Source organism: Streptomyces sp. NPDC005728, assembly GCF_040630895.1.
Taxonomy (GTDB): Bacteria; Actinomycetota; Actinomycetes; order Streptomycetales; family Streptomycetaceae; genus Streptomyces.
Genome location: NZ_JBEXYL010000048.1, coordinates 1 through 57671, shown reverse-complemented (window position 1 = coordinate 57671; position 57671 = coordinate 1). Strand labels below are relative to the sequence as shown.

The following is a 57671-nucleotide window of genomic DNA, read 5'->3' as shown; positions in this document are numbered from 1 at the left end:
GGCCGATGTTGTCCAGTACGGCCGCTGCGGCGCCCGGCTGGCCCTCCATCTGCCCGAAGGCGGCCCGTTCGGCCCGGCGGCCGAACACGATCGCCGCCGCCAGCAAGCCGAGCAGCAGGCCCAGGATGCCCGCAAGGTACTGGTGGCCGATCAAGAAGCCGATCGCGAGGAAGACACCGAAGGTGCCGATGCCGACGGCCGCGAGTACAAGGCCGATCTTCTTGTCGGCCTTGCGGGTCATCTTGTAAGTGAGAGCGATCTGCTTCAGTCGCCCTGCGTTCGCGGCGTCCGCCGCGGGTTCCTTCCTCGCCATGCCACGAAGTCTACGTGGCCCCGGGAGTGCCCACGACGGCAGTGCCGGGTGGGGGAGGGGTTCAGGGGCGGGTGGCGGCCTGGTCGAGCACGCGCTGCGCCTCGACCCGGTCCTTGGCACGGCGGCGGTCCTCCAGCACGGAGGTCCAGGCGTTGCGGCGGGCGGTGCGCTGGCCGCCGCTCATGAGCAGGGACTCGACGGCGCGGAGAGCGTCGGTGAAGGACGGGATGGCGGTGGCGCGGACGGGCGCGGCCTGCATGATCGAGGTCCCCCCTCGGGACGGGTGGTGTACGAGGCGTGATAGCAGAGTCACTGATTGGTGTTACCAGGGCGTGACCGACCGGTCAAACACCAATGAAGCCTTGATACAGAGCACCGAAACACTGACGCGGCCCTGACGGTGTCCTCATCAGCGAGGACGGTCAGGGCCGCGTCAAGTCGGCCATTACTGGCCGGTAGTCACTTGTGCGCGAATTCACACGCGCTGTTCACACAGGGTGTCCGCCGTGCTCGCCGTTCACACCGCCTGGGAGGCGATGTACGCACCACGCTTCTCGATCGCCATCTGGTACAGGCGGCCGGCGCGGTACGAGGAGCGGACCAGCGGGCCGGACATCACGCCGGAGAAGCCGATCTGCTCGGCCTCCTCCTTCAGCTCCACGAACTCCTGCGGCTTGACCCAGCGCTCCACCGGGTGGTGGCGCACGGAGGGACGCAGGTACTGGGTGATGGTGACCAGCTCGCAGCCGGCGTCGTGCAGCTGCTTGAGCGCCTCGCTGACCTCCTCGCGGGTCTCGCCCATGCCGAGGATGAGGTTGGACTTGGTGACCAGGCCGTAGTCGCGGGCCTCGGTGATGACCTTCAGCGAGCGCTCGTAGCGGAAGCCGGGGCGGATCCGCTTGAAGATCCGCGGCACGGTCTCGACGTTGTGGGCGAAGACCTCGGGGCGGGAGGAGAAGACCTCGGCGAGCTGCTCGGGGACCGCGTTGAAGTCCGGAGCCAGCAGCTCCACCTTCGTCCGGCCGCTCTCGCGCTCCGCGGTCTGCTGGTGGATCTGGCGCACGGTCTCGGCGTACAGCCAGGCGCCGCCGTCCTCCAGGTCGTCACGGGCGACGCCGGTGATCGTGGCGTAGTTCAGGTCCATGGTGACCACGGACTCGCCGACGCGGCGCGGCTCGTCCCGGTCCAGGGCCTCGGGCTTGCCCGTGTCGATCTGGCAGAAGTCGCAGCGCCGGGTGCACTGGTCGCCGCCGATGAGGAAGGTCGCCTCGCGGTCCTCCCAGCACTCGTAGATGTTCGGGCAGCCGGCTTCCTGGCAGACCGTGTGCAGGCCCTCGCTCTTCACGAGGCTCTGCATCTTCGTGTACTCGGGACCCATTTTCGCCCGGGTCTTGATCCACTCGGGCTTGCGCTCGATGGGGGTCTGGCTGTTGCGGACCTCCAGGCGCAGCATCTTGCGTCCGTCGGGTGCGACTGCGGACACGTCGGCTCCCTGCTAATTGCTTGAGTAGTCTTCGATTCGTCGGCGCACACCAGCGTACGCCCGTGCTAACTGAGCCCTACCGGTGAGGCCAACCTCGCGGCCGCAGGGCGCATTCCCCTGATCAGGCGGATGCCTTCTCGATCACACGCGGCTTCAGGTCCGCGCCCTCCAGCACGTCCCGCAGGTGCCTCTCGACCACCGGCAGGACCTCCTCGATGGTGACGTCCCGGCCCAGCTCGCCCGCGAGGGAGGCCACCCCGGCGTCCCGGATCCCGCACGGGATGATCCGGTCGAACCACTTGTTGTCCGGGTTCACGTTGAGCGCGAAGCCGTGCATCGTGACGCCCTTGGCGACACGGATGCCGATCGCGGCGATCTTGCGGTCCTCGCGGCGCTGGCCGGCGTTGGAGGGGGCGTACTCCGGGCCGTTGAGGCGGGGGTCGAACTCGTCGTCGTTCAGCCGCGGGTCGAAGTCGAGGGAGAGCCCGCCGAGCGCCGGCCGCTGCTCGACCGGGTCGCCGAGCACCCACACGCCGCTGCGGCCCTCGACCCGGCTGGTCTCCAGGCCGAACTCGGCGCAGGTGCGGATGAGCGCCTCTTCGAGGCGGCGCACGTGGGCGACCACGTCCACCGGGCGGGGCAGCTTCTGGATCGGGTAGCCCACGAGCTGGCCCGGGCCGTGCCAGGTGATCTTGCCGCCGCGGTCCACGTCGACGACCGGGGTGCCGTCGAGCGGGCGCTCGCTGTCCTCGGTGCGACGGCCCGCGGTGTACACCGGGGGGTGTTCCAGGAGGATCACGGTGTCGGGGACCTCGTCGGCGAACCGGGCCGCGTGCACCCGGCGCTGCTCGTCCCACGCCTCCTGGTAATCGACGGCATCCGCGCCGAACCCCATGCGGACGAACCGCAACTCACTCACGGCAAGCGCCTCCCTCAGCGAACCGGTGTCAGGCCTGTAACGCGCCCACGCCACTGTACGTCCGACCGGCGCGCGTCAGCCCTGCGGGCAATCCTCACACGATCGGATGAATGTACAGAGAAATGTGCGATCGTCCGCTCACTCTCCGCTACATTCACGCCGTCCAAGAGGCCATAAGGGCTGCTCACAGGCAATCCGGGCACTTCAGGAGCACCGGAAGGCACCGGAAGGCAGGAGACCGCACCGCAGATGACGGACCGACCCGCGCAGCGCACCCCCAACCGCCAGCTCGCCACGCTCATCGCAGAGGCGGGGTTCTCCAACGCGGGTCTGGCCCGTCGCGTCGACCAGCTCGGTCTGGAGCACGGGCTGGACCTCAGATACGACAAGACGTCGGTCACCCGCTGGCTGCGTGGCCAGCAGCCCCGGGGTACGACGCCCGCACTGATCGCCGAGGTCTTCACGCGCCGGCTCGGGCGCCGGCTCACGGCCCAGGATCTCGGCCTGGACGCTTGTGCGCCGGTGTACGCCGGGCTGGAGTTCGCGGCCACCCCCGAGGAGGCCGTCGACATCGTCGGCGGGCTGTGGCGCAAGGACTCCGGCAGCCACGTCGAGCTGCGCAAGATCGCCTTCACCCCGGCGGGGCTCGTCGTGCCCAGCCGGGACTGGCTGATCGGCAAGCCCGACGACAAGGTGGCCCGCGAGCCGGTGCCCCGGGTGCCCGCCCAGGGCCGCCCCGGCCCCGCCAAGGACCGGACGGACGCCGTACCGGCCCCGCCCCGGCCGCGCGGACACGCCGCCCGTGCCCCCGGCCACCGGGTCACCGGCGGTGACATCGCCGCGCTGCGCTCGGTCGGCGAGCTGTTCCGCACCCTGGACGACGCCTACGGCGGCGGCCACGCCCGGCAGGCCCTCGTGCGCTACCTGGAGCACGAGTGCGAGCCGATGCTGCGCGGCACGTACGACGAGCAGACCGGCCGCCGCCTGTTCGCCGCGGCCGCCGACCTCACCCGGCTCGCGGGCTGGACGTCGTACGACATCGCCGCGCACGGACTCGCCCAGCGCTACTTCGTGCAGGCCCTGCGGCTGGCCCAGGCGGCCGGTGACCGGGCCTACGGCTCCTTCGTGCTGGTCACCATGAGCCGCCAGGCCGTCTACCTCGGGCACGGCAGGGAGGCGGTGCAGCTGGCGCGGGTGGCGCAGCAGGGGGCGGGCACGGGCGGGCCGCCGGTCGTGCAGGCGCTGCTGCACGCCTCCGAGGCCCGCGCGCACGGGGTGCTCGGGGAGGTGCGGGCGTGCACCGGGGCGCTGGTGCGGGCCGAGCGCGCCCTGGAGGCGGCCCGGCCCGGGGACGAGGTGCCGTACTGGGCCCGCTTCTTCGACGAGGCGCAACTCGCCGACGAGTTGGGGCACTGCCACCGCGATCTGCAGCAGTTCCGTGCGGCCGCGCAGCACGCGGAACGCTCCCTCCAGCTCCGCGCCCCCTCCTACGCCCGCAGCCGCCTGTTCTGCCGGGTCGTCCTCGCCACCGCCCGGCTCGGCCTCGGTGAACTCGACCAGGCCTGCGCACTGGCCGCGGAGGCCGCAGGCCAGGCGGTGGAGATGCGGTCCGTGCGCGCGATCGAGTACGTCAAGGACTTCGAGCGGCGTCTGGAGCCCTACAAGGACGCGGCACCGGTACGGGGTTACCGCGAGAAGGTGGCCGCGTTGAGCTGAACGGGACACAGGACACGGGACCGGCCGCGGCCCGGGGTGGACCCGGCCGGTCCTCTCACGCGGCCCGCGGCAGCGTGGGCGCCGGGTCGGCCCTGTGCATCGAGCCCGCCGCCCCCAGGTCGGAGAGGACCGCCGCCGCGGCCCGGTGGGCCGAGTGCAGCGCCCCCTGGACGGTGCTCGTGTCCCGGTGGTCGCCGCAGACGTAGAGGCCGGCCAGGAGGCGTACCGGGCGGCGCAGGTCGTGCGGGGGGCGCATGGCCGGTATCGCCTCCGGGGTGTGGTGCACGGCGAGCGTCTCCCAGCGGCGCGTCGAGGTGCCGTAGAGCCGGGAGAGGTGGATGCGGACGGCGGTGTCGATGCCGTCGGGCGGGGTGCCCAGGACCGTCGACGAGATCAGTACACGGCCCGCCGGCGCACGGCCCGGGTCCACGTTGCTGAGCACCGCCGTGTGCGCGACCGGCCCGCCGCGGTCGGCGTCCAGCAGCAGCGACGTACCCGTCGTGAAGGCGGCCGCCGGGTCGTCCGTGGTGTGGTGAACGACCGTCACCGGATGGAAGTCCGGCACCCTGAGGCCCGGCAGCAGCTCCGCCGCGGCGCGCGCGTCGGTCGCCAGCAGCACCGCACGGCAGCGGATCTCACCGTGCTCGGCCGTGCTCACCGAGGTCGTGGACACGGAGGTGACCCGCACCCCGGTGCGCACGGTGCCGGGCGGCAGCGTGCCGGCCAGCAGCTCCGGCAGCACCTCCGCACCGCCCTCCGGCACGCACAGCCGGCCGCTCGCGAAGGAGTGCAGCGCAAGGTCGGCGCACCGGCTGGACGTGGTCAGCTCCGGGTCGCACAGCAGCGCCGCGAGCAGCGGACGCAGGAAGCCCTCGATCGTCCGCGCGGGCACCCCGCGGGCCGCGAGGGCCTGCGCGGCGGGCAGTTCGGGCCGGGACAGCAGGCGGTCCACGGGAGTGGCCGCGATCCGGCCGAGGGCGGTGCCGAGGCGGGCCTGGTCGACGGCGCCGCCGAGCGGCGCACCGGACCGGCCCGGCACGGCCGACGAGACCCTGGGGGCGCTCGCCAGGGCGCGCACCACATGGAGTGCGCCCCTTGCGCTCCCTCCGGCCGCCGGAGCGCCCGCGCGGTGTGTGCGTCCGTCGCGGTGCAGCAGTACGCCGGGTGCGAAGCGGCGCAGGGTGAGCGAGCCGAGCCCCGGGGTGCGGCGGAGTTCGGGATAGGACGTGGACAGCAACTGTCCGATGCGGTCGAGCCGGAAGCCGTCGACCTTCTCGGTCGACATGCGGCCGCCCACGTAAGGGGCGGCCTCCAGGACTGCGGTCGTTACTCCTGCGCTGGTGAGCCGATGGGCCGCCGAGAGTCCGGCGATGCCGGCTCCCACGATGACGACGTCCACCTGGTTCGTGGGCTCAAGCACGAGGCCCCTCCTGTGGTTGCGCGGCCGGTGGAGACGTCATGCCCCCAACTGGCTCCAGAGATACCCGAGTTCGGCTCGAGGTTAGGGCCGTGATCGGTCAGGAACAGTCGCGCATCAACAGGGCACGGTCGCACGGCGGTCGCATACGGTCACAAGAGGTCGCAGGAGGTCGCAGGAGATCCCAGGAGATCTCAAAAAACTTCCTGATGTCAGGTCAGGCCGCACGGATCGCATCCTCGATACCCGGGAACGCGAACGTGAACCCGGACTCCAGCAGCCGCTTCGGCAGCACCCGCTGGCTGCCCAGCACATCCCCGGCCATCTCGCCCAGCACCGCCCGCAGCACCGGCGCCGGCACGGCGAACGGCGTCGGCCGGTGCAGCACCCGCCCCATCGCTTTCGTGATCTCACGGTTCGTCAGCGGCCGGGGCGCTGTCAGGTTGAACGGCCCGGACAGCGACTCGTGGTCGATGAGATACCGGATCGCGGCGACCTCGTCGTGCAGCGCGATGTACGACCAGTACTGCCGGCCGTCGCCCATGCGCCCCCCGAGCCCCGCCCTGAACAGCGGGAACAGCCGCCCCCAGGCCCCGCCGTCCCGCGCGACCACCAGCCCTGTGCGCACGAACACCGTCCGTACGCCCGCCTCCTGCACGGGCGCCGCCGCTTCCTCCCACTCCACGCACAGCGACGGCAGGAAACCGTCCCCGGGCGGCGCGTCCTCGTCCACCGCCCGGTCGCCCGTGTCGCCGTAGATGCCCATCGCGCTGCCGTTCACGAAGACCCGCGGCGGTGTGTCCAGCGCGGCCACCGCCTCCGCCAGCGCCGCCGTGCCGAGCACCCGGCTGTCCCGGATCAGCCGCTTGTACTCCGGCGTCCAGCGCCGGTCGCCGATCCCCGCCCCGGCGAGATTGACCACCGCGTCGCAGCCGGCCAGCCCGGCCGCGTCCACCTGCTGCCGCTCGGGGTCCCAGCGGACCTCGCTCCCGTCCCGGGGCGCACGGCGGACCAGACGCACCACCTCGTGCCCGTCCGCGGTCAGGGACCGCACCAGCGCGCTGCCGATGAGACCGGACGCACCGGCCACAGCGATTCGCAAACGTTCCATGGGCCCATCCTTCCCCGTCACGCCTAAGGTGGCCGTCATGCCGCAGCCGCACATACGCATCGCCCTGCCCGCGGACGAGCAGGAGCTGGCCCTCCTCGACCGGGCCGCCTGGTCCCCGCTGCACGCCGTCCTGCCGGCACCGCGACCGCCGTACCCGCCCTTCTTCGACGAGCGCCATCTGCCGCAGGACTACCTCGTCGCCGAACTGGAGGGGCACATCGCCGGCTACATCCGGCTCGTCCTGAGCCCGTTGCTCCCGAGCGCGCACGTCCGCCAGATCCAGGGCCTGGTCGTCTCCGACGCGGCCCGCGGCCACGGCGTCGGCCGCGCGCTGGTCCGGGCCGCGGTGCAGGAGGCGCGCAGGCGCGGCGCGCGCCGCATCACCCTGCGCGTGCTCGGGCACAACACCCCCGCCCGCAGGCTGTACGAGGCCGAGGGCTTCGTGATCGAGGGAGTGCTGCCGGAGGAGTTCCTGATCGAGGGGAAGTACGTCGACGACGTGCTCATGGGGCGCGCCCTCTGAGCACACCGGGCCCGCCGTCCCCCTGGACCGTGCCCCGCCCCCCTACGACGTGAGCTCGCCCGTGTCCACCGCCGCGGTCGCCGAGGCGGCACGGCCGGCATCGCCCGCCACCTCGTCCGCCGTCAGTACGTACCCCGTCTCGGCGTCCGAGGTGGAGCGGGCGAAGACCATGCCGAACACCCGGCCGTCGGTGGTCAGCAGCGGGCCGCCGGAGTTGCCCGGCCGCACCGTCGAGCGGATCGAGTAGATCTCCCGGGTGACCGTCTGGTCGTTGTAGATGTTCTGGCCGGTCGCCCGCACCTGGTTGGCCACCGTCGCCGCCTGCAGGTTCAGGTTCCCGTCCTGGGGGTAGCCCGCGACCACCGCCGAGTCGCCGCGCGCGGCGCTCTGGTCGAACCGCAGCACCGGGGCGCGCAGCTCCGGCACGTACAGCACCGCCACGTCCCGGTCGGGATCGAAGAGCACCACCCGGGCCTCGTACGACTGCCCGACCCCGCCCACCCGCACGCTCGGCCGGTCGATGCCCGCCACCACGTGGGCGTTCGTCATCACATGCCGCGCCCCGTACACGAAGCCGCTGCCCTCGCGGCCCTCGGTGCCGGCGGCGCCCTCGATCTTCACCGTGCTCCGCTTGGCCGCGTCGCTCGCGGCCGGAGTGACGCTGTCGCCCGTGGGTCTCGGCACCTGGGCCGTCGACTCGTTCTCGAACGGGTTGAAGACCTGCGGGAACCCTGCCTCGGTCAGCGCGGACGTCGCCCGCGAGAACCACACCGGGGTCGTCGCCGGCATCGTCTGCTGCACCGCTCCCAGCAGCGTCGAGTTCCGTATCGCCGTCGTCAGCGTCTGCGACGAGGACGCGCCCAGCACGCTCGCCGCGACCCAGGCCACGATCAGCACGGCGACCGAGTTGGCCGCCGCGCCCCCCACTCCGTCCGCCACCCGCAGCGGACCCCGGCCCTCCCGGTCCAGCTCCCGCCGCAGCCGCAGCGCCAGCCGGCCCGCCAGCTCGTGCCCCACCATGCCCGGGACCAGCACCGTCAGCACGGCCAGCACGGTCGCCGTGGCCGACCCGCGCGCCGCCAGACCGGCCACCCACGGCAGTACCCACACACCGACGACCGCGCCGCCCACGAACCCGGCCAGGGACACACAACCGGCGACCAGCCCGCGCCGGTAACCGGACGCCGCGTAGACGAGGATCACCAGCGCAAGCAGCAGGTCGAGCAGGTCCACGGAGCCGCCTTTCTCTCGGACCCCTTCTCATACGCGCGGGACGGGTCCGATGATCAGTCACGCGTGCAGCGTGCACGGTCACCGGACGGCGCACCGGCCACGTGTGCGTATATCCCCAGAAACGTCCTCCACCAGGACGATGGTTCCACCGGGTGGCACAGCACACATCGCGAGCCGCATGAGGCGGTCCGACAGTGTCCCTATGCCTGTCTTCACGCGTGTCTTCCGAAGATCACGGGGAGCGCGGCAGCGGCGGGCCGTGCGGATCCCGGGCACGGTACGGGTGCTGCTGGGGTGCCTGCCCGGCCTGGCCGCCCTTCTCGCGCTGGTCCTGTGCGCCCGCGGCGCCGAGCGCCCCGTGTCGGTGCGCCTCGCCCAGCCCGGCGCGGTCCGGCCCCAGGCGGCCCACCAGGCCGTCCGGCCACGCATCGTGCCCCGCTCCGCCTGGCTGGACCGCACCGCCGCCGGGCACACCCAGCCGCCCCCGCGCTACGACGACAAGGTGGTCGCCGTCTTCGTCCACCACACCGACTCGCCCAACCAGTACGCCTGCACCGACGCGCCCCGCATCATCCGCGGCCTGTACGCGGGCCAGACCGGCCCCCGCGCCTGGGACGACATCGGGTACAACTTCCTCGTCGACCGCTGCGGCACCATCTACGAGGGCCGCGCCGGAGGCGTCGACCGGCCCGTCACCGGCGCCCACACCCAGGGCTTCAACCACCGCAGCACCGGCATCGCCGCCCTCGGCACCTTCACCGCCGGCGTCCCCGTCCCGCAGGCCATGACCGATGCGATCGCCGCCCTCACCGCCTGGAAACTCGGCCTCGCCGACATCGACCCGCGCTCCGGCACCCGCCTGGTCTCCAGCAACGGCCTCAGCCGCTACAAGGCCGGCAGCACCGCCGCCCTGCCCGCGGTGGCCGGCCACAACGAGGGCTTCAGGACCAGCTGCCCCGGCGCCGCCCTGACCGCGCGGCTCCCGGAGATCCGGCGGACCGCGGCCCGGCTGCAGGGCCGGGCGGCGGCCGGTCCCGCGCGCACAGCAACGCCACAGGCGGCTCACCGCACCCCCTGAGGTCACGGCCCTACCGTCGAGGCACGCACCGGCGGGAGGTGCGCCGACTGGAGGCGGGGAGACGATGAACGGTCGTACGCAGCAGCAGGACGAGCAGGCGCGGCAGTCCGGGCCGGCGGCCTCCGTGTGGACCCGGGCGGTGCGCCGCCCCTGGACCGTCGTCTGCGTCGTCGCGGCGGTCGTGGTCGGGCCTGCCGCCGCGACGGCCTCCGCGCTCGACCGGGCCAACGCCGCGCCGCCCCTGCACGCGTCGGAACAGGAGAACGCCAAGTCCCTTGCGTGACAAGGCAATCGGGCTTGTTTGCAACTTGGCGCAGGACTTCGGGGAGCCTAACCTTTTAGGGCAAAAGTGAGGCAGGAGTGAGTGACCGGCGGTCGGGTTGTGCCGCGCACTGGCCACTCCCGCCGTCATCCTGCGGGGCTCCGCGCGCGTGCGATACGGTGCGTGCGCATTGCCGAAAGCGGGAAATACGGGGGTTTCCAGGCATGGGGCAGCCTCGGGCCGTACGGTCGTCGACCGTGGGGTGAGAGGGAGTCAGGGTGGGCGACGGTGACCTGCTCGCACGCGGCTGGCGCAAAAGCAGTGCTTGCGACCCGTACGAGTGCGTGGAAGTCGCCCTGACGGACGGGGGAGTTCGGGTGCGTGTGTCGCATCGTCCGGACGGGCATGTCATCGCCTTCGAGGCTCCGGCCTGGAAGGAATTTCTGCGCGCGTTATGCGGTAGAACCCTGGAAGGGCCGGCATGAGAGGCGACTTCCGGCCATGGGAGCAGAGCGAGGACAGGCACGGGGGGTGGCTGTGGTTCGATTGGGCCCAGCAGTGAGACGACATCCGCATCACCATCAGAGTCCACTTCGGTTGCCTGGGGGCGAGATGGGGGAATCCGCCAAGACGTCGCTTCCCGCGGGGAATGCGGACCGGCCGCGGGGCAGATCGGTTCTGCTGCTGGCCGTTCTGCTGGTCGTCGGCTTCGTGGTTTCGGGGGGTACGGCGACGCTGGTGGGCGTTCTGCTCTCCCTGGCGGTGACGCCGGCGCTGCGGCCCTGGGTCTGGGCCGTGTCCGGCGCGGTGATGGCGGGACTCGCGGGGGTGCTGCTCGACCGGGGCACTACGGCTGCTGCGCGTCACTTTCCTGAGCTGGCGGGGCGGTTCCGGGCTCCGGAGCAGCGGGGTTCTGGGAGCGGTTGCTGAACCAGGCGCGTATTCGCCGTCGGCCCCAGAAGTACGCGGTGACGCCGGCGAGTCCGCTCACACTCCACTTCATGGTGCCGGGGGACGGCGCGGACCCCGGGGCGATCTGCTGGACCAGGGCGTGGACGGCGATGGTCACGAGCGGAACGGCCACGCACAGCACCACGGCGATGACCGCCAGGCCCCCCAGGAGCTTGAGGAACCGCTTCTGCCCCTGGTCCGAGCCGAGGATCGCGTAGAGGAAGAAGATCCGCACGTCGTTGTCCGTGGTGGCCCGCTCCGGGAGTATCTCCCGAGGCGGGCGGACGTCCCCGTCGCCCGGGACGATCGCGGTCTGCCGGACCGGTTCCAGCGCGGTCTCCGGCTGGTCCTCGGGTTCCGGCGCGGCCTCCGGCTCGTCCTCCGGTTCCGGCGCGGACGTGTCCGGGTCGGCACCGTTGCCCGCCAGCCACTGCCGTATCCAGGTGAAGACACCCGCCACGGGCCCTCTCCGATCTCTGCCCGACTGTCTCCAGTGCGGTGGAACTGCTAGGACGGGTACTGGGCCAGCACCGCGTCGATGAAGCCGATCGCGTCGTCGCCGGACACGGCCTTCCCGTGGGACTCCTCGAACCTCGCCAGGTACCCGTCGACGGCCTCCTGGTCGTCCCGGGTCGTCAGCGCGCCGCTCGGGCCCTCCACGAAGAGGACGTCGTCGTCGTTGCGGAACGTCAGCGCGATCGAGCCGCTGCGCAGCACCGGGTGCGCGCCCAGCGTGAAGGGCACCACACTCAGCTCCACGTGCGGGACGCGGGCGGCCGACCTCAGCCGCTCCAACTGCTCGCGCATCACGGCCGGTCCGCCGACCCAACGGCGCAGCGCCGCCTCGTCGACCAGGAACCGCAGCCGCGGCTCGGCCGCCTGCTGGAGCAGGCGCCGCTGCCGCTCGGCGCGCAGCTGGACGATCGCGTCGGTCTTCTCGGCCGGGCGCTGACCGTCCTCCAGCAGGGCACGGGTGTAGTCCTCGGTCTGCAGCAGGCCGGGGACGAACGTGGGGTCGTAGGCGGACAGTTCGCTCGCCGCGCTCTCCAGGCCGAGGTACACGGCGAACGGGGCGCTCACCACCTCCCGGTAGGCGCTCCACCACGGCGGCCGTCGGCTCTCCCGGGTGGCCTGCTCCAGGTCCCGGCGGATGGTCTCGTCCGTCACGCCGTAGAGATCGAGGAGGGCGCGCAGGTCGGTCACGGACACGCCGACCGAGCCGCCCTCGATCCGGATGACCTTCGAGGGTGACCACGCCAGGCGCTCGGCCACCTCGGGCTGGCTGATGTGCGCGTCATTGCGGTAGTTGCGCAGGGCCAGACGCACCCTGCGCCGTTCCAGAGCCGGGTCTTTCGATGCCATCTCCTCGCGGTCCCGATTCTTTGTCGAGGATGAGCTTCGAGCCGCCACTTGGCAGATTGCCGGGTGGCAGTCTGCCAGGTGGCAACCTGCTCCCGGACGCTTGCCACCTGGCTGCCCTGACGGATTGCGCTCAGCCTACCCCCGGCGCACGGAAAACGTGGAACACGCCCCTGGCGCACGGTTTCTGACGGTGTGTCCAGTGGGGCGCAAGAAGCCGGGGGTGCGGGTGAATCCGCAGCTCAGGGCGTGGAGGGGCGGGTCGGCGGGCGTGATGGAACGTTTTCGGTCGAATCCGGTGGCGGAATCAGCCCTTGAAACGTGTCGAAAGTTTGGGGTAAAGCTCGGCGAGGACCGCTGCGTTCTCGAAGTCGATCGGGGTGCCCTCGGGTTCGGCGGGCGCCGGCGCGATCCCGAGGTCCGGGGCGACGGTGCCCGTGAGCTGCTCGTACGCCTCGTCCGCCGCGTAGCCCAGCTCCTCGCCGTCTCCGTCGATCTCCTCGTCGAAGTCCTCCAGCAGCTCGGCCAGGGAGTCCGGGGCGTGCAGGGCGCCCTCGAAGACCTCCCGGCCCTGACCGATCAGCCAGCACCGGAAGTAGTCGAACGCGTCGTCGCTGGCCCCGTCCAGCAGCACCCAGGCGGCACCCCACAGGTCCCAGTGATAGGCACGGCTGTAGCGGGCCTCGAAGTGACGTGCGAAGTCCAGGACCATCTCCGGGTCCAGCTGGAGCAGCCGGTCCACGAGCAGGTCTGCCTGCTCCTCGGGGTCGCCCTCGGCGGCCTCGCGGGTGGTGTCGATCAGCTCCCAGAACTCCGTCTCGTCCATCACGGCACCAGCATCGGGCCTGAGCCGGTGGGACGCACGCGGAGTGCGGCGGAGTGCTGCGGATCGTTATCAGACGTTCCCGTGCCCGTACCGCGCCGCGAGGGCGGCTGCGTCCGCCGCGAACCGCTCGCGCAGACCCGCCGGCGCCAGCACCTCGGCCTCCGGACCCAGCGCCGTCAGCTGGGTGTGCGCGACCTCCTCCGACTCCACCGGCACGGTCACCGTCAGCCACCCCTCGGCGTCCGGCGCGCCCGCGCTGCCCAGCGCCTCGCGCGCGGAGAGCGGGTCGACGGTGTACGGCAGCCTGCGCACGCCGTCCGGGGAGAGCCGTACGACGACCTCGGCGCGCAGGATCGACCGGGCGAACCGCTCGGCCTGCTCGGCCCAGTGGCCCGGCAGGTCGAACTCCGGATCACGGCTGAAGCGCTCGGCGCGGGCCTCGACGGCGTCGAACCGGTCGATCCGGTACGTCCGGAAGGCACCGCCGTCGGCCACCCGCGCGCACAGGTACCAGACGCCCGCCTTCAGCACGAGGCCGTACGGCTCCAGCTCCCGCTCCACGGCCGCTTCCCCGCGCCGGTAGACGGCACCGATCCGCCGGTCCTCCCACACCGCCTCGGCGATCACGGGCAGCGGCGCGGGTGCCTCCGGCTCCCGGAACCACGCCGGCGCGTCCAGATGGAACCGCTGGGCGGCACTGTCCGGGGCGTCCCGCAGCGAGGGCAGCAGCGCGGCGGAGACCTTCAGCCGGGCGGCGGAGGCGACGTCCTCCAGACCCATCTCCCTGAGCGCCCCCGGCACCCCGCTCAGGAACAGGGCCTCGGCCTCACTGCGCGCCAGCCCCGTCAGCCGCGTCCGGTACCCGCCGATCAGCCGGTACCCCCCGGCCCGCCCCCGGTCGGCGTACACCGGCACCCCCGCCTCCGACAGTGCCTGCGCGTCCCGCGTGACCGTCCGCTCCGACACCTCCAGCTCCCGGGCCAGCTCGGCGGCGGTCATGGAGGGCCGGGACTGGAGGAGGAGCACCATCTTGATGAGCCGGGCGGCACGCATGCCGTCCATGATGCAGGGGGCCACTGACAAGGAAGGGGTACGGCAGCAGCCGTACCCCTTCCCACAGGACCTCGGAGACTACAGCCCGTACTTCTCCCGGGCCTCCTTCACCGCCGTCGCCTTGACCTCGCCGCGGCGGGCGAGCTGGGCCAGGGCCGCCACGACGATCGACTGGGCGTCGACGCCGAAGTGGCGGCGGGCCGCCTCGCGGGTGTCGGAGAGGCCGAAGCCGTCGGCGCCCAGCGAGGACCAGTCCTGCTCGACCCACTGCGCGATCTGGTCCGGGACCTGGCGCATGTAGTCGGAGACGGCCAGGACCGGGCCCTCGGCGCCCTGGAGCGCCTGGCGGACGTACGGCACACGCTCCTCGCCGCGCAGCAGGGCCGCGTCGGCCTCCATCGCGTCGCGGCGCAGCTCCGACCAGGAGGTCGCGGACCACACGTCGGCGGCCACGCCCCACTCCTCGGCGAGCAGCTGCTGCGCCTGAAGGGCCCAGTGGATCGCCGTACCGGAGCCCAGCAGCTGGATGCGCGGGGCGTTGGCCGGTGCGGTGACGCCCGCGGACTCCGCCGTGTTGAAGCGGTACAGGCCCTTGACGATGCCCTCGTCGATGCCGAGCCCGGCCGGCTTGGCCGGCTGCGGCAGCGGCTCGTTGTAGACCGTCAGGTAGTAGAAGACGTTCTGGTCCTCGCCCGGCTTGGCCTCCCCGTACATCCGGCGCAGACCCTCACGGACGACGACCGCGACCTCGTAGGCGAAGGCGGGGTCGTAGGTGAGCGCGGCCGGGTTGGTCGCAGCGATCACGGGGGAGTGGCCGTCGGCGTGCTGGAGGCCCTCGCCCGTCAGGGTCGTACGGCCCGCCGTCGCGCCGACGAGGAAGCCGCGGCCGAGCTGGTCGCCGAGCTGCCACATCTGGTCGGCCGTGCGCTGCCAGCCGAACATCGAGTAGAAGATGTAGAACGGGATCATCGCTTCGCCGTGCGTGGCGTACGCGGTGGACGCGGCGATGAAGTCGGCCATCGAACCGGCCTCGGTGATCCCCTCGTTGAGGATCTGGCCGTTCTTGGCCTCCTTGTAGTACATCAGCTGGTCGCGGTCGACCGGCTCGTACGTCTGGCCCTTGGGGGAGTAGATCCCGAGCGACGGGAAGAGCGACTCCATACCGAAGGTGCGCGCCTCGTCGGGGACGATCGGCACCCAGCGCTTGCCCGTCTCCTTGTCGCGGACCAGGTCCTTGACCAGGCGGACGAACGCCATGGTGGTGGCGACGTTCTGCGAGCCGGAGCCCTTGTCGAAGGAGGCGAAGGCCTTCTCGGCGGGGGCGGGCAGCGGGGCCGGCGCGTGCGTACGGCGGGCCGGGGCCGGGCCACCGAGGGCCGCGCGGCGCTCCTGGAGGTAGCGGACCTCGGGGGAGTCGGCGCCCGGGTGGCCGTAGGGCACCACGCCGTCGACGAAGTCGCTGTCCTTGATCGGCAGGTCCAGCAGGTCCCGCATCGTCTTGAACTCGTCCACCGTCAGCTTCTTCATCTGGTGGTTGGCGTTCTTCGACGCGAAGCCCTCGCCGAGGGTGTGGCCCTTGACCGTCTGGGCCAGGATCACGGTCGGCGCACCCTTGTGCTCGACGGCGGCCTTGTACGCGGCGTAGACCTTGCGGGCCTCGTGACCACCGCGCGAGAGGTGGAAGATCTCGAGGATCTTGTCGTCGCTCAGCAGCTTCGCCATCTCGGCGAGCGCCGGGTCCTTGCCGAAGAAGTCGGCGCGGATGTAGGCGGCGTCGCGGGTCTGGTACGTCTGGATCTGCGCGTCCGGTACCTCGCGCAGGCGGCGTACGAGCGCGCCGGTGGTGTCGAGCTGGAACAGCTCGTCCCAGGCCGAGCCCCACAGGGTCTTGATGACGTTCCAGCCGGCGCCGCGGAACTGGGCCTCCAGCTCCTGCACGATCTTGAAGTTGGCGCGGACCGGGCCGTCGAGGCGCTGCAGGTTGCAGTTGATGACGAAGGTGAGGTTGTCCAGCTCCTCACGGGCGGCGAGCGCGAGGGCCGCCGTCGACTCCGGCTCGTCCATCTCGCCGTCGCCGAGGAACGCCCACACGTGCGAGGCGGAGACGTCCTTGATGGCGCGGTTGGTGAGATAGCGGTTGAAGCGCGCCTGGTAGATCGCGGAGAGCGGGCCGAGGCCCATCGACACCGTCGGGAACTCCCACAGCCAGGGCAGACGGCGCGGGTGCGGGTACGAGGGCAGGCCGTTGCCGCCGGACTCCTGGCGGAAGTTGTCGAGGTGGCCCTCGTTCAGCCGGCCGTCCAGGAAGGCGCGGGCGTAGATGCCGGGGGAGGCGTGGCCCTGGATGTAGAGCTGGTCGCCGGACCCGTCGGCCTCCTTGCCCCGGAAGAAGTGGTTGAAGCCCGTCTCGTAGAGCCAGGCCGCGGAGGCGAAGGTGGCGATGTGGCCGCCGACGCCGTACTTCGATCCGCGGGTCACCATGGCGGCCGCGTTCCAGCGGTTCCAGGCGGTGATCCGGGCCTCCATCTCCGGGTCACCGGGCAGGGCCGGCTCGGCGGAGGTGGGGATGGTGTTGACGTAGTCGGTCTCGAGGAGCTTCGGCAGCGCGATGCCGCCCGCCTCGGCGCGCTCCAGCGTGCGGCGCATCAGGTATGCGGCGCGGTGCGGCCCGGCCTCCCTGGCGACGGCGTCCAGGGAGGCCTGCCATTCGGCGGTCTCCTCGGGGTCGCGGTCGGGGAGCTGGTCGAGCGCGCTCGGCTGGATGGCGTGGGGGTCGGTCATGTCGCCGCCTTCCTCAGTCGAAGGGGGTTCCCTCATCGGTAAGGGTTCGGGGGTGCCCTTGGTCTTTGGCAGGACAGGGCAGGCGGACTTCGGTGGAAGTCCGTCGGCGACTGTAACTCCCTGATCGATGATCGATCAAAGGGTTGAGGGGCAAAACTTCTCGATTACGAGAAAGTAGGCACCGGGTGCCTTTCGGGCGGGCACGCGGTGCCGTGTTTTCGATCAGTTTTCGAGCTGTTTCCCCAGGTGAGCGTGGGGGCGCTCGACTGCGTCAGGCGCGCGGCGCGCAGCCCAGGACGTGGGCCTTCACCAGCTCGGCGATGCGGGGATCCCGGCGCTTGAAGGCCTGCACCAGCTCCTCGTGCTCCTCCGCGTACGACTGCTGGACCGTGCCCAGCCAGCGGATCGACAGGGCCGTGAAGACCTCGATGCCCAGGCCCTCCCAGGTGTGCAGCAGGACCGAGTTGTCCGCCGCGCGGACCAGCTCGCGGTGGAAACCGACGGTGTGGCGGACCTGGGCCGTGCCGTCCGCGTTGCGGTCGGCCTCGTACAGGGCCAGGACGTGCGGCTCCAGGGCCGAGCAGTCCTCGGCGAGGCGTTCTGCCGCCAGCTCCGCCGCGATGGCCTCCAGGCCGGCTCGGACGGGGTAGCTCTCCTCCAGGTCGGCCGCCGTCAGGTTCCGCACCCGTACGCCCTTGTTCGGGGCCGACTCGATCAGACGGAGGGACTCCAGCTCGCGCAGTGCCTCCCGGACCGGGGTCTGGCTGACCTCCAGCTCGGTGGCGATCCGCCGCTCCACGATGCGCTCGCCCGGCTGCCAGCGCCCGCTGACGATTCCCTCCACGATGTGCTCGCGGATCTGTTCGCGCAGCGAGTGGACGACGGGCGCGGTCATGAAGGCTCCTTCGGGAGGGCTGACGTTTAGACAATAAGGCCGTGCAGCGGTTTGGGAGGGGTGCAGGGGGTGCTTTCGTGCAGGTGAGACGAGGCTTACACGGCGCCCGAAAACGTCGGTGCCCCCGCCCGGAAGTTCCGGGCGGGGGCACCGACGTGCTGCACCGAGCGGCGATTACAGGCCCAGCTCGACCTCGAACTCGCCCGCCTCCAGGATCGCCTTGACCGCCGTCAGATAACGGGCCGCGTCGGCGCCGTCGACCAGGCGGTGGTCGTAGGAGAGGGTCAGGTAGGTCATGTCGCGAACGCCGATGACCGTGCCCTCCTCGGTCTCGATGACGGCCGGACGCTTGACCGTGGCACCGATGCCGAGGATCGCGACCTGGTTCGGCGGCACGATGATCGTGTCGAACAGCGCGCCGCGCGAGCCGGTGTTGGAGATGGTGAAGGTCGCGCCGGACAGCTCGTCCGGGGTGATCTTGTTGGCGCGGACCTTGCCCGCCAGGTCGGCCGTGGCCTTGGAGATACCGGCGATGTTCAGGTCGCCCGCACCCTTGATGACCGGGGTCATCAGGCCCTTCTCCGAGTCCACCGCGATACCGATGTTCTCGGCGTCGAAGTAGGTGATCGTGCCCTCGGCCTCGTTGATCCGGGCGTTGATGACCGGGTGGGCCTTCAGCGCCTGGGCGGCGGCCTTGACGAAGAACGGCATCGGGGAGAGCTTGACGCCCTCACGGGCCGCGAAGGAGTCCTTCGCCTTGGCGCGCAGCTTCATCAGGCGGGTGACGTCGACCTCGACGACCGACGACAGCTGGGCCTGCTCGTGCAGCGCCTTGACCATGTTGTCGCCGATGACCTTGCGGATGCGGGGCATCTTGACGGTCTGGCCGCGCAGCGGGGAGACCTCGAGCGCCGGGGCCTTCCTGGCGGCGGCCGGAGCGGCGGCGGGAGCCGGGGCAGCGGCGGCGGCCTTCGCGGCCTCGGCGGCGGCGAGGACGTCCTGCTTGCGGATGCGGCCGCCGACGCCGGTGCCCTTGACGGTGGCCAGGTCGACGCCGTTCTCGGCGGCGAGCTTGCGCACCAGCGGGGTGACGTAGGCGCCCTCGTCGGTCGCCTGGGCGGCGGCGGGGGCGGCAGCGGCCGGGGCCGCGGTGACCGGGGCCGGCGCGGCCGGAGCGGGCGCCGGAGCCGGGGCAGCGGCGACCGGCGCGGGCGCCGGAGCCGGAGCGGCGGGAGCCGGGGCCGGGGCAGCCGGAGCGGCCGGGGCAGCGGCGGCGGGCGCCGGAGCCGGGGCGGCCGGAGCCGGAGCGGCGGCCGGGGCGGCACCGGGGGCGCCGATGACGGCGAGCTTGGCGCCGACCTCGGCGGTCTCGTCCTCGGCGACCACGATCTCGAGCAGCACGCCGGACGCGGGCGCCGGGATCTCGGTGTCGACCTTGTCCGTGGAGACCTCGAGCAGCGGCTCGTCGGCCTCGACGGACTCGCCGACCGACTTCAGCCAGCGGGTGACGGTGCCCTCGGTGACGGACTCACCGAGCGCGGGCAGGACCACGTCGGTGCCCTGGGCGCCACCGGCCGGAGCGGCGGGGGCGGCCGGGGCGGCCTCGGGGGCGGGAGCGGCGGGGGCCTCGGCGACGGGGGCCGGGGCCGGAGCCTCGGCGGCCGCGGGGGCCGGAGCGGCAGCGGGCGCGCCCGTGCCGTCGTCGATGACGGCCAGCTCGGCGCCGACCTCGACGGTCTCGTCCTCGGCGACCTTGATGGAGGCCAGCACGCCGGCGGCGGGCGAGGGGATCTCGGTGTCGACCTTGTCGGTCGACACCTCGAGCAGCGGCTCGTCGGCCTCGACGCGCTCGCCCTCGGCCTTCAGCCAGCGGGTGACAGTGCCCTCGGTGACGCTCTCACCGAGCGCCGGAAGGGTTACGGAAACCGCCATGGTTTCGGTTGCTCCTTACGAAATTGCGGAAGTCTGTGTCGTCGCGCCCGAAGACGGAAGGCGTCAGTCGTGCATGTGGAGGGGCTTGCCGGCCAGCGCCAGGTGCGCCTCGCCGAGTGCCTCGTTCTGCGTCGGGTGGGCGTGGATGAGCTGGGCCACCTCGGACGGCAGCGCCTCCCAGTTGTAGATCAGCTGGGCCTCGCCGACCTGCTCGCCCATGCGGTCGCCGACCATGTGGACGCCGACCACGGCACCGTCCTTGACCTGGACGAGCTTGATCTCGCCCGCGGTCTTCAGGATCCGGCTCTTGCCGTTGCCGCCGAGCGGGAACTTGATCGAGACGACCTTGTCCGCGCCGTAGACCTCCTTGGCCTTGGCCTCGGTGATACCGACCGAGGCGACCTCCGGGTGGCAGTACGTCACCCGCGGAACACCGTCGTAGTCGATCGGAACGACCTTCAGACCGGCCAGACGCTCCGCCACCAGGATGCCCTCGGCGAAGCCGACGTGCGCGAGCTGGAGCGTCGGGACGAGGTCACCGACGGCGGAGATGGTCGGGACGTTCGTCCGCATGTACTCGTCGACCAGGACGTAGCCGCGGTCCATGGAGACGCCCTGCTCCTCGTAGCCCAGGCCCTGCGAGACCGGGCCGCGGCCGACGGCGACGAGGAGGACCTCGGCCTCGAACTCCTTGCCGTCGGCGAGGGTGACCTTGACACCGTCCTGGGTGTACTCGGCCTTCTGGAAGAAGGTGCCCAGGTTGAACTTGATGCCACGCTTGCGGAACGCGCGCTCAAGAAGCTTGGAGGAGTTCTCGTCCTCGACCGGGACGAGGTGCTTGAGGCCCTCGATGACCGTGACCTCGGAGCCGAAGGACTTCCAGGCGGAGGCGAACTCGACGCCGATGACGCCGCCGCCCAGGATGATCGCGGACTGCGGCACGCGGTCCAGGACCAGGGCGTGGTCGGAGGAGATGATCCGGTTGCCGTCGATCTCCAGGCCCGGCAGCGACTTCGGCACGGAGCCGGTCGCCAGCAGGACGTGGCGGCCCTGGATGCGCTGGCCGTTCACGTCGACGGAGGTCGGGGAGGACAGGCGGCCCTCACCCTCGATGTAGGTGACCTTCCGCGAGGCGATGAGGCCCTGCAGACCCTTGTACAGGCCCGAGATCACGTCGTCCTTGTACTTGTGGACGGCCGGGACGTCGATGCCCTCGAAGCTTGCCTTCACACCGAACTGCTCGCTCTCGCGGGCCTGGTCGGCGACCTCGCCCGCGTGCAGCAGGGCCTTGGTGGGGATGCACCCCTTGTGCAGGCAGGTCCCGCCGACCTTGTCCTTTTCGATCAGGGCGACGTCCAGGCCCAGCTGCGCCCCGCGCAGGGCCGCGGCGTAACCACCGCTACCACCGCCGAGGATCACTAGGTCGAAAACGGTGCTGGCGTCGTTCGCCACGTCACGTCCTCCATGCATGTGCGCCGTACGCCGGTCTCCGATGACCGGCAGGCGGCTGGTGTCCGGCCGCTTGATGCTTCGGCCCTTCGGTGGGGGCCCTGTCCTGCCGGGCTCCATCTTTGCACTTGTTCCAGGCGGACGAGACGCCGGGCCGGGGTGTGAGACACCCCACGTAGGCCCGAACACGACACCCGAAAAGGAGGCTGCACCGAAGCAGGGGCGCGGGGAACTGCGTGAACAGTCCCCGCGCCCCTGCGGTCGCCGTACTACGGAACGGACCGGGCTGTCGGGCGATTCAGCCCAGGTCACCCGCGGCAGTGAGCTCCGCCAGCCGCACCAGCGTCCGTACGGCGGAACCCGTGCCGCCCTTCGGCGTGTAGCCGAACGGACCGCCCTCGTTGAACGCGGGGCCCGCGATGTCGAGGTGCGCCCACGTGATGCCCTCGCCCACGAACTCGCGCAGGAAGAGCCCGGCGACCAGCCCGCCGCCCATCCGCTCACCCATGTTCGCGATGTCGGCGACCTGGGACTCCATCCCCTTGCGCAGGTGCTCCGGCAGCGGCATCGGCCACGCCGGCTCGCCCACCTCCTCCGCGGCCTCGTACACCGTCGTGCGGAAGGAGTCGTCGTTCGCCATGACGCCGAACGTCCGGCTGCCCAGCGCCAGCATCATCGCGCCGGTCAGTGTGGCGACGTCCACGATCGCGTCCGGCTTCTCCAGCGAGGCCGCCCACAGCGCGTCCGCGAGGACCAGCCGGCCCTCGGCGTCGGTGTTGAGCACCTCGACGGTCTTGCCGCTGTACATGCGCAGCACGTCACCGGGGCGGGTGGCGGTGCCCGACGGCATGTTCTCGGCCAGCGCGAGCCAGCCGGTGACGTTGACCTCCAGGCCGATCCGGGCGGCGGCGACGACCGCGGCGAACACGGCGGCGGCACCGCTCATGTCGCACTTCATGGTCTCGTTGTGGCCGGCCGGCTTCAGCGAGATGCCGCCCGAGTCGTAGGTGATGCCCTTGCCGACGAAGGCCAGGTGCTTCTCCGCGTTCGGGTGCGTGTACGTCAGCTTGACCAGGCGCGGGGTCGCGGCCGAGCCGCCGCCGACGCCGAGGATGCCGCCGTAGCCGCCCTTGGTCAGAGCCTTGTCGTCGAGCACCTGCACCTTGAGGCCGTGCTCCTTGGCCGCGTCCTGCGCCACCGCGGCGAACTCCTGCGGGGTGAGGTCGTTCGGCGGCATGTTGATCAGGTCGCGGGAGCGGTTCAGCTCCTCGGCGACCGCGACAGCCCGGGCCACGGCACCCTTGTGGGCGGCGTCCCGCGGCTTGCCGCCGAGCAGCGCGGCCTCCGCCAGCGGCGCCTTGCCGTTCTTGCCCTTGGCGTCCTTGCCGGACTCCTTGTACGCGTCGTAGACGTAGGCGCCGAGCAGGACGCCCTCGCCGATCGCGCCGATCGCGCCCGGGCCGTCGACGGGCAGCGCGAACGCGGCCTTCTTGGCGCCGGTGAGCGCCCGCGCGGCCACGCCGGCCGCCTTGCGCAGCGCCTCGGCGTCGAACCCGGCGTCCTTCCCGGGCTCCGCGCCCAGGCCCACCGCCACCACGAGCGGCGCCTTGAAGCCGGCCGGGGAAGGCAGCTTCGTCAGCTCGCCCTCGGCACCCGAGGCGCCGAGGGTCTCCAGAACGCCGGCGAGCTTGCCGTCGTAGGCGGTGTCCACGGCCTCGGCGCCGGGCGCGACGACGGGACCCTTGGTGCCCTTGGCGACGCCGACGACGATCGCGTCGGCCCGCAGGCCGGGCGCCGCGGCGGTGCTGAGAGTCAGAGCAGTCACGGTGGTGAAATCTCGCTTCCGATGTGAAGTTGCTGTGGCCGATGAGGGGTGGGTCGACCGGGCCCGAGAGCCGACCCTAGGTCCAGGCCTGGGGGCATGTGGCAACCGGGGCCTTCACCCTGTCGGCGAACACCCGTGACGAGACTACGCGCGTACGACCGTTCGCTCATGCCTGCGGGTGTTCACCCCTGCGTGGCGTCGTGGCCACTTCCCACCACCGGGCGCCAGTGACCTGAGCCACACTCGTCGGGTTCCGGTGGGCCGGCTGCCTACCGCTTCGCATGATTTCCACTGATTCTCCGTGGATTCACCACAGGGGATCTTCTGGGGGGAAGGAACCTGCCATGGCACACCGCGCGCACCGCTGGAGAGCCACGACCGTCACGGCGACGGCCGCAGGACTCATAGCGCTGGGGCTCACCGCCCCGCCCGCCTCGGCCGCCACCGACCCGCGCATCGATCTGCGCGTCCTGGTCGTCGACGACGGGGGCAGCCCGGTCGGCGCGATCACCGCCCAGCTGAAGAGCGAGGGCATCCCGTACACCACCGTCGACCTGGACGACTCCGGTCGCCCCACCCTCACCGGCGCCTTCCTGAGCGACACGGTGGGCGGCCGGCCCCGCGCCAAGTTCCAGGGCGTCGTCCTGCCCAACGAGGCCCCGTTCGGCGCAGGCTCCGCCGAGCAGACCGCCCTGGAGACGTACGAGAAGACGTACGGCATCCCGCAGGTCGACGCCTACACCTGGGCCCACCCCGAGGTCGGCCTCGACTACACCGACAACAACGGCTACGCCGGCAGCCTCGACGGGCGCACGGCCACCGTCACCGCGGCCGGCAGGGCCGGCCCCTTCGGCTACCTGGACGGCGCCTTCTCCTTCGAGGACAACTCGCCCTCGGTGGACGAGAGCTACGGCTTCGTCGCCCAGCCCCGCACCGGCTTCACCAGCTATGCCGACGTCCCCGTGCCGGGCGGCACCGGCACCGGCAGCCTGCTCGGCGAGTACGCCCACGACGGGCGCCGCGAACTGGTGGTGACCTTCGCCTACAACCAGTACCAGCAGCAGTTCCGGGTGCTGGCCCGCGGCATCGTGGAGTGGCTGACCCAGGGGGTGCACCTGGGCCAGGCCCGCAACTACTTCGCCGTCCACGTGGACGACGTCTTCGCGCCGGACGCCCGCTGGGACACCGAGCGCAACTGCACGCCCGGTGACATCGACTGCGCGGGCGGCGGCGACGACACCGAGACGCCGATCCGCATGACGGCGGCCGACGCGCAGTACGCGGCCTCCTGGGAGCAGAGCCACGGCTTCACGCTGGACATGGTGTTCAACGCGGGCGCCGGCGAGGAGTGGAAGAGCGAGAACGGCGGCACGGACGCCCTGGCCGCCCAGCTGCTCGCGGACAAGGCCAGGTACCGCTGGGTGAACCACACCTACACCCACCTGTTCCTCGGTTGCGTCCAGGACACCTCGACCGTGCCGTGGAGCTGCGCCAGGAACGCCGACGGCTCGACGCAGTGGGTGAGCCGCTCCGACATCTCGGGGGAGATCTCCAACAACTACAACTGGGCGTTGCAGCACGGTCTTTCCGTCGACCGCAGCGAGCTGGTCACCGGCGAGCACTCGGGCCTGAAGACCCTGCCCCAACAGCCCCAGGACAACCCCGACCTCGGTCCGGCGCTCGCCTCGAACGGCGTGAAGTGGACCGCCTCGGACAACTCCCGCGAGTCCGAGCAGCGGGCCGTGGGCAGCAGCACGCTAACCGTGCCGCGCTACCCGATGAGCGTGTACTACAACACGGGCACCAAGGCCGAGATGGCCGACGAGTACAACTGGATCTACACGTCCAGGGCGGACGGCGGCAGCGGGATCTGCGAGAACAACCCGACCTCGACGTGTCTCGCGCAGCCGCTGGACACGGCCACCGGCTACACCGATCACATCGTGCCCACCGAGGCCCGCACCGACCTCGGGCACGTGCTGGCCAACGACCCCCGCCCGCACTACGCGCACCAGTCCAACCTGGCCGAGGACCGCATCCTCTACCCGGTGCTGGAGCGCGTGCTGGCCGACTACCAGGCGCTGTTCGCCGACAACACCCCGATCGTCAACCTGCGGCAGAGCGCCATCGGCGCCGAGCTTCAGAACCGGGCCAAGTGGCAGACCGCGCTCGACAACGGCAGGGTCACCGCCTACCGGATCGGCAACACCGTCACGGTCACCGCACCGTCCGGCACCCAGATCCCGGTGACGGCACCGGAGGGGACGAAGCAGCAGCAACTGCTGGGCACGACCACGTTCGGCACGGCCTACGCCGGCAAGCGCTCGGCCTGGGCGGCCCCGGGCCTGCTCCAGTCCGCGCTCACGCTGAATCTGCCGTAGGGATCAGAGCCATCCGTACCGGCCGTCACGTCACCATGCTCACCGAAGGCACCTATCCGCATGTCCACGGCGGGGTCAGCACCTGGTGCGACCAACTCGTCAAGGGCATGCCGGAGGTGACCTTCCATCTCGTCTCGCTCACCGGCAGCGGACGCGAACCCGTGACCTGGGATCTGCCGCCGAACGTCGATCGGCACACCACCGTGCCCACCTGGGGCCCGCGCCCCGGCCGGGCCCGCGCCCCTCGTGGCCGGGCCCGGCGCCGCTTCACCGACGCCTACGAGCATCTCCTGCTGTCCGTTCTGGATCCCGAGGCGCGTTGCGACTTCGGGGAGGCACTGGACGAGCTGGCCGTCATCGCCCGGGACGGCCGGCTGTCGGCGGCCCTGCGCACCGAGTCCGCGCTGCGCTCGCTCCAGTGGATCTGGACGATGCCGCATCTGCCGACGGCGGCCGCCCGGCCCACCGTGCACGACGCGCTGACCGCCACCGACCTGCTGGAACACGCCCTGCGTCCGCTCGGGGTGCGCATTCCCGAGGACTCGGTCGCACACGCCGTCAGCAGCGGTCTCGCGACCCTGCCCGCACTCGCCGCGCACCACCTCGACGGGGTGCCGTTCCTGCTCACCGAGCACGGCATCTATCTGCGTGAGCGCTACCTGGGACAGCTCGGTGGCGGACACCGATGGCCCGTGAAGGCGTTCATGCTCGGTTTCTACCGTGAACTGAATTCACACGGCTATCGCGCGGCCGACCTGATCACGCCGTGCAACCAGTACAACCGCCGCTGGGAGGAGCGCGGCGGCGCCGACGCCGACCGGATCCGCACCGTCTACAACGGCGTCGACCCGCACGCCTTCCCGCACGCCGGCCCCGAACCCGACGTGCCCACCCTCACCTGGTGCGGCCGCGTCGACCCCATCAAGGACCTGGAGACCCTGCTGCGCGCCTACGCCCTCGTCCGCGCCGAACTCCCCGAGACCAGGCTCCGGTTGTTCGGACCGGTCCCGCCCGGCGGCGAGGCCTACCGCACCCGCCTGGAGAAGCTCGCCGCCGAACTCGGCGTCACCGACGGCCTGACCTTCGAGGGCCGCATCACCGAGGTCCGGCGTGCCTACGCGGCCGGCCACCTGGTGATGCTCTCGTCCATCTCCGAGGGCTTCCCGTTCTCGATCATCGAGGCCATGTCCTGCGGCCGTACGACCGTCTCGACGGACGTCGGCGGGGTCCGCGAGGCGGTCGGCGACACCGGCCTCGTGGTCCCGCCGCGCGAGCCGGAGAAGATGGCGGCCGCCGCCCTCACCCTGCTCCGCGACGACGAACGGCGCCTGAGACTCGGCGAGGCGGCCCGGCAACGGGTGGTCGACCGGTTCACCCTGCGCCGCTCGGTCGACAACTTCCGCACGATCTACCAGGAACTCGCCGGACTCCCCGGTGGGGGTCCCCCCTGTTCGAGCGCAGCCGAGAACTCGGGGGAGTACGAACCCACCGTCGAGACGGTCGCCGACTGGACCGTGGAGCTGCGCGACCCCTGGTACGCGGCGGTGGCGACGGACGGGACCGACTGGTGAGCGAAGACCTGCGGGCCCCCTCCCGCACCCTGCCCGCGATCCCGCGGCAGCACCGCCGGCCCAGCTGGGCGCAGCCCGACCCGGTGGACCGACTCGCCGGGAAACTGGACGAGTTCGTGGCGGCCGCCGTCCACCCCGACGAGATAGCGGCCCTGCTGGAGTCCGACGGCCTGTCCGACGACCAGATACGCGAGCGCTACGGCGTCGAGAACTCCTTCGCGCTCGCCGAGGAACTGTACGACCGGACCCCGCGCCGCCACCCCGAGCCCGACGGCGAACTCCCCGATCCCTGGCGGGTCGGCCTGCCCGGCTGTCTGCTGCGCGGGCTCGTCTTCGCGCTGCCGAGCTTCGCCTACGTTCTGGGCGCCCCGCTGCTCACCGGCCCGCACGAGGCCTTCGGCCTTCCCGCGGGCACCCGCACCCTGCTGGCCGGGGCCCTGTGCGGCTGGGCCTGGAACCAGGGGCTCGCCCACCGCGCCTACGCCTGGCTGGGTCTCGGCGACCGCCCGGCAGCCCGCCGCTGCCTGCTGGTCGGCGCTCCGGCGGGCATGCTGCTGGGCACGCTGGTCGCGTTCGCCGTCGCGGGCACCGGCCACCCGGCCGCCGTCGCCTTCACCGCCGGACAGGCCTGCTACCTGGGCGCGTCCGGGGTCCTGCTGGTGATGGGCCGGGAACGGGTGCTGCTCGCGGCCCTGCTCCCCATGACGGCAGGCGCCCTGGTGTCCTTGCTCCACCCACTCCCCGAACCCGTCTGCCTGACCCTGCTCCTGGCCTCACTCACCGCGGTGGCCGTCCTCGGCCTCTTGGAAGCAGCCCCGGCTGTAAAGGGGGGCGGGGCTGTGTTCGATATGCGGCTGCAGCCGCGTGGGCGCGAGCAACCACGACGGCGCAGTAGTCGACGGACGGCCCATCGGGGCACTTCCACCGGCCCCCGGCCGAGCGCCTCCCTGCCGTACGCAGTCTTCGGCCTCGCCACCGGCGCGCTGGTCGTCAACGCATCCCTCGCCGGCACCCTGGCCGAAGCCGAGTGCAGCGCACTCGCGCTCACGCTCAGCATGGGGCCCGCCGAATGGCTGCTGTACCGCTTCCGCAGCGGCAGCCTGGCAGCGCTGCGTGCCAGCGGTACCCCGAGGGTGTTCCGCCGGACCACGGCCCGGGTCCTGGCCCGCTGTCTCACCGGCTATCTGGCCGCCCTGCTCGCCCTGGCCCTCGCCACCGTCGCGCTCTGGCCCGACGCGCCCACTCCGTCCGGCGAGCGCGTGGCCGGTCTGCTCGCGCTCGGTGCGGTGCTGTGGACGGGGCTGCTGCTCCAGTCCTTCGGTGCCGTCCTCGGCGCGACGGCGGTCTGCTGCGCGGCGGCCCTCGCCCAGACGCCGGCCCTGCTCACCCACGCGGGCGCCCCGGACACCGTCGCGCTCGCCGTGTACGCGGCCGCGGCCGCCGCCCAGGCCGCCCTCGTCCGCGGCCTGCTGGGAAAGGTGACCGCCCACCGATGAGTGCCCTGGGCGCGCTGCCCCACGGCCCGGACCCTGCTCGTCGAAGCGCCCTAGGGCCTGTCCGGCGGATCAGGCCGGCTTCGGGCAACGCCGCAGATGTGCGTGCCAGACCCCGCGATTCCGGCATGATCCGCCGGACAGGCCCTAGCGGCCCAGGGACAGCACCACGAGCGCGGCCGTCGCCGCCGTCTCCGCGAGGGCGCCGAACACGTCCCCGGTGACCCCGCCGAAGCGGCGGGTGCAGCGGCGCAGGAGGAGTTCGGCGGTGGCGAGGGACAGCAGTACCGCGGCGGCCGCCCGCAGCGCGCCGTACGGGCCGAGGGCTGTGCTCCAGGCGGCCGAGACGACCGTGAAGGCGGCCACGACGGCCAGTGCGCCCGGCACCGGCACCACTCCGGCGACCGCCGCCCCCAGCCCCTCCGGACGGGCGGCGGGCACCCCGGTGCGCGCGGCCAGCGTGAGCGCCAGCCGTGCCGCGACCGCCGAGGTCACCGCCGCGGTGCCGCCCCGCACCCAGGAGTCGCCGTACAACTGGGCCAGCGCGGCCGTCTGGGCCAGCAGCACCAGGACGAGGGTGAGCACCCCGAACGGCCCGATGTCCGACTGCTTCATGATCCGCAGCGCGTCCTCGGCGGGCTTGCCGCTGCCGAGCCCGTCCGCCGTGTCGGCGATCCCGTCCAGGTGCAGTCCCCGGGTCAGCGCGGCCGGTACGGCGACGGAGGCGACAGCGGCGAGCAGCGGACCGGCGCCCAGGAGGAGCAGCAGCAGCCCGAGCCCCGCCGCGCAGCCGCCGACGACCAGTCCGACCACAGGGGCGCTCATCATGCCCCTGCGGGCGGCCTCCCGGTCCCACCGGTGCACCCGGACGGGCAGCACGGAGAGCGTGCCGAAGGCGAAGCGGAGACCGTCGAGAGGGGAGGACTTGAGCACCGGCGCAGGGTACCGGGCCGTCGTCGAACCCCCCTCGGCGGCTGGGGATAAAGTGCGCACATGGGGCACTGGTGGGAGCGGAACATCCTGGAGCCGGGCAAGCTTCCGCTGCTGCTGGCGCTGGCCGCCTTCGTCGTCACCTTCGTCGTCACGCGCGTGATCGTCCGAATGATCCGGGCCGGCAAGGGCCCCTTCGGCAACGTCAAGGCGGGCGGACTGCACATCCATCACGTGGTCCCCGGGGTCGTGCTGACCGTCATCGGCGGTTTCGGCGCCGTCGCCAGCGACCGGCACGGCGCGGGCGGGGCCGTCGCCGCGGTCGTCTTCGGCATCGGGGCGGGGCTCGTCCTGGACGAGTTCGCGCTGATCCTGCACCTCGACGACGTCTACTGGAGCGAGGAGGGCCGCAAGAGCGTCGAGGTCGTCGTGGTCACCGCCGCCCTCGTCGGCCTGCTGCTGGCCGGGTTCTCGCCGTTCGGTGTCAACGACCTGTCCGCGGAGGAACTCCAGGACCGGGGCACGGTCATCGTGAACATCGCCGTGAACTTCTTCTTCTCCCTGATCGCCCTGAGCAAGGGCAAGGCCCGTATCGCGGTCTTCGGCGTGATCGTGCCGCTGGTCGCCTTCGTCGGCGCGATCCGTCTGGCCCGCCCCGGCTCCTTCTGGGCCCGCCGCTTCTACGCCCGCCGCCCCCGCGCCCGCGCCCGCGCCACCCTGCGCGCCTACCGACACGACCGCCGCTGGGCCGGGCCCCGGCGCTCCCTTCAGGACTGGATCGGCGGCAAGCCCGACCCGGGCCCGGACCTGTCCCGCCTGCCCGACCGCCGCTGACGGCGCCGCAGCCGGTACCTGTACCGGTGCCACACCGCTGCCACCAGGCAGAGCGTCCCCGTGCCCATCAGTGCGGCCAGATGCTCCTTGCCCGCCAGGTTCTCCTTGAGCAGCACCTCGACCACCATCGCCAAGGTCACCGCGCCCGCCGTCACATAGGCGCCGTAGCGCCAGCTCACGTACACGGCGAGCCCCACCACGGCCGCCGACGGGCCGGTGTCCACGACCTGCGCGTCCGAGGCGGGCAGACCGAACGGCGCGTGCGGGCCGAGTGCGATGCCCCCGCGCGCGTACAGCGTCCCGGCGAGCGTGGCCACATACGCGATGGTCAGCGTCCGCCACCATCCCAGACACACCTCGGCGATGCCGAACACGAACAGGATCTGTGCGAGCGCCCCCCACACCGGCAGGTCCAGCGCCGGGACGAACAGCGACAGGGGAGTGCGCAGCAGCGCCAGCCCCAGTGGGTCCTCCGCCCGTACGGCCCCCACGTTCTGCACGAACTGAAAGCCCCACGGGCGGTTCTGCACGAACTGCAGCAGCGCGGTCAGACACACCGCCACGAGGGTCATGGGGGCCGCCCGCCAGCGGCGCTTGAGCAGGGGCTCGCGCACGGTGACGTACAGCAGCCCCCACTCGGCACGGGCCCAGCGGGCGAGTGTCCTCATCGAGCGTTCCTCATCGGTGTGTGTCCAGGTGCCTGCGGTGCAGCCACTTCGGCAGCCCCGGCGCCTCCAGGAACCCCTCCGCCCGCGCCGACGCGAGGCCGATGCGCAGCAGGTCCGCGCTCTTCTCGAAGAGCAGGAACCGCGGTTCCCAGATGGGCCGGTACTTGGCGTTGGCGCGGTACAGCGACTCGATCTGCCACCAGCGGGAGAAGAAGCTGAGCAGCGACCGCCACAGCCTCAGCACCGGTCCGGCACCGAGGCGCGCCCCACGTTCGAAGACCGACCGGAACATGGCGAAGTTGAGTGAGACCTGGGTGATCTCGATCTCCCGGGCGCGCCGCAGCAGCTCGATGACCATGAACTCCATCAGCCCGTTCTCGGAGTCCCGGTCCCGCCGCATCAGGTCCAGGGACAGCCCGTTCGGTCCCCAGGGCACGAAGGAGAGCAGCGCGCGCAGCCGGCCCTCGGCGTCCGTGCACTCCAGCATCACGCACTGCCCGTCCTCGGGATCCCCGAGCCGTCCGAGTGCCATGCTGAACCCGCGCTCGGTGGCTCCGTCCCGCCAGTCGTCCGCGCGCTCCACGAGATACGCCATCTCGTCCGCCGGGATGTCCGTGTGCCGCCGGATGCGCACCCGGTACCCGGCCCGCTTCACCCGGTTGTACGCCTGCCGGACCGTGCGCATCGCCCGCCCCTCCAGCGTGAACTCGGCCACCTCCACGATCGCCTCGTCACCGAGTTCCAGCGCGTCCAGGCCGTGCCGGGCGTAGACCGTCCCCGCTTCCTCGCCCGCCCCCATCACCGCCGGGATCCATCCGTGTGCCCGCGCCTCGACCAGCCACGGCACGATCGCCCCGGGCCACGCCTCCGGATCGCCCAGCGGATCCCCGGAGGCCAGGCTCACCCCGCCGACGACGCGATAGGCGACGGCCGCCTTGCCGGTCGGCGACCACACCACGCTCTTCTCCCGGCGCAGCGAGAAGTAGCCGAGCGAGTCCCGCTCGCCGTGCCGCTCCAGCAGCGCCCGCAGCCGCTTCTCGTCGTCCTCGGTGAGCGGGTCGACGGCGCGCCGGGAGCGGAAGGCGGCGTAGAACACGGCGAGGACGAGCAGCGTGCTGAGCACGTTGACCGCCACGTTGGCCCAGTTGGGCGGGTCGATACCGGGGAACCGGGACTCCTCGGCGGCCACCGACACCAGCCGCAGGGTGCCGTAGTGCCAGCGCTCCACGAACGTCGAACGGGCCGCGTCCGGCGCCGTGTTGGTGACCGTGATCAGCAGCCCGGCCAGCAGCGAGGCGACGAGCCCGCCGCCGACGGCGACGGTCGCGGCGAGCCGGGGGTTGGACCGGTCACCCTTGGCGTAGAACTCCCGGCGCCCGACCAGCAGTGCCCCGACGAAGACGGCCGTCAGCGCGAGGGAGACCCAGTTCTGCGCGTACCGCCGGATCTCCGGGAATGCCATGGCGAACGCGAACAGGGCCAGGAACGAGCCGCTCAGCACCAGGTTCAGGATCCAGGCGGCCCGCTTGCGCCGGCGCATGGTGATCGCCAGGAACGCGGTGAACACGCCCGAGGCGAAGCCGGCCGTCAGCAGGTACGGCGTGAAGAAGTTCTCCTGGTTGTGCCGGCGCACGTCCTGGCCCAGCGAGACCCACACCGCACTGAGGAAGTTGATGAAGGCGACGGCCCGCAGATACCAGACGGCGAAGGCGGCGGCCCGGCGAGAGTTCCCGCTGGACCGCCGCTCCGGCTCGGGTTGCTGTTCCGCGGCAATTCGGGCATCTCCCATGGGGGAGGATCATATGGGGGCTGCCCTGGCGAACCGTCCTTTTCCGGCTACTCCGACGACCTCTCCACGGACTCCTCCGCGGACTCCTTCTCCGAATCCTCCGCGGACTCCTTCTCCGGCTTCTCGGGAAGCTCGGCGGCCAGCGCTGCGGCGGACCGCACCAGAGGCAGCGCCAGCAGCGCACCCAGCCCCTCGCCGACCTTCACGCCCTGCTCCAGCAGCGGCTCCAGCGCCATCCGGTCCAGCGCCTTGGCCTGCCCCGGCTCCCCGCTGTCGTGCCCGGCCAGCCACCAGTCCGGCGCCCGGAACGCGACCCGCTGAGCGACCAGCGCACACGCGGCGGCCACCACACCGTCCAGAATCACCGGCAGCTTGCGCACCGCACACTGGAGCAGGAACCCGGTCATCGCAGCGAGATCGGCCCCGCCCACGGCCGCGAGCAGCTGCAACTGGTCCCCGAGCACCGGCCGCGCCCGGCGCAGCGCGTCCCGGATCGCCGCGCACTTGCGCATCCACGCCAGGTCGTCGATGGGGAGCCCGCCCCGCCCGGTCACCACGGACGCGTCGGTCCCGCACAACGCCGCGACCAGCACCGCGGCCGCCGTGGTCCCGCCCACGCTCACATCGCCGAGCACCACCAGATCCGTCCCCGAGTCGGCCTCCTCGTCGGCGACCGCCACGCCCGCCCGGAAGGCCGCCTCGACCTCGTCCGCGGTGAGCGCGTCCTCGACGTCGATACGGCCGCTGCCGCGCCGCACCCGGTGCCGTACGACGTCCTCGGGGAAGGTGTCCGGCGGGCAGTCCAGGGACATGTCCACGACCCGCACAGGCACGTCGAGGCGGCGCGCGAGGACGGACACCGGGCTGCCGCCCTCCAGCACCGCCCGCACCAGCTGCTCGGCACTGCCCGCGGGCCGTGCGGAGACGCCGAGTTCGGCGACGCCGTGGTCACCGGCGAAGAGAACCACCCGGGGCCGCTCGACCGGCCGTACCGGTACGGCGCCCTGTGCGGCGGCCAGCCACTCGCCCAGCTCGTCCAGCCGCCCGAGCGACCCGGGCGGCACGATCTGGCGCTCGCGCCGGGCCTCGGCGTCACGGCGAACGCCCCCGTCCGGGCGCTCGATCAGATCGGTGAAGTCGTCCAGATTAAGGCTGCTCATTCGCCGAACAGTACCGCCAGCGAACGAACGCTTCCGCGCCACACCGCCACCACAGAGGCACGACATCTTTGCACCTCAGGTCGGCATCCCATACGTTCCGGTTTGCAGCGAAATGTCGCCCAGGGAGCCGCCCATGCAGCCCTCGCCCCCCACCCCCCAGGTCACCGGAGCACGCGACCCCTTCCAGGAGCCGCGCCGCGAGGACTGCCCCTGGTGCGGTTCCCCTCGGCTGCGGACCCGGCTGCGCGCCTCCGACCCGCTGAGGCACCGGCCGGGCACCTTCGTCCTCGACGAGTGCCGCGACTGCGACCACGTCTTCCAGAATCCCCGGCTCACGGCGGAGGGACTGGCCTTCTACCACCGGGACTTCTACGAAAGGCACCTGGAGGAGTTCGCCGGGCGCGTCCTCTCCGCCCGCGCGGTCCGCCGCCGCCACCGCGCCGCCGCGTACGCGCTGTCGGCGCTGCGGGACCCGGAGAGCTGGCTGGACGTGGGCACGGGGCACGCCCGCTTCCCCGAGGCGGCGAAGGAGTTCTTCCCGTACACCAGCTTCGACGGCCTCGACCCGACGGCCCGGGTGGAGCAGGCCCTGCTGGAGGGCCGGGTGGAGGAGGCCCACCGCGGTTACCTGACCACCCCGGGGATGGCGCACCGCCTCCGCTCCCGCTACGACGTACTCAGCATGTTCCACCACCTGGAACACGCCCCGGACCCGCGCGCCGAACTCCGGGCCGCCCTCACCGCACTCCGCCCCGGCGGCTACCTCGTCGTCGAAGTCCCCGACCCGGGCTGCGCGTTCGCCACGCTCCTCGGCAGGTGGTGGCTCCCGCACGGCCAGCCCCGTCACCTCCACCTGCTGCCCCTGGCCAACCTCCGCGCGGAACTGGAAACCCTGGGCTGCACGATCCTCGTCACGGACCGCAAGGCCCCCCACGTCCCCTACGACCTGTCAGCGGCCCTCGCCCTGCCCCTGGCCTCGGTCCCCTCGTTCCTGAGAGCCATGGCCGCCCCGGTCATCGATGTGGCCGCGATCCTGGACCACACGCTGGCCCCCCTGTTCCGCCGTACCTTCTTCTCCAACGCGTATCGCATCGTGGCCCGCAAGGAAGTCGGCGCCGTCACCTGACCACCCGCCCCGGCCCGGCACCGGCCGACGCGCACACTCAGCTCCGGAGCACCACGGCCTGCCCCGCCACCACCAGCAGCACCTGCTCGCACTCGGCCGCGAACGCCGCGTTCAGCCGTCCGAGTTCATCCCGGTACCGCCGTCCGGAAGCGGTCGCGGGGACGATCCCCGAACCGACCTCGTTGGACACGGCCACCACGGTCCGCCGAGCGGCCCGCACCGCGGACGTCAGCTCCCGCACGCGCTCGCGCAGCGCCTTCTCCCCGCCCCCCGCCCACTCCGCGTCGTCCCACGCCCCGACGGAGTCCATGACATCCGTCAGCCACAGCGACAGACAGTCGATCAGCAGGGGCGGCCCGTCCTCGGCCAGCAGCGGCAGCAGATCGGTCGTCTCCGCCGTACGCCACGACCCCGGCCGCCGCTCCCGGTGCACGGCCACCCGTTCCGCCCACTCGGTGTCCCCGCCCCGCGTCCCGCCGGTCGCCACGTACAGGACGTCCGGAAAGGCCTCCAGACGCCGCTCGGCCTCCACCGACTTCCCCGAGCGCGCCCCGCCCAGCACCAGGGTCCGGCGCGGCACGTCCGGCACGTCCTCGTACGCCCCGACCACCAGCGTCGTACCGTCCGGCACCGCCCGTGCCCCGGCCGCCGCGAGCCGCCGCCGCAGCTCGGTGCCCTGCGGCACGTCGTGGTCGAGGTGGACGGCGACGACGTCCGTGGTCGGCCCGATGGAACCGACCGCCCGCAGCCGGGCCAGCGCGTCCGGGCGTCCCACCACATCGGCGAGGACCATCTGGTACGTCTCCGCGGGTGCCCCCTCCAGACCGGCCGGCGCCCCGTCCGGCGGCAGGTACAGCAGCCGCTGCCCGTCCGGCCCGGTCACCGCGTATCCGGTGCCGCCCGCGTCCATCGCCACGGCCCGCACCCGATGTCCCGTCAGCAGCGCCAACTCCCGACCGTCCGGCACCCGCCCGGGCTGCGGCAGCCCGGCCGGCACCTCCACCGCCGGACCGTTGTGCGGATGCGACAGCAGCACCTGCCGTACCCCGCCCAGCGAATGCCCGGACCGTGCGGCCGCGAAGGCCGCCCCGGGCGTCAGGTCGAGCAGCAGCGTCCCGTCCACCAGTAGTGCGGTCGCCGCCCGCGCGTCCGGCCCGAGCGCCGTCGCGCAGACAGCACAGGGACAATCGGGGCGGGGCAGTCCCGCGGGGGCACCGGTGCCGAGCAGAGTCACTTCCACGCACCGATTTTCACCTGTCCCAGCTGGTCTTGCGCTTCCGGCTAGGCTTCCCGCAGGTGTTGGATCAGAGGAGGCCCACATGACGGCATGGACGTGGCGGTTCGAGAAGGCCGACGGGACGGAGGTCCAGCCCGCGGTGCAGCCGGAGGAGTTCACCACGCAGGGGGACGCCGAGTCATGGATCGGCGAGCACTGGAAGGCACTGCTGGAGGGCGGCGCCGACCAGGTGCGGCTGTTCGAGGACGGCGCCGAGATCTACGGCCCGATGAGCCTGCACGCCGACGCCGCGTGACCTGACGCCGCGTAACCCGTTCGAGGGGTGGGGAGGTGCCGCCCTCGGCCGCCCTCCTCACTGCTCGCCCAGCGTCACGTCCGCCGTCTTCTCGGCGCCGTCACGCTGGAAGGTCACCGTCGTCTTCTGTCCCGGCTTCGCGGTGGCCAGCACCTCGGCCAGCTCCGTGCTGGTGGTGACGGGGATGTCGCCCACCTTGGTGATCACGTCACCGGGCCGCAGCCCCGCATGGCCGCCCGCGCCGCCCGCCTTGACGGTGACCACCGCGACCCCGGCCGGCTGGTAGCTGTCGTCCACGACCGTCCGCGCGGTGACCTCGAGCGCGGCCCGCCCCGAGTCGACGACCTTGCCGGTCTTGATGATCTGGTCGGCGACCGTCCTGACCATCGACGCCGGGATGGCGAACCCGATGCCGGGCGCCGTGCCGCCGCTGAGTTCGGGGTCGGTGGCGGCGAGCGTCGGGATGCCGACGATCTGCCCGTCGAGGTCGACCAGGGCGCCCCCGCTGTTGCCGGGGTTGATGTCGGCCGACGTCTGCACCATGTTCGCGATGGTGGCGCCCGTACCGCCGCCCGTGTGCCCCTCGCTGACGGTCCGTCCGGTCGCCGAGACGATGCCCTGGGTCACGCTCGACGACAGCCCGAGCGGCGAGCCCATGGCCATCACGATCTGGCCGACCTGCACCTTCTCGGAGTCCCCGAACGTCGCCGCCTTCAGCCCGGACGGCAGCTGGTCGAGCTTGATCACCGCGAGGTCCTGGTCCGGGTACGAGTACACCAGCCTGGCGGTGAGCGGTTCCTCGCTGTTGGCCGTGGTCACCTGGAAGGTCTTCTCGGAGCCGACCACGTGCGCGTTGGTGACGATGTGCCCCTGGCCGTCGTACACCACCCCGGAGCCCAGATCCTGGCGCGCCTGGATCTGGACGACCGACGGCAGGACCTCCTTGATGACCTTCAGGTACAGGTTCTGCAGGTCGTCCGCGGCCAGGGGAAGGGCCGCCCGGGTGGTCGTGCCGTCCTTCTTCGCCGACGGGGCCGGGGCCGTACAGCCGGCGACCACGAGTGCCGCCGACACGAGCGCGGGAACGAAGGCGCCCCTCCGGAGGGCACGAGTACGGGAAGCGTCCATACCCCGAGTGTCCCTTCGGGGTGAATGTCCCAGCTTGCCGGATACGACCGAACGGGCTCAGCCCCGCACCCCGCACAGATGCAGCAGCGCGGCGACCCCCCGGTACGGATCCGTCCGCCCGGCCCGCTCCTCGGCCGCCAGCAGCGTCTCCAGGTCGGCCGGTGTCCCCGCGTCGTCCGCCGCCGTGTCGGTGAAGACCCGCACGCCGTACCAGGCGTGCAGCGGGGCGGCGATGCCGGCGAGCGTGGCCGTGAGCGCCGACAGCCGATCGGCCCGGACGTCCAGGCCGAGGCGGTTGCGATAGGCGGTGGTGTCGAACGCGGCCAGGGTGCCCGCCCAGTCCCCGGACAGGCCCGGCCGCATGGCCAGCGCATCGCCGTTGCGCACCAGCAGCGACAGCAGCCCGCCCGGCGCGAGCATCCGGGCCAGACCCGCCACCAGCGGGTCGGGCTCCTCGACGTACATCAGGACGCCGTGGCAGAGCACCACGTCGAAGCTGCCCGGCAAGAAGTGCACACCGGTGTCCCGCCCGTCCCCCTGCACCAGTCGGACCCGTTCCCGGATGCCCTCCGGCTCACCGGCCAGGGCCTCGCGGGCGGCCGCGATCATCGTCGTGTCCTGCTCGACGCCGGTCACCTGGTGCCCGAGCCGGGCCAGCCGCAACGCCTGCGTGCCCTGGCCCATCCCCACGTCGAGCACCCGGAGCCGCTGCCCGACCGGGAACCGCCCGGCTATCTGCTCGTCGAGCTGCCGGGCCACCAGCTCCTGCCGTACGACATCACGCAGTCCGCCCAGCTTGTTCAGCCAGGCGTCGGCCGCACCCCCGGAGAAAGCCTCTGCGCTCAGGGCCGCTCTCCGCGCTTGACCTGCGGCTTCGGCAGCCGGAGCCGGCGCATCTGGAGGGAGCGCATCAGGGCGTAGGCCACGGCGCCCCGGCGGTTCTGGTCGGGGAAGCGCTCGGCCAGCCGCTTCTTCAGCCGGAAGCCGCTGACGGCCGCGTCGAGCACGATCAGCACGATCACGATCAGCCAGAGCAGCAGCGCGATGTTCTGGATCGACGGGACGCGCACCACGCTCAGCACCAGGATGACCACGGCCATCGGCAGGAAGAACTCCGCCACGTTGAACCGCGAGTCGACCCAGTCGCGCGCGAACTTGCGGACCGGGCCCTTGTCCCGGGCAGGCAGATAGCGCTCGTCGCCGCCGGCCAGCGCCTGGCGCTGCCGGTCCATCGCCTGACGGCGCTCCTCGCGCTGACGCTTGGCGGCGTCCTTGCGGGTCGTCGGCGTGTGGGCGACGCTGCGGCGCTGGGACTGGGCCTCACTGCGCTTGGGCGTGGGCCTGCCCTTCGGGGCCTGCGGGTCACGGGTCTGCTTGGAGTCGGTCACCGGCGCCTTGTCGGCGGGGGCCTTCTCTTCCTTGGCACGGCTACGGAACACAAAACCCAAGCGTAAGGGCTTCACGCGCATGGACACAGTCCGCCGGGGAACGATCCGGCAACACCGGACGTCTGTAGGGGGACAGAGGGGACGTTGCAGACGCTTCACCCAGCGGTCGTCGAAGGGTCTCGGGGAGCCCACCCGGAGCTCCACCTACTCCTCACGCCGGAGCGGTACCGTCCGCAGTCGTCCTTGGGGATGAGCGCATCACTCCCCGGACAGTGCGGTAATGGAGTCAGGGCCCGTACTGTGGGTTCTGTCGCAGGATCTGTGAGCTGGAGTCCGTCAGAAGGGGGCGCGCGAAGCCCATGAGCGGTGTCATGAAGCGTATGGGGATGATCTTCCGCGCGAAGGCGAACAAGGCCCTTGACCGGGCCGAGGACCCGCGCGAGACCCTCGATTACTCGTACCAGAAGCAGCTGGAGCTGCTGCAGAAGGTGCGCCGCGGCGTCGCCGACGTGGCGACCTCCCGCAAGCGCCTGGAACTCCAGCTGAACCAGCTGCAGTCCCAGTCGACCAAGCTGGAGGACCAGGGCCGCAAGGCGCTCGCGCTGGGCCGCGAGGACCTGGCCCGCGAGGCGCTGTCCCGCCGCGCCGCCCTCCAGCAGCAGGTCACGGACCTCGAGACGCAGCACTCCACCCTTCAGGGCGAGGAGGAGAAGCTCACCCTGGCGGCCCAGCGCCTGCAGGCCAAGGTGGACGCCTTCCGCACGAAGAAGGAGACCATCAAGGCCACCTACACCGCCGCCCAGGCGCAGACCCGCATCGGAGAGGCCTTCTCCGGCATCTCCGAGGAGATGGGCGACGTCGGCCTCGCCATCCAGCGCGCCGAGGACAAGACGCAGCAGCTCCAGGCCCGCGCCGGCGCCATCGACGAACTGCTCGCCTCCGGCGCCCTCGACGACCCGACCGGTATGGCCAAGGACGACATCGCGGCCGAGCTGGACCGGCTCTCCGGTGGTACGGATGTAGAGCTGGAACTGCAGCGCATGAAGGCGGAGCTGGCCGGAGGCTCGCCGCAGCAGGCGATCGAGGGCGGCACCGGCCAGGCGCAGTCCCAGCAGCAGCCGCAGGACACCCCGCGCTTCGACAAGCAGTAGTCCGGCGCCGGGACCCGGAGCCGAGGAGGCCGACGTGATCGTACGGATCATGGGGGAGGGCCAGGTGAAGCTGGACGACTCCCACTTCACCGAGCTGAACAAGCTGGACGACGAACTGCTGTCGGAGATGGAGAGCGGCGACGAAGAGGGCTTCCGCCGCACGCTCTCCGCCCTCCTCGACTCCGTTCGCCGGCTCGGCACCCCGCTGCCGGACGACGCGCTGGAACCCTCGGAGCTGATCCTTCCGGCCCCGGACGCGACGCTCTCGGAGGTCCGGGAGATGCTCAGCGACGAAGGGCTGATCCCCGGCTGAGCCCGGCCCGGGTCAGTTCAGGGTGAACCAGGTGGTGCGGGACTTCTGCCACTCCGGGTGGCTGAGGTCCTTCGCCTCGGTGCCGTCCCCGTAGAGGTCGGCCGACCCGTCGTCGGTGATCAGCTGCACCCGGGCGCCGGCGGCGTCCAGGTCGGGCACGGACACGATGGACTCCCAGCCGCCCGCGTCCGACGTGGGCAGGTCCAGCTTCTTCACCGGCTGGTGCACCCCGTCCCAGGTGTACAGGGCGTACGGGTCGCTGTTGTCGTCGGCGGCCCAGGACCCGGCCAGGATCAGGAACTGGCCCTTGTCGTTGCGGCGCAGGTCACGGATGGACAGACCGCCGAGGTCCAGCTCGATCGGCGTACCGAACGTGGCCTTCGTACCGTGCACCACCTTGTCCATGTCGGTCACCGGCACGATCAGCGCCTTCCCGCCCGACTGCGGCGGCACCAGCGGGGCCCGGAAACCGACGTAGGCCGTGGTGGTGGAGCCCGGCGCGAACTCCAGGCCCTCCACGTTGAAGCCGTCCACCTGCTTCGGGACCTGCCCGTCGGCCGTCGCCGCGGCGAAGCCGTACCGGTCGCCGTTCGCCTCGTCCCAGGCCACCAGGTCGTCGCGCAGGCTGTGCCCGGCGCTGCCGAAGGTGAGCGAGGTGGCCGCGCCCGAGCCGGAGACGGTGGTGGTGAAGACCGTGTTGCGGTCGGGCTTGTACACGCCGTCCTTGTTGTTGCCCAGCGAACCCGTCCAGTAGATCGTGTTCCCGACGCGGGTCGCGCCCTCGATGTCGACCTCCTTGTCGGCACCCAGCGCACTGTCCAGGTCCCAGGTCCGCACCGGGGCGCCGGAGGCCGAGCCGTCGTACAGGCGCAGGGTGTTGTCCTCGTCGTTGCCGACGAGGACGTAGCCGCCGCCGACGTCCACCGCGGCGGAGGCGTCCGAGGCGCCGGTCAGATAGCGGGCGTCGGCGGAGTACTGGACGGCCGGGGAGGCTGCGTAGTGCAGCGTCGTGGTGGCCGTCTTGCCGCCGAGCCCCGTCACCTTCAGCGTGAGGTCCGCGTAGCCCCGGGCGTGCGCGGTGACCGCGACGGCACGGCTGCCGCCGGTGCCCGTGACCCGGACGTCGGAGGTGGCCGCCACGGAGGTACGGCTGCTCCTGGTGGCCGTCACCGTCAGCGCCGAGGCGTCCGCGCCGCTCTGCGCGACCGTGACGGCGACCGTCGGGTCACCGGTGCTGCCGACCGCGCCCGACAGATAGGCCGCCGAGAGCTTGATCGTCGGTGTGCCGTAGGTGACGGCCTGCGCGGGGGAGACCAGGCCCGTGGCCGAGGCGAGCGCGAGGGCCGCGGCGGGCCACAGCACACGGCGGGAAGGCGAGGAGGAAGGGCGCACGAGGGCTGCCTTTCGTCGACAGGACGCATCCGGCCGGGTGGCGCGAATGCCGACGAGAAGGTTGAGCATGTACGGCCAACGCCGTGCGTCCGGCACGGGTACCTCCCGCGAACAGCGCTCGACGGCTGACGATCAGTGAGCTTCGTGGGCATCTGCTGACCTGTGCTGCGACGCCCCGTACTGTTCACGACGTGAGCACTCTCGAACGTGCCCGGTGCGGCCTCAGGGCCCACCCGCTCGCGCTGGACGCGGCCATCGCGGCGGGCGTACTGGTGTGCATGGTCGCCGGGTCCTTCGTGGTGCCCCGCGGAGAGAACGGCGTCACCTGGGGTGTGCGCACCCCGGACCCGCTCAGCCTGGTCCTGATGACCCTCGGTGCCGCCGCGCTCGTCTTCCGCCGCCGCGCCTCCAAGACGGTCCTCGCCGTCACCGGCACCGTCTCCGTGATCGAGTTCTTCACCGGCGACCCGCGCGCCCCGGTCGCCATGTCCGCCGTGGTCGCCCTCTACACCGTCGCCTCGAGGACCGACCGCACCACCACCTGGCGGATCGGCCTGCTCACCATGACCGTGCTGACCGCCGCCGCCATGCTCGGCGGCTCCCTGCCCTGGTACGCCCAGGAGAATCTGGGCGTACTCGCCTGGACCGGCATCGGCGCCACCGCCGGCGACGCCGTGCGCAGCCGCCGGGCGGTCGTCCAGGCCATCCGGGAGCGCGCCGAGCGGGCCGAGCGCACCCGCGAGGAGGAGGCCCGCCGCCGGGTCGCCGAGGAGCGGCTGCGCATCGCCCGCGATCTGCACGATGTCGTCGCCCACCACATCGCGCTGGTCAACGTGCAGGCCGGAGTCGCCGCCCACGTCATGGACAAACGGCCCGACCAGGCCAAGGAGGCCCTCGCCCACGTCCGCGAGGCCAGCCGCAGCGCGCTCGACGAACTGCGGGCCACCGTCGGCCTGCTCCGCCAGACCGGCGACCCGGAGGCCCCCACCGAGCCCGCTCCCGGCCTCAGCCGTCTCCAGGACCTCGTCGGCACCTTCCGCAACGCCGGATTCCTCGTCGAGGTGGCCCGCGCCGACCACGGCACCGATCTGCCCGCCGCCGTCGACCTGGCCGCCTACCGGATCGTCCAGGAGGCCCTGACCAACGTGCAGAAGCACGCGGGCACCGACGCCAAGGCCGAGGTCAGCGTCGTACGCATCGGACCGAACGTCGAGGTCACCGTCCTGGACGACGGCGCGGGCGCGGACGCCGAGCCCGGGGCCGGCGGCGGGCACGGACTGCTCGGCATGCGGGAGCGGGTCACCGCCGTCGGTGGCACCCTGACCACCGGACCCCGCTACGGCGGCGGCTTCCGCGTCCATGCGATCCTGCCGGTCAAGACCCGCACCACGGCCCAGGGGGAGCCCGCATGACGATCCGTGTCCTGCTCGCCGACGACCAGGCACTGCTGCGCAGCGCGTTCCGGGTGCTGGTCGACTCCGAGCCCGACATGGAGGTCGTCGGGGAGGCCTCCGACGGCACCGAGGCGGTCCGGCTGGCCAAGGAGCAGCGCGCGGACGTCGTCCTCATGGACATCCGGATGCCCGGCACCGACGGTCTCGCCGCCACCCGCCTGATCAGCGCCGACCCGTCCCTCGCCCAGGTCCGCGTGGTCATCCTGACCACCTTCGAGGTCGACGACTACGTGGTCCAGTCCCTGCGCGCCGGGGCGTCCGGCTTCCTCGGCAAGGGCAGCGAACCCGAGGAGCTGCTGAACGCCATTCGGGTCGCCGCGGGCGGCGAGGCCCTGCTGTCCCCGGCCGCCACCAAGGGCCTGATCGCCCGCTTCCTCGCCCAGGGCGACGGCGACGACGGCCGTGACCCCGCCCGCTCCGAGAGGCTCGGCGCGCTCACCGGCCGGGAGCGGGAGGTGCTCGTCCAGGTCGCCGGCGGCCACTCCAACGACGAGATCGCCGAACGCCTCGAAGTCAGCCCGCTGACCGTGAAGACGCACGTCAACCGGGCCATGGCGAAGCTCGGCGCCCGGGACCGGGCCCAGCTCGTCGTCATCGCGTACGAGTCGGGGCTGGTACGTCCGAGGATGGACTGATCTCCACCCGGGCGTACTGCGCGCGGAGTAGGAGCCGGATAAGGAACGGGACCTGGGGCCTACGGATTCGCCGTCCTGCATGGCTCAGGGTGTTGGAGTGGGCGCTCACATGTGCGCCCCACAGCAGCTTCTGCAGCTTCTGCCGCTCACAGAAGAGAGACCCTGACCCATGTCCTGGCTGTCGAGATTCAGCCTCGCGCAACGGGCCCTGATCGGCCTGATGTCGCTCATCGCGCTCGTCTTCGGGCTGATCGCGATACCCCAGATCAAGCAGCAACTGCTGCCCACCATCGAACTGCCCATGGTGTCGGTCATCGCGCCGTACCAGGGCGCCGCACCCGACGTCGTCGAGAAGCAGGTCGTCGAGCCCATCGAGGACAACCTCCAGGGCGTCGACGGCATCACCGGTGTCACCTCCACCGCCAGCGAGGGCAACGCCGTGATCATGGCGTCCTTCGACTACGGCAACGACACCAAGCGGCTCGTCTCCGACGTCCAGCAGGCCGTCAACCGGGCCCGCGCCCAGCTGCCGGACGACGTCGATCCGCAGGTCGTCTCCGGTTCCACCGACGACATGCCGACCGTCGTCCTCGCCGTCACCTCCGACAAGGACCAGCAGGCCCTCGACGACCAGCTCGGCAAGACGGTCGTCCCGGCCCTGAAGGACATCGACGGAGTCGGCCGCGTCCAGATCACCGGCGTCCGCGACCTCCAGATCGCCGTCACCCCGAACGACGCGAAGCTCGCGCGGGCCGGCCTCAGCTCCGCCGCGCTCGGTCAGGCCCTCCAGGCGGGCGGCGCGACCGTCCCGGCCGGCTCCTTCGACGAGGACGGCGCCAACCGCACCGTCCAGGTCGGCGGCGGCTTCACCTCGCTGAAGCAGATCCAGAATCTGATGGTCACCGGTGAGGGCGTGAAGAAGCCCGTCCGCCTCGGCGACGTGGCCACCGTCAAGGAGCAGCCGGCCCCGGCCGACTCCCTCACCCGCACCGACGGCCGGCCCAGCCTCGCCGTCAACGTCACCATGGACCACGACGGCAGCGCGGTCTCCATATCGAACGCCGTCAAGGACAAGCTGCCCGACCTGCGGAGGGACCTCGGTTCCGGCGCGCAGCTCACGGTCGTCAGCGACCAGGGCCCGGCGGTGTCCAAGTCCATCAAGGGGCTGACCACGGAGGGCGCGCTCGGCCTGCTCTTCGCGGTCCTGATCATCCTGGTCTTCCTGGCCTCGATCCGCTCCACGCTGGTCACGGCGGTGTCCATCCCGCTGTCGGTCGTCCTCGCCCTGATCGTGCTGTGGACCCGCGGCCTGTCCCTGAACATGCTCACCCTGGGCGCGCTCACCATCGCCATCGGCCGGGTCGTCGACGACTCGATCGTGGTCCTGGAGAACATCAAGCGGCACCTGGGCTACGGCGAGGAGCGCAAGGAAGCGATCCTGGGCGCCGTGCGCGAGGTGGCCGGCGCGGTCACCTCCTCCACCCTCACCACGGTCGCCGTGTTCCTGCCGATCGGCCTCGTGGGCGGCATGGTGGGCGCCCTGTTCGGCTCGTTCAGCATCACCGTGACGGCGGCCCTGCTGGCCTCCCTGCTGGTGTCGCTGACGGTCGTACCCGTCCTGTCGTACTGGTTCCTGCGCGCCCCCAAGGGCACCCCGGAGGACGCCGAGGAGGCCCGCCGCCGGGCCGAGGAGAAGGAGGCGAAGAGCCGCCTCCAGCGCGTCTACGTTCCCGTCCTGCGCTTCGCCACCCGCCGCCGGCTCACCAGTGTGCTGATCGCGATCGTGGTCCTCGTCGTCACGTTCGGCATGTCCGGACTGCTGAAGACGAACTTCTTCGACCAGGGCGAGCAGGAAGTCCTCACCGTCAAGCAGGAGCTGAAGCCCGGCACCAGCCTCGCGGCCACCGACGCCCAGGCCAAGAAGGTCGAGAAGCTGCTCTCCTCCACCGAGGGCGTCAAGGACTACCAGGTCACCGTCGGCTCCTCCGGCTTCATGGCGGCCTTCGGCGGCGGTACCGACACCAACCAGGCGTCGTACCAGGTCATGCTGAAGGACTCGGCGTCCTACGACGAGGTGCAGCAGCACCTCGAGGACGGGCTGAAGAAGCTCAAGGGCATCGGCACGACCACCGTGTCCGCCGGTGACGGCTTCGGCAACCAGGACCTCAGCGTCGTCGTGAAGGCGTCCGACCCGCAGGTGCTGCGCGACGCCTCCGACCAGGTGCGCTCCACCATGGCCGGCCTGGACCACGTCACGGACGTCACCAGCGACCTCGCCCAGAGCGTGCCGCGCATCTCGGTCAGGGCCAACGCCGAGGCGGCCGCGGCCGGGTTCGACGACCAGAAGCTGGGTGCCGCGGTCGCCCAGGCCGTGCGCGGTACGACGGCGGCGAAGGCGATCCTCGACGACACCGAGCGCGACGTCGTCGTGAAGTCGGCCGAGCCCGCCACCACCCTCGCCCAGCTGAAGGCGCTGCGCCTCGGCCCGGTGAAGCTCGGTGACATCGCGACCGTGAAGCTGGTGGACGGGCCGGTGTCGATGACCCGCATCGACGGCCGGCGCGCCGCGACCGTCACGGCCCGGCCGACCGGGGACAACACGGGCGCGGTCAGCACCAAGCTCCAGTCGAAGATCAAGGCCCTGAAGCTCCCGGCGGGTGCCGAGGCGGAGATCGGCGGGGTGTCCTCCGACCAGGACGACGCGTTCAAGAACCTGGGCCTGGCCATGCTGGCGGCGATCGCGATCGTCTTCATGCTGCTGGTGGCGACGTTCCGCTCGCTGGTCCAGCCGCTGATCCTGCTGGTCTCGATCCCGTTCGCGGCGACGGGCGCGATCGGTCTGCTGGTCGCCACCGGCACCCCGATGGGGGTCCCGGCCATGATCGGCATGCTGATGCTGATCGGCATCGTGGTGACCAACGCGATCGTGCTGATCGACCTGATCAACCAGTACCGCAGGCAGGGCTACGGCGTCGTCGAGGCCGTCGTGGAGGGTGGCCGGCACCGTCTCCGCCCGATCCTCATGACGGCCCTGGCGACGATCTTCGCCCTGCTCCCGATGGCCCTGGGCGTCACCGGCGAGGGCGGCTTCATCGCCCAGCCGCTGGCCGTGGTCGTGATCGGCGGTCTGATCTCGTCCACGCTGCTCACCCTGCTCCTCGTCCCGACGCTCTACGCGATGCTGGAACTCCGCAAGGAGCGCCGTGCGAAGAAGCGGGCCGCGAAGAAGGGCCTCCCGGCCCCGGCGGAGTCCGTCTCCGACGAGCCGGAGCCGGCGGGAGTCTGAGATCCCCGTACCGGCGTCCCCTCCCTCACAGGGCTTTCCTATCCTGTGATCTCGAACTGTTCTGCGGGGGAGGGGGAACGGGGCGGTGGCGTTGCACGAGGGTGACCCCGGGTCGCTCGGTGGATACCGGATCGTCGACCGGCTCGGGGCCGGCGGCATGGGCGTCGTCTACCGGGCGAGGGCCCGGTCGGGCCGCGAGGTCGCCGTCAAGGTCGTCCACGCCCAGTACGCCGAGGACCCGGTCTTCCGGGCCCGCTTCCGGCAGGAGATCGCCGCCGCCCGCTTGGTGAGCGGCGCCTTCACCGCACCGGTCGTGGACGCGGACCCGGAGGCGTCCCGGCCCTGGATGGCCACCCAGTACGTGCCCGGGCGCTCGCTCTCCGCCGGCATCCGGGACGACGGCCCGCTGGCCGGCGCCGCCCTGCGACGGCTCGCCCTCGGCCTGGTGGAGGCCCTGCGCGACATCCACCGGGCCGGGGTCGTGCACCGCGACCTCAAGCCGGCCAATGTGCTGATGGCCGACGACGGCCCCCGGGTCATCGACTTCGGCATCTCGCGCGCGGCGGAGAACCAGACGCTGACCGAGACCGGGCACATGATGGGCACCCCGCCGTTCATGTCCCCGGAACAGTTCACGGACGCACGCTCGGTGGGCCCCGCGTCCGACGTCTTCTCGCTCGCCGCGCTGGTGGTGTTCGCCGCGACCGGCCGCGGCCCCTTCGACGCGGACAACCCCTACCTGACGGCGTACCGGGTGATGAACGAGGAGCCGGACCTGGCCGCGGTCGCCGAGCCGCTGCACACGGTCCTGTCCCGCTGCCTGTCCAAGGACCCGACCGCCCGCCCCGCCCTGGACACCCTGTCCGCGGAGTTCGCCGCGGCCCTGCCCGAAACGCCCCACGGCGAGGTCTCCACGGTCCCCAGGCGCTCCCAGGACCCGGAACCGACCCGCCCGCCGTCCAGCACCCCTCGACCGGCCTTTGCCGAGGCCGCGTCCGAAGCCGGCCCGGCCGTCCCGGCTCCCGCGTACGACGCCCCCGCGCCCCGGGTGCGCAGCCGTCGGCTGCCGCTCCTCGCCGGGGTGGCGGGTGTGCTGGTGGCCGCCCTCATGGCCTATCTCCTCGGGCCGCTCAAGGGCGGCGGCACGGCCGAGGCGGGCGGTGCGCCGACCCCGTCCGCCACCTCCCGCTGGCAGGCGGTGCCGGACGGCTGGCGGCCCTGGCGCACGACGGTGTTCGCCCGCGCGACGAGCGGTGTCACCGAGGCGCCCGGCGACTCCGGCACGGCATCGCTGTCCTGCGCGGCGGCCGACGGCGCCCTCTACTGCGCCGGTGACCGTGCGCTGCCCGTCCGCGTCGACGCGCTGACCGGCAAGATGCTCTGGCGCGCCGCCGGCGGGATGTCCGGGACGGACGCGGCGCGGTACGAGAACTGGGTGCTCGGCGTGCACGACGGTGTGGTGCTGCTGCGCAGGGCCACGTTCCTGGGGTCGGGGAACGGCGACCCGTCGGTCGTCGCCCTCGACACCACGACCGGCAGACGGCTGTGGCACCGCCCCATGGGGGACCAGGAACCCGACATGCCCGCCCTGGCCGGCGGTCTGGCCCTCGTGCCCGACCCCGGTACGGCCGGCCACACGGTCACCGCGCGCTCCCTGCGGGACGGCAGCCGCCGCTGGACGGCGTCCCTGCCCGCGGACCACTCGTGCGTCTTCCACGACCCCGACGGGGGCCTGTACGCCGTGTGCAGCAGTTACACGGGCGACCACCCGGACACCCGGCTGCTCTCGCTCGACCGGGCCGACGGCACGATCCGTGAGCTGGCCACCCTCAAGGCCCGCAGCAGCTATCTCGGGGCCCTCGACGGCCGGCTGGTGTTCGCCGAGGAGGGCAGGTCGGGAAACAACGGCCCGGACGACACGGCCTATGCGTACGCGGTGTCCGTGGACCGTACGACCGGGGCGCGGCGGACGGTCCGGCTCGTGGACGAGCCCCAGGGGGAGGTGGCCCTCGTGAACGGCATGCTCTGCTTCACCGTCTCCAACGGCCTGGTCACCGCCGTCTCCCCGGAGACCGGGAAGCGGCTGTGGCGGAGCCGGACGACCCTGGAGCAGCCGGGGCGCCCGGTGGCCGACGGCCGGTCCGGCACGGTGTTCCTGGCCAGTGTGAGCGGGCGCGTCGCAGCCCTGGACAGCCGCAAGGGCACGGTCCTCTGGGAGTCCTACCCGCGTGCCGACGGTGCCGCGAGCGGTTACCCGGCGCTGGTCTTCCGCGACCGGGGTGCGCTGATGGTGACGGCTCCCGACGGAACCGTCTTCTCCCTCGACCCGGCGCACCCGGACCGCACACCGGCGTCGGCGTGACCATGCACGCCGACGCCGGACCCCGTCGGAGGGTTACGGCAGCGCCAGCATCCGCTCCAGCGCCAGCTTGGCGAAGGCCTCGGTCTCCTGGTCGACCTCGATGCGGTTGACCAGGTTGCCCTCGGCCAGCGACTCCAGGGCCCAGACCAGGTGGGGCAGGTCGATGCGGTTCATGGTCGAGCAGAAGCAGACCGTCTTGTCGAGGAAGACGATCTCCTTGCCCTCGGGCGCGAAACGGTTCGCCAGCCGGCGGACCAGGTTCAGCTCGGTGCCGATGGCCCACTTGGAGCCGGCCGGGGCCGCCTCCAGGGCCTTGATGATGTACTCGGTCGAACCGACGTAGTCCGCCGCGGCCACGACCTCGTGCTTGCACTCGGGGTGCACCAGGACGTTCACACCGGGGATGCGCTCGCGCACGTCGTTCACGGAGTCGAGGCTGAACCGGCCGTGGACCGAGCAGTGCCCGCGCCACAGGATCATCTTCGCGGCCCGCAGCTCGTCCGCGGTGAGGCCGCCGTTCGGCTTGTGCGGGTTGTAGATCACGCAGTCGTCCAGGGACATGCCCATGTCGCGGACGGCGGTGTTGCGGCCGAGGTGCTGGTCCGGCAGGAACAGCACCTTTGTTGCCGAGGGCTCCCCCTGCTCGAAGGCCCAGTCGAGGGCGCGCTTGGCGTTCGACGAGGTGCAGATGGTGCCGCCGTGCTTGCCGGTGAACGCCTTGATGTCCGCCGAGGAGTTCATGTACGAGACCGGCACCACGTGGTCGGCTATGCCCGCCTCGGTCAGCACGTCCCAGCACTCGGCGACCTGCTCGGCCGTGGCCATGTCGGCCATGGAGCAGCCGGCGGCCAGGTCCGGCAGGACGACCTTCTGGTCGGCGGAGGTCAGGATGTCGGCCGACTCGGCCATGAAGTGCACACCACAGAAGACGATGTACTCGGCCTCCGGGCGCGCGGCCGCGTCCCGGGCCAGCTTGAAGGAGTCACCCGTGACATCGGCGAACTGGATGACCTCGTCGCGCTGGTAGTGGTGGCCGAGTACGAAGACCTTGTCGCCGAGCTTCTCCTTGGCCGCGCGGGCGCGCTCGACCAGATCGGGGTCGGACGGCGAGGGCAGGTCGCCGGGACACTCGACACCCCGCTCGCTCTTCGGGTCGGCCTCACGGCCGAGAAGCAGCAGGGCGAGCGGAGTCGGCTGTACGTCGAGTTCCGGGGTCTGGGCGGTGGTCACGACACGCACCCTTTCTACTTTTCGTCTAACTGACGCTATCTATCATAACTGCTTCACGTCACTTTGACGATGGCGATAGCGTCGATGTGACGTGAATCCCGCCCGGTTCCCTCGGGTGCCTCTTCGGGGCGCTGTCCGGCTCTGCGGGCATGTGCGAGCATGAGAAAAGAAGCAAAAACGCGACCACGCGAATGCCCGGCCCGGAATGAATCCGCGGAAGCGCCGGTTGCACTCGTCGGCAAGCAGTCTCCGTACAACCCGGGAGAGATGTAGATGTCCGTATCGGACGAGACCACCACCGTCACCGACGGCATCATCCTGACCGACGCCGCCGCGTCCAAGGTCAAGGCCCTGCTCGACCAGGAAGGTCGCGACGACCTCGCTCTGCGCGTCGCCGTCCAGCCCGGCGGCTGCTCCGGCCTGCGCTACCAGCTCTTCTTCGACGAGCGCTCGCTCGACGGTGACGTGGTGAAGGACTTCGGCGGGGTCAAGGTCGTCACCGACCGCATGAGCGCTCCGTACCTGGGCGGCGCCACCGTCGATTTCGTGGACACGATCGAGAAGCAGGGCTTCACGATCGACAACCCGAACGCGACGGGCTCCTGCGCCTGCGGCGACTCCTTCAGCTGAGCCGTCCCCGCCCCGACGGGCGGACGCACAAGGCGGCGGTCCCCTGCGGGGGCCGCCGCCTTCGTACGTCCGGGTGACTACCGGGCCTGCGGCCGCAGCGCCCCCGGCTCCGCCTTCGGGATCTGCCTGCCGTCGGTGCCGACCACCTTCCGCCCGTCGAGGGGCGCGTCCAGCCGTACGGTCTGCACGTACAGCCTGGCCATGGCGACGCAGATCTTGTCCGGCCAGGACTTCTCGGTCACCGTCACCGTCACCCGGCCGGCGCTCTCCTTCGCCGAGGCCTTGTAGTCGGCGCACACCCCGCCGCTGAAGCTCACGTTCAGCTCGCGGCCGTCGGCGCTGTAGCCGTCGGCCTTCACCTCGTCCGTCTGCGGCGCCGAGGTCGGTTCCCCGGCCGGCGCCGACGCCTTCGGTGTCGTCAGGTACTTCGGGTCCACCGCCGGATAGGTCACCGTGAACACGCCCCGCGCGTCCGTACCCCGCACCTCGAACAGCCAGGACGGCACCAGCGTCTGCCGCCCGGCCACGGAGTGCGTGGCCAGCCCGAACACCGCCTTGTCCACGGTGAGCGCGGCCACCCGGGGCGCCGTCGAGGAATCGCCGCACGGCTGCTCCAGCCGGTCCTTCAGAGGGACGGGACTGGCGCAGCCGCCGATGCCCATCCGGTGGCCCCCCTGCTGCGCCTTGTTCATCAGCTCCAGCGTCTTCTGCGCGCCCAGCACGGGGTACGCGTCCCCCTCGGCCGGCGCCGCCAGCAGCCCGTGGCCGCCGACGATGTCCCCCTGCTCGTCGACGGTCAGGCCGGTCGTCCAGCCGTACGTGGGCAGCCCGCCCACGACCGGATCGGCGTTGACCACCCGCTGGGCGCCCATGACCTGGCTGGCGTCGATCTTCGCGGAGTCCTGCCCGAGCGCCTTCAGCACCGGCGCCGCCGCCTTCTCGGCATCCGCCGCGCTCACCGGCGCGTCGGCCGGAGCGCCCGGATCCTGGGTGCAGACGGTGACCTTCCTGCAGTTGTCGGTGCCCGGCGCGTACCGGCTGAAGGTCCAGCTGCCAGGGGCGTCCTTGCGTACCTGGAGCGTGGGACCGGAGCCGTCCTTGCCCCCGCCGACCCGCCAGTCGGGCCCCTCGGCCACGGGCGTGCCGTCGACTCCGAGGGCCTTGGCGAGCCGGGCCACGTCGTCCTTGCCGACCTCGCCCCTGGGCGCCCACACCGGCGCCGAGCCGGGGCCGTCGGGCAGCTCGCCCTTGGCCACGTACCTCGGGCCGTACGGATCCGGCTCTCCGGGCGCGATCTCGCCGGTGCCGCCCTGCGACCAGGCGTCCAGGACGAGGGGAGGGGGAGTGCCGTCACGGCCGGGCGTCCCGGCGCTCGTACGGCCGCCCGAACCATGGCTCGCGGCGAGGTACGCACCCCCGCCCCCGACCAGCAGCACGGCCGCCGCGACCGAGGCGACGACCACGGGTGAGCGACGCCGCCCGGACCGCTCACCGGCGCTCGCCCCATCGACCTCGCCGACCTCGGCGACCTCGCCGGCTCCGCCGTCCTCGGAGACCTCGGGGGACTCGGCCCCCTCCGCGCTCTCAGAGGCTTCGGAGACCTCAGAGACCTCAGAGACCTCAGAGACCCCAGAGACCTCGGAAACCTCAGAGACTTCGGAAACCGCGGAGACCTCGGGCTCTTCTGGATTCTCGGGTCGCTCGCTGTTCACCGCATCGCTCCTCGCTGGATCGTGTCCCACGCCCCCGGCACGGGGGACGGCGATGAGACGCGCGAGGGGAGCGCACGGTTCCCGAGTGTGCGCCCCTGAGGTCAGTCGCCGTAGTCCGACATGGCGTCCAGCAGCCGGGCCGACCGCACCGGCACGGTCACCCCGTGGATCAGCGACGGCGGCACCGGACGGGAGGCGGCGTGCCGGGGAGCTGTCCAGTGCGGGGCCATCCGGGCGCAGTCCCCGCGCAGCGACGCGAGGTCGCCGTCGAGGTCGGCCGGGGCGGAGGAGGTGACCTTGAGGTTCGTCATGACGGCACCGTAGGCATGCGAAGCCTCGCGAAGAAAGATCTACTATCGGGTAGTTTTGCCAGCTTCAGTGGCCCGCCCCGAGCGGGTAGCGTGAACTGTCAATCCAGCCGACCGCAGGAGAATGCCCGTCGTGCGCATCGCAGTCACCGGCTCCATCGCCACCGACCACCTCATGACCTTCCCCGGCCGTTTCGCCGACCAGTTCGTCGCGGACCAGCTGCACACGGTCTCGCTCTCCTTCCTGGTCGACAACCTGGACGTACGCCGGGGCGGCGTCGGCGCGAACATCGCCTTCGGCATGGGACAGCTCGGTACGCAGCCGATCCTGGTCGGGGCCGCCGGCTTCGACTTCGACGAGTACCGTGCCTGGCTGGACCGCCACGGCGTGGACACCGACTCGGTCCGCATCTCCGAGACCCTGCACACCGCCCGATTCGTGTGCACCACCGACGCCGACCACAACCAGATCGGCTCGTTCTACACCGGCGCGATGAGCGAGGCCCGCCTCATCGAGCTGAAGACGGTCGCCGACCGCGTCGGCAGCCTCGACCTGGTCCTGATCGGCGCCGACGACCCGGAGGCGATGCTCCGCCACACGGAGGAGTGCCGCTCCCGCTCCATCCCCTTCGCCGCCGACTTCTCCCAGCAGATCGCCCGGATGGAGGGCGAGGAGATCCGGATACTGCTGGACGGGGCGACCTTCCTCTTCTCCAACGAGTACGAGAAGGGGCTCATCGAGTCCAAGACCGGCTGGTCCGACGCCGAGATCCTGTCCAAGGTCGGCCACCGCGTCACCACGCTCGGCTCGCGGGGCGTGCGGATCGAGCGGTCCGGCGAGGACCCGATCGAGGTCGGCTGCGCGGAGGAGGAGCGCAAGGCCGACCCCACGGGCGTCGGCGACGCCTTCCGCGCGGGCTTCCTCTCGGGGCTGGCCTGGGGTGTCTCCCTGGAGCGCGCGGCTCAGGTGGGCTGCATGCTGGCGACGCTCGTCATCGAGACGGTGGGGACGCAGGAGTACCAGTTGCGCCGGGGGCACTTCATGGACCGGTTCACCAAGGCGTACGGGGACGAGGCGGCCGAGGAGGTCCGGTCCCACCTGCGCTGAGTGCCGCTGCCGCGTACGGGCGCGGGGGGCTGGTCGCCCAGTTCCCCGCGCCCTCTCAGCTCACCCGGCGGACCACGTACGCCGTACCCCGCTCCGCCGGCTCCTCCCCGACGTACTCCTGCCCCCTCATCTCGCACCACGCCGGGATGTCCAACCGGGCCGCCTCGTCGTCCGAGAGCACGCGCACCGTGCCCCCGACCGGCACGTCCCCGATCACCTTGGCCAGTTCGATGACCGGGATCGGGCACCGCTTGCCGAGGGAGTCGACGACCAGTTCCGCCGCCCGGACCACGGTCGCCGGAGAGGGCGCCCCCAGCTTCTCCCGTACGCCCGCCACCGTCCCCGGCAGCACGTCCAGGAACCGCTCCACGTCCTCCGCGGCCACCCCCGGCGGCAACGACACCCGGACGTTCCCCTCACTCAGCACCCCCATCGCCTTCAGCACATGGCTCGGCGTCAGCGTGCTGCTGGTGCAGGACGACCCGGACGAGACGGAGAAACCCTCCCGGTCCAACTCGTGCAGCAGGGCTTCTCCGTCGACATAGAGACAGGAGAAGGTGACGATCCCGGGCAGCCGCCGCTCGGCATCGCCCACCACCTCCACGTCCGGCACCAGCTGCGGCACCCGGGTCCGGATCCGCTCCGTCAGCTCCCGCAGCCGTACCGCCTCCTGGGCCGCCTCGGCGCGCACCGCACGCAGGGAGGCCGCGGCCGCGACGATCGCCGGAAGGTTCTCGAAACCGGACGCCCGCCCCGACTCCCGCTCGTCGACGGGCCTTTGCGCCGCGAACCGCACCCCCTTGCGCACCACGAGCAGCCCCACTCCCGAGGGCCCGCCCCACTTGTGGGCGCTCGCCGTCAGCAGCGACCAGTCACCCTCGACCGGCCCCCACCCGAGCGACTGTGCGGCGTCCACCAGCAACGGCACCCCCGCCGCCCGGCACACCTCGGCCACCTCGCCCACCGGCTGCACGGTCCCGACCTCGTGATTGGCCGACTGCAGACAGGCCAGCGCGGTGTCCGGCCGGAGGGCAGCCGCGTAGGCCGAGGGATCCACCGCTCCGGCCCGGTCCACGGCCACCGTGCTCACCGCACCGCCCGCCGCCTCGAACGCCTCCGCCGAATGGAGTACCGAGGAGTGTTCGACGGCTGACACGATCAGGTGGCGTCCGACCCGCCGCCGCCCGGCCAACGCCCCCGCGACGCCGGTGTGTACGGCCCGGGTCCCGGAGGAGGTGAACACCACCTCGTCGGCCCGGCATCCGACCGCTTCGGCGACTGCTTCCCGAGCCGCGTCGAGCAGGATGCGGGCCTTCCGTCCCTCCCGGTACAGCCGAGCGGGATCGGCCCATCCCTCGTCCAAGGAGGCCAACAGAGCCTGACGAGCTACGGGATGAAGGGGAGCGGCGGATGCAGCGTCGAAGTAGGACACACTGCAACGGTAAATCTTCGGTGGAGCAGCCGACCTCAAGGGGCGCGGGGAACGGCGCGACCAGCCACAACGCACCCCGCACCCGCACGCCAAACCGCAACAACCCGAGCTATTGGGCTCCCAATCCCACCCTTAAGGAGTGACCGGCGGCGCGTATGGCACCCTCCCCGCGAACCCTCGGAGAGCGTCGGCTAGGGTTTGGTCCGCATAAACATCCAAACCCCTGCCCGACGCAGGGCGGCGACCGACCAGCGAGAAGGCCGCGCCGACCGCGCGGGCGAGACTCTCGGGAAGGCGCTACGTGAGTCCCAACGGCTCCGACCGCTCGCCGCGGCGCCCGATGCGGCGGAAGCTGCTGCAGGCAATGACCGCGGGCCTGGTCCTGGCGACCGCTACCGGTTGCACATACAAGGACTTCCCCCGCCTTGGTATGCCCACCCCGACCACGGAAGAGGCTCCGCGGATCCTCTCCCTGTGGCAGGGCTCCTGGGCTGCCGCGCTCGCCGTCGGCGTGCTGGTGTGGGGCCTGATCCTGTGGAGTGCTTTCTTCCACCGGCGCAGCCGCACCAAGATCGAGGTTCCACCGCAGACCCGGTACAACATGCCGATCGAGGCGCTGTACACGGTGGTCCCGATCATCATCATCTCGGTGCTCTTCTACTTCACGGCCCGGGACGAGTCGAAGCTCCTCGACCTCTCCAAGAAGCCCGACGTCACGGTGAACGTGGTCGGCTTCCAGTGGAGCTGGGGCTTCAACTACATCGCGGACGTTCCCGGTTCCACCGGCAACGCCAAGACCGACAAGAACCTGGACGCCATTCCGGACCGGTTCAAGAAGGCCTTCCCGGCGAACGCCGGCGGTGTCTACGACGTCGGTACGCCCGGTACGCGGAACCCGCAGACCGGCAACCCCGGTCCGACGCTCTGGCTTCCCGAAGGCAAGACGGTCCGCTTCGTCCTGACCTCGCGTGACGTCATCCACTCCTTCTGGGTGGTGCCGTTCCTCATGAAGCAGGACGTCATCCCGGGCCACACCAACGCCTTCCAGGTGACCCCCAACCACGAGGGCACCTTCCTCGGCAAGTGCGCAGAGCTCTGCGGCGTCGACCACTCCCGGATGCTGTTCAACGTGAAGGTCGTCTCCCCCGAGCGGTACGAGCAGCACCTCAAGGACCTCGCCAAGAAGGGGCAGACCGGTTACATTCCCGCCGGCATCGCGCAGACGCCGCACGAGAAGAACCGGGAGACGAACAACCTGTGAGCATCCTCAACGAACCCCAGGGTGCCGCGGCAGCTGAGGACTCGTACGAGAACGAGCTGCCGGTCAGGCGCAAGCAGCCCGGTAACCTCGTGGTGAAGTGGCTGACGACCACCGACCACAAGACCATCGGAACGCTCTATCTGGTCACCTCGTTCGCGTTCTTCCTGATCGGTGGCGTGATGGCGCTGCTGATGCGCGCCGAGCTTGCCCGTCCGGGCCTGCAGATCATGTCGAACGAGCAGTTCAACCAGGCGTTCACGATGCACGGCAC

At 71.8% G+C, this 57671-nt stretch carries 50 protein-coding genes (1 of these 50 running past the window's edge); 21 read left to right on the top strand and 29 right to left on the bottom strand.

Translation table 11 applies throughout. The features are described 5' to 3' along the window. From ABZ471_RS28300 to lipB, 4 genes are all read right to left on the bottom strand, one after another. A protein-coding gene (locus tag ABZ471_RS28300; RefSeq protein ID WP_359070168.1) for a DUF4191 domain-containing protein crosses the window boundary here: on the bottom strand, positions 1–313 show its start. The gene continues 389 nt to the left of window position 1, outside the view; 313 of the gene's 702 nt are visible here — the first part of the coding sequence; the start codon lies at positions 311–313; its stop codon lies beyond the left edge, outside the window. Between the two features lie 61 nt (positions 314–374). Beyond that, positions 375–572, bottom strand: coding sequence for a hypothetical protein (locus ABZ471_RS28295; RefSeq protein ID WP_359070166.1), 198 nt, complete (start codon positions 570–572; stop codon positions 375–377). 258 nt (positions 573–830) lie between these two features. Continuing rightward, entirely contained in the window at positions 831–1796 is a 966-nt protein-coding gene (lipA, locus tag ABZ471_RS28290; protein ID WP_359070164.1) for a lipoyl synthase, read from the bottom strand. A 121-nt stretch (positions 1797–1917) separates the two neighbouring features. Further along, entirely contained in the window at positions 1918–2715 is a 798-nt protein-coding gene (lipB, locus tag ABZ471_RS28285; protein WP_359070162.1) for a lipoyl(octanoyl) transferase LipB, read from the bottom strand. 249 nt (positions 2716–2964) lie between these two features. On the opposite strand from lipB, the gene ABZ471_RS28280 reads away from it, so the two are divergent. Continuing rightward, positions 2965–4431, top strand: a complete 1467-nt coding sequence (locus ABZ471_RS28280; protein WP_359070160.1) for a regulator — start codon at positions 2965–2967, stop codon at positions 4429–4431. A 55-nt stretch (positions 4432–4486) separates the two neighbouring features. Here the strand turns inward: ABZ471_RS28280 and ABZ471_RS28275 are convergent, their stop codons facing one another. Continuing rightward, positions 4487–5851, bottom strand: a complete 1365-nt coding sequence (locus ABZ471_RS28275) for an NAD(P)/FAD-dependent oxidoreductase (RefSeq protein WP_359070159.1) — start codon at positions 5849–5851, stop codon at positions 4487–4489. 214 nt (positions 5852–6065) lie between these two features. Further along, positions 6066–6959 (bottom strand): TIGR01777 family oxidoreductase, encoded by an 894-nt coding sequence (locus tag ABZ471_RS28270; protein ID WP_359070157.1) that lies wholly within the window; start codon positions 6957–6959, stop codon positions 6066–6068. Between the two features lie 37 nt (positions 6960–6996). Here ABZ471_RS28270 and ABZ471_RS28265 point away from each other — a divergent pair, with 37 nt between their 5' ends. Continuing rightward, positions 6997–7482, top strand: a complete 486-nt coding sequence (locus tag ABZ471_RS28265) for a GNAT family N-acetyltransferase (protein WP_359070156.1) — start codon at positions 6997–6999, stop codon at positions 7480–7482. A gap of 42 nt (positions 7483–7524) precedes the next feature. Here the strand turns inward: ABZ471_RS28265 and ABZ471_RS28260 are convergent, their stop codons facing one another. Next, positions 7525–8715: a MarP family serine protease gene (locus ABZ471_RS28260; RefSeq protein ID WP_359070154.1), complete on the bottom strand. Its 1191-nt coding sequence runs from the start codon at positions 8713–8715 to the stop codon at positions 7525–7527. A 202-nt stretch (positions 8716–8917) separates the two neighbouring features. On the opposite strand from ABZ471_RS28260, the gene ABZ471_RS28255 reads away from it, so the two are divergent. The 3 genes from ABZ471_RS28255 (at position 8918) to ABZ471_RS28245 (ending at position 10540) form a co-directional block, all read left to right on the top strand. Beyond that, on the top strand, positions 8918–9793 hold the full coding sequence (locus tag ABZ471_RS28255; protein ID WP_359070153.1) for a peptidoglycan recognition protein: 876 nt from the start codon (positions 8918–8920) through the stop codon (positions 9791–9793). A gap of 64 nt (positions 9794–9857) precedes the next feature. After that, on the top strand, positions 9858–10076 hold the full coding sequence (locus tag ABZ471_RS28250) for a hypothetical protein (protein WP_359070152.1): 219 nt from the start codon (positions 9858–9860) through the stop codon (positions 10074–10076). A gap of 257 nt (positions 10077–10333) precedes the next feature. Further along, the gene (locus ABZ471_RS28245) at positions 10334–10540 is read left to right on the top strand and encodes a DUF397 domain-containing protein (RefSeq protein WP_359070150.1); all 207 of its coding nucleotides are present in this window, start codon (positions 10334–10336) and stop codon (positions 10538–10540) included. Positions 10541–10902: 362 nt separating this feature from the next. Here ABZ471_RS28245 and ABZ471_RS28240 read toward each other — a convergent pair whose 3' ends face one another. The 9 genes from ABZ471_RS28240 to ABZ471_RS28200 form a co-directional block, all read right to left on the bottom strand. Beyond that, a complete protein-coding gene (locus ABZ471_RS28240) occupies positions 10903–11466 on the bottom strand; it encodes a hypothetical protein (RefSeq protein ID WP_359070148.1) in 564 nt (187 codons plus the stop codon). 47 nt (positions 11467–11513) lie between these two features. Next, positions 11514–12368: a helix-turn-helix transcriptional regulator gene (locus ABZ471_RS28235; RefSeq protein WP_359070147.1), complete on the bottom strand. Its 855-nt coding sequence runs from the start codon at positions 12366–12368 to the stop codon at positions 11514–11516. A gap of 304 nt (positions 12369–12672) precedes the next feature. After that, a complete protein-coding gene (locus ABZ471_RS28230) occupies positions 12673–13191 on the bottom strand; it encodes a DUF4240 domain-containing protein (RefSeq protein ID WP_359070190.1) in 519 nt (172 codons plus the stop codon). 69 nt (positions 13192–13260) lie between these two features. Then, entirely contained in the window at positions 13261–14244 is a 984-nt protein-coding gene (locus ABZ471_RS28225; RefSeq protein ID WP_359070146.1) for a WYL domain-containing protein, read from the bottom strand. A 78-nt stretch (positions 14245–14322) separates the two neighbouring features. Continuing rightward, a complete protein-coding gene (aceE, locus tag ABZ471_RS28220) occupies positions 14323–17025 on the bottom strand; it encodes a pyruvate dehydrogenase (acetyl-transferring), homodimeric type (protein ID WP_359070144.1) in 2703 nt (900 codons plus the stop codon). 271 nt (positions 17026–17296) lie between these two features. Next, positions 17297–17920, bottom strand: a complete 624-nt coding sequence (locus tag ABZ471_RS28215) for a GntR family transcriptional regulator (protein WP_359070143.1) — start codon at positions 17918–17920, stop codon at positions 17297–17299. A gap of 174 nt (positions 17921–18094) precedes the next feature. Next, entirely contained in the window at positions 18095–19852 is a 1758-nt protein-coding gene (sucB, locus tag ABZ471_RS28210) for a 2-oxoglutarate dehydrogenase, E2 component, dihydrolipoamide succinyltransferase (protein ID WP_359070141.1), read from the bottom strand. A 63-nt stretch (positions 19853–19915) separates the two neighbouring features. Beyond that, the gene (gene lpdA, locus ABZ471_RS28205; RefSeq protein WP_359070139.1) at positions 19916–21304 is read right to left on the bottom strand and encodes a dihydrolipoyl dehydrogenase; all 1389 of its coding nucleotides are present in this window, start codon (positions 21302–21304) and stop codon (positions 19916–19918) included. Positions 21305–21599: 295 nt separating this feature from the next. After that, positions 21600–23126, bottom strand: a complete 1527-nt coding sequence (locus ABZ471_RS28200; RefSeq protein ID WP_359070137.1) for a leucyl aminopeptidase — start codon at positions 23124–23126, stop codon at positions 21600–21602. Between the two features lie 344 nt (positions 23127–23470). On the opposite strand from ABZ471_RS28200, the gene ABZ471_RS28195 reads away from it, so the two are divergent. From ABZ471_RS28195 to ABZ471_RS28185, 3 genes are read left to right on the top strand one after another with little or no spacing between them, the layout of a single operon-like run. Next, positions 23471–25507 carry a hypothetical protein gene (locus ABZ471_RS28195; protein WP_359070135.1) on the top strand — a complete coding sequence of 679 codons (2037 nt, stop codon included), beginning with the start codon at positions 23471–23473 and terminating at the stop codon, positions 25505–25507. A gap of 35 nt (positions 25508–25542) precedes the next feature. Further along, complete coding sequence (pelF, locus tag ABZ471_RS28190; RefSeq protein WP_359070133.1) at positions 25543–27078, top strand: GT4 family glycosyltransferase PelF; 1536 nt, start codon at positions 25543–25545, stop codon at positions 27076–27078. After that, positions 27075–28574 (top strand): hypothetical protein, encoded by a 1500-nt coding sequence (locus ABZ471_RS28185; protein ID WP_359070131.1) that lies wholly within the window; start codon positions 27075–27077, stop codon positions 28572–28574. Before pelF ends, ABZ471_RS28185 begins: the two co-directional genes overlap by 4 nt. A gap of 144 nt (positions 28575–28718) precedes the next feature. Here the strand turns inward: ABZ471_RS28185 and ABZ471_RS28180 are convergent, their stop codons facing one another. Further along, a complete protein-coding gene (locus ABZ471_RS28180; RefSeq protein ID WP_359070129.1) occupies positions 28719–29504 on the bottom strand; it encodes an adenosylcobinamide-GDP ribazoletransferase in 786 nt (261 codons plus the stop codon). Positions 29505–29564: 60 nt separating this feature from the next. Between ABZ471_RS28180 and ABZ471_RS28175 the strand changes: the two genes are divergently transcribed. Further along, positions 29565–30335 (top strand): hypothetical protein, encoded by a 771-nt coding sequence (locus ABZ471_RS28175; protein WP_359070127.1) that lies wholly within the window; start codon positions 29565–29567, stop codon positions 30333–30335. On the opposite strand, the gene ABZ471_RS28170 is transcribed toward ABZ471_RS28175, so the two are convergent. The 3 genes from ABZ471_RS28170 to cobT are packed head-to-tail and all read right to left on the bottom strand — an operon-like array spanning position 30269 to position 33952. Continuing rightward, a complete protein-coding gene (locus tag ABZ471_RS28170; protein WP_359070126.1) occupies positions 30269–31003 on the bottom strand; it encodes a hypothetical protein in 735 nt (244 codons plus the stop codon). The two genes, ABZ471_RS28175 and ABZ471_RS28170, sit on opposite strands and share 67 nt — an antisense overlap. A 10-nt stretch (positions 31004–31013) precedes the next feature. Continuing rightward, entirely contained in the window at positions 31014–32792 is a 1779-nt protein-coding gene (locus tag ABZ471_RS28165) for a phosphatidylglycerol lysyltransferase domain-containing protein (protein ID WP_359070124.1), read from the bottom strand. 47 nt (positions 32793–32839) lie between these two features. After that, positions 32840–33952: a nicotinate-nucleotide--dimethylbenzimidazole phosphoribosyltransferase gene (gene cobT, locus ABZ471_RS28160; RefSeq protein ID WP_359070123.1), complete on the bottom strand. Its 1113-nt coding sequence runs from the start codon at positions 33950–33952 to the stop codon at positions 32840–32842. Between the two features lie 133 nt (positions 33953–34085). Between cobT and ABZ471_RS28155 the strand changes: the two genes are divergently transcribed. Then, on the top strand, positions 34086–35078 hold the full coding sequence (locus ABZ471_RS28155; RefSeq protein WP_359070121.1) for a class I SAM-dependent methyltransferase: 993 nt from the start codon (positions 34086–34088) through the stop codon (positions 35076–35078). A 37-nt stretch (positions 35079–35115) separates the two neighbouring features. Here ABZ471_RS28155 and ABZ471_RS28150 read toward each other — a convergent pair whose 3' ends face one another. Continuing rightward, on the bottom strand, positions 35116–36318 hold the full coding sequence (locus ABZ471_RS28150) for a bifunctional adenosylcobinamide kinase/adenosylcobinamide-phosphate guanylyltransferase (RefSeq protein ID WP_359070119.1): 1203 nt from the start codon (positions 36316–36318) through the stop codon (positions 35116–35118). A 79-nt stretch (positions 36319–36397) separates the two neighbouring features. Between ABZ471_RS28150 and ABZ471_RS28145 the strand changes: the two genes are divergently transcribed. After that, on the top strand, positions 36398–36610 hold the full coding sequence (locus ABZ471_RS28145) for a hypothetical protein (RefSeq protein WP_359070118.1): 213 nt from the start codon (positions 36398–36400) through the stop codon (positions 36608–36610). A 57-nt stretch (positions 36611–36667) separates the two neighbouring features. On the opposite strand, the gene ABZ471_RS28140 is transcribed toward ABZ471_RS28145, so the two are convergent. The 3 genes from ABZ471_RS28140 to ABZ471_RS28130 form a co-directional block, all read right to left on the bottom strand. Continuing rightward, on the bottom strand, positions 36668–37738 hold the full coding sequence (locus ABZ471_RS28140; RefSeq protein ID WP_359070116.1) for a trypsin-like peptidase domain-containing protein: 1071 nt from the start codon (positions 37736–37738) through the stop codon (positions 36668–36670). A 57-nt stretch (positions 37739–37795) separates the two neighbouring features. Beyond that, positions 37796–38497: a methyltransferase domain-containing protein gene (locus ABZ471_RS28135; RefSeq protein ID WP_359070114.1), complete on the bottom strand. Its 702-nt coding sequence runs from the start codon at positions 38495–38497 to the stop codon at positions 37796–37798. Positions 38498–38580: 83 nt separating this feature from the next. Next, a complete protein-coding gene (locus ABZ471_RS28130; protein WP_359070112.1) occupies positions 38581–39177 on the bottom strand; it encodes a DUF3043 domain-containing protein in 597 nt (198 codons plus the stop codon). Positions 39178–39485: 308 nt separating this feature from the next. Here ABZ471_RS28130 and ABZ471_RS28125 point away from each other — a divergent pair, with 308 nt between their 5' ends. After that, the gene (locus ABZ471_RS28125; RefSeq protein WP_359070111.1) at positions 39486–40277 is read left to right on the top strand and encodes a PspA/IM30 family protein; all 792 of its coding nucleotides are present in this window, start codon (positions 39486–39488) and stop codon (positions 40275–40277) included. A gap of 34 nt (positions 40278–40311) precedes the next feature. Beyond that, a complete protein-coding gene (locus ABZ471_RS28120; protein ID WP_359070109.1) occupies positions 40312–40590 on the top strand; it encodes a hypothetical protein in 279 nt (92 codons plus the stop codon). Positions 40591–40602: 12 nt separating this feature from the next. On the opposite strand, the gene ABZ471_RS28115 is transcribed toward ABZ471_RS28120, so the two are convergent. Beyond that, positions 40603–41982, bottom strand: coding sequence for a DUF3616 domain-containing protein (locus ABZ471_RS28115; RefSeq protein ID WP_359070108.1), 1380 nt, complete (start codon positions 41980–41982; stop codon positions 40603–40605). A 191-nt stretch (positions 41983–42173) separates the two neighbouring features. On the opposite strand from ABZ471_RS28115, the gene ABZ471_RS28110 reads away from it, so the two are divergent. The 4 genes from ABZ471_RS28110 (at position 42174) to ABZ471_RS28095 (ending at position 49719) form a co-directional block, all read left to right on the top strand. Beyond that, a complete protein-coding gene (locus ABZ471_RS28110) occupies positions 42174–43394 on the top strand; it encodes a histidine kinase (protein ID WP_359070106.1) in 1221 nt (406 codons plus the stop codon). Continuing rightward, positions 43391–44071, top strand: coding sequence for a response regulator transcription factor (locus ABZ471_RS28105; protein WP_359070105.1), 681 nt, complete (start codon positions 43391–43393; stop codon positions 44069–44071). Before ABZ471_RS28110 ends, ABZ471_RS28105 begins: the two co-directional genes overlap by 4 nt. Positions 44072–44240: 169 nt before the next feature. Then, complete coding sequence (locus ABZ471_RS28100) at positions 44241–47357, top strand: efflux RND transporter permease subunit (RefSeq protein ID WP_359070103.1); 3117 nt, start codon at positions 44241–44243, stop codon at positions 47355–47357. Between the two features lie 85 nt (positions 47358–47442). Then, entirely contained in the window at positions 47443–49719 is a 2277-nt protein-coding gene (locus ABZ471_RS28095) for a serine/threonine-protein kinase (RefSeq protein WP_359070102.1), read from the top strand. Between the two features lie 33 nt (positions 49720–49752). On the opposite strand, the gene nadA is transcribed toward ABZ471_RS28095, so the two are convergent. Then, positions 49753–50949, bottom strand: coding sequence for a quinolinate synthase NadA (gene nadA, locus ABZ471_RS28090; protein WP_359070100.1), 1197 nt, complete (start codon positions 50947–50949; stop codon positions 49753–49755). Between the two features lie 273 nt (positions 50950–51222). Here nadA and ABZ471_RS28085 point away from each other — a divergent pair, with 273 nt between their 5' ends. Then, positions 51223–51579, top strand: coding sequence for an iron-sulfur cluster assembly accessory protein (locus ABZ471_RS28085; RefSeq protein ID WP_061919812.1), 357 nt, complete (start codon positions 51223–51225; stop codon positions 51577–51579). A gap of 77 nt (positions 51580–51656) precedes the next feature. On the opposite strand, the gene ABZ471_RS28080 is transcribed toward ABZ471_RS28085, so the two are convergent. Together ABZ471_RS28080 and ABZ471_RS28075 are read right to left on the bottom strand one after the other, a co-directional pair. Next, a complete protein-coding gene (locus tag ABZ471_RS28080; protein WP_359070099.1) occupies positions 51657–53291 on the bottom strand; it encodes a hypothetical protein in 1635 nt (544 codons plus the stop codon). A 101-nt stretch (positions 53292–53392) separates the two neighbouring features. Then, entirely contained in the window at positions 53393–53602 is a 210-nt protein-coding gene (locus ABZ471_RS28075; protein WP_359070097.1) for a hypothetical protein, read from the bottom strand. Positions 53603–53732: 130 nt separating this feature from the next. Between ABZ471_RS28075 and ABZ471_RS28070 the strand changes: the two genes are divergently transcribed. Beyond that, on the top strand, positions 53733–54707 hold the full coding sequence (locus ABZ471_RS28070) for a carbohydrate kinase family protein (protein ID WP_359070095.1): 975 nt from the start codon (positions 53733–53735) through the stop codon (positions 54705–54707). Positions 54708–54762: 55 nt separating this feature from the next. On the opposite strand, the gene ABZ471_RS28065 is transcribed toward ABZ471_RS28070, so the two are convergent. Continuing rightward, a complete protein-coding gene (locus ABZ471_RS28065) occupies positions 54763–56139 on the bottom strand; it encodes an aminotransferase class V-fold PLP-dependent enzyme (protein WP_359070093.1) in 1377 nt (458 codons plus the stop codon). A 301-nt stretch (positions 56140–56440) separates the two neighbouring features. On the opposite strand from ABZ471_RS28065, the gene coxB reads away from it, so the two are divergent. Together coxB and ABZ471_RS28055 are read left to right on the top strand one after the other, a co-directional pair. Beyond that, positions 56441–57400: a cytochrome c oxidase subunit II gene (gene coxB / locus ABZ471_RS28060; protein WP_359070092.1), complete on the top strand. Its 960-nt coding sequence runs from the start codon at positions 56441–56443 to the stop codon at positions 57398–57400. Further along, positions 57397–57671, top strand: a 275-nt coding sequence (locus ABZ471_RS28055; RefSeq protein WP_359070090.1) for a cbb3-type cytochrome c oxidase subunit I, incomplete at its 3' end; no start/stop codon positions are given. The genes coxB and ABZ471_RS28055, both read left to right, overlap by 4 nt.

Excerpts from the sequence above, each read along its gene's own strand:
- ABZ471_RS28295 (WP_359070166.1), bottom strand. The coding sequence starts at position 572 with ATGCAGGCCGCGCCCGTCCGCGCCACCGCCATCCCGTCCTTCACCGAC.
- ABZ471_RS28280 (WP_359070160.1), top strand. The coding sequence starts at position 2,965 with ATGACGGACCGACCCGCGCAGCGCACCCCCAACCGCCAGCTCGCCACG.
- ABZ471_RS28270 (WP_359070157.1), bottom strand. The coding sequence starts at position 6,959 with ATGGAACGTTTGCGAATCGCTGTGGCCGGTGCGTCCGGTCTCATCGGC.
- ABZ471_RS28265 (WP_359070156.1), top strand. The coding sequence starts at position 6,997 with ATGCCGCAGCCGCACATACGCATCGCCCTGCCCGCGGACGAGCAGGAG.
- ABZ471_RS28255 (WP_359070153.1), top strand. The coding sequence starts at position 8,918 with ATGCCTGTCTTCACGCGTGTCTTCCGAAGATCACGGGGAGCGCGGCAG.
- ABZ471_RS28250 (WP_359070152.1), top strand. The coding sequence starts at position 9,858 with ATGAACGGTCGTACGCAGCAGCAGGACGAGCAGGCGCGGCAGTCCGGG.
- ABZ471_RS28235 (WP_359070147.1), bottom strand. The coding sequence starts at position 12,368 with ATGGCATCGAAAGACCCGGCTCTGGAACGGCGCAGGGTGCGTCTGGCC.
- ABZ471_RS28230 (WP_359070190.1), bottom strand. The coding sequence starts at position 13,191 with ATGGACGAGACGGAGTTCTGGGAGCTGATCGACACCACCCGCGAGGCC.
- ABZ471_RS28225 (WP_359070146.1), bottom strand. The coding sequence starts at position 14,244 with ATGCGTGCCGCCCGGCTCATCAAGATGGTGCTCCTCCTCCAGTCCCGG.
- aceE (WP_359070144.1), bottom strand. The coding sequence starts at position 17,025 with ATGACCGACCCCCACGCCATCCAGCCGAGCGCGCTCGACCAGCTCCCC.
- ABZ471_RS28215 (WP_359070143.1), bottom strand. The coding sequence starts at position 17,920 with ATGACCGCGCCCGTCGTCCACTCGCTGCGCGAACAGATCCGCGAGCAC.
- sucB (WP_359070141.1), bottom strand. The coding sequence starts at position 19,852 with ATGGCGGTTTCCGTAACCCTTCCGGCGCTCGGTGAGAGCGTCACCGAG.
- ABZ471_RS28195 (WP_359070135.1), top strand. The coding sequence starts at position 23,471 with ATGGCACACCGCGCGCACCGCTGGAGAGCCACGACCGTCACGGCGACG.
- pelF (WP_359070133.1), top strand. The coding sequence starts at position 25,543 with ATGCTCACCGAAGGCACCTATCCGCATGTCCACGGCGGGGTCAGCACC.
- ABZ471_RS28175 (WP_359070127.1), top strand. The coding sequence starts at position 29,565 with ATGGGGCACTGGTGGGAGCGGAACATCCTGGAGCCGGGCAAGCTTCCG.
- ABZ471_RS28170 (WP_359070126.1), bottom strand. The coding sequence starts at position 31,003 with ATGAGGACACTCGCCCGCTGGGCCCGTGCCGAGTGGGGGCTGCTGTAC.
- ABZ471_RS28165 (WP_359070124.1), bottom strand. The coding sequence starts at position 32,792 with ATGGGAGATGCCCGAATTGCCGCGGAACAGCAACCCGAGCCGGAGCGG.
- cobT (WP_359070123.1), bottom strand. The coding sequence starts at position 33,952 with ATGAGCAGCCTTAATCTGGACGACTTCACCGATCTGATCGAGCGCCCG.
- ABZ471_RS28155 (WP_359070121.1), top strand. The coding sequence starts at position 34,086 with ATGCAGCCCTCGCCCCCCACCCCCCAGGTCACCGGAGCACGCGACCCC.
- ABZ471_RS28145 (WP_359070118.1), top strand. The coding sequence starts at position 36,398 with ATGACGGCATGGACGTGGCGGTTCGAGAAGGCCGACGGGACGGAGGTC.
- ABZ471_RS28140 (WP_359070116.1), bottom strand. The coding sequence starts at position 37,738 with ATGGACGCTTCCCGTACTCGTGCCCTCCGGAGGGGCGCCTTCGTTCCC.
- ABZ471_RS28125 (WP_359070111.1), top strand. The coding sequence starts at position 39,486 with ATGAGCGGTGTCATGAAGCGTATGGGGATGATCTTCCGCGCGAAGGCG.
- ABZ471_RS28105 (WP_359070105.1), top strand. The coding sequence starts at position 43,391 with ATGACGATCCGTGTCCTGCTCGCCGACGACCAGGCACTGCTGCGCAGC.
- ABZ471_RS28100 (WP_359070103.1), top strand. The coding sequence starts at position 44,241 with ATGTCCTGGCTGTCGAGATTCAGCCTCGCGCAACGGGCCCTGATCGGC.
- ABZ471_RS28085 (WP_061919812.1), top strand. The coding sequence starts at position 51,223 with ATGTCCGTATCGGACGAGACCACCACCGTCACCGACGGCATCATCCTG.
- ABZ471_RS28075 (WP_359070097.1), bottom strand. The coding sequence starts at position 53,602 with ATGACGAACCTCAAGGTCACCTCCTCCGCCCCGGCCGACCTCGACGGC.